The organism is Enterococcus sp. 9D6_DIV0238 (assembly GCF_002174455.2).
GTDB lineage: Bacteria > Bacillota > Bacilli > Lactobacillales > Enterococcaceae > Enterococcus_L > Enterococcus_L dunnyi.
In genome coordinates this window covers 2,520,001-2,577,671 of the sequence record NZ_CP147246.1, presented here as the reverse complement: position 1 = coordinate 2,577,671, position 57,671 = coordinate 2,520,001, and the positions used below count along the sequence as shown (strand labels likewise).

Annotated in this window: 49 protein-coding genes, 9 tRNA genes, 1 riboswitch and 1 other annotated feature (2 of these 60 only partly in view); of the genes, 8 read left to right on the top strand and 50 right to left on the bottom strand. The window is 37.9% G+C overall.

The genetic code is table 11. The features are described from left to right. The 16 genes from bglX to A5889_RS12030 all read right to left on the bottom strand — a co-directional run. On the bottom strand, window positions 1-986 hold the beginning of the coding sequence (bglX, locus tag A5889_RS12105; protein ID WP_087642124.1) for a beta-glucosidase BglX. Its footprint begins 1,231 nt before the window's first position; the window shows 986 of its 2,217 coding nt (coding positions 1-986); its start codon is at window positions 984-986; the stop codon falls past the left edge of the window. Window positions 987-988: 2 nt separating this feature from the next. Then, window positions 989-2,257: a PTS sugar transporter subunit IIC gene (locus A5889_RS12100; RefSeq protein ID WP_087642123.1), complete on the bottom strand. Its 1,269-nt coding sequence runs from the start codon at window positions 2,255-2,257 to the stop codon at window positions 989-991. 114 nt (window positions 2,258-2,371) lie between these two features. Beyond that, window positions 2,372-3,199, bottom strand: a complete 828-nt coding sequence (locus A5889_RS12095; protein ID WP_087642122.1) for an AraC family transcriptional regulator — start codon at window positions 3,197-3,199, stop codon at window positions 2,372-2,374. Window positions 3,200-3,364: 165 nt separating this feature from the next. Next, the gene (locus A5889_RS12090; RefSeq protein WP_087642121.1) at window positions 3,365-3,904 is read right to left on the bottom strand and encodes an HdeD family acid-resistance protein; all 540 of its coding nucleotides are present in this window, start codon (window positions 3,902-3,904) and stop codon (window positions 3,365-3,367) included. A 233-nt stretch (window positions 3,905-4,137) separates the two neighbouring features. After that, on the bottom strand, window positions 4,138-4,797 hold the full coding sequence (locus A5889_RS12085; protein WP_087642120.1) for a PepSY domain-containing protein: 660 nt from the start codon (window positions 4,795-4,797) through the stop codon (window positions 4,138-4,140). A 114-nt stretch (window positions 4,798-4,911) separates the two neighbouring features. Continuing rightward, a complete protein-coding gene (locus tag A5889_RS12080; protein WP_087642119.1) occupies window positions 4,912-6,285 on the bottom strand; it encodes a sensor histidine kinase in 1,374 nt (457 codons plus the stop codon). Then, on the bottom strand, window positions 6,282-6,974 hold the full coding sequence (locus A5889_RS12075; protein ID WP_087642118.1) for a response regulator transcription factor: 693 nt from the start codon (window positions 6,972-6,974) through the stop codon (window positions 6,282-6,284). The genes A5889_RS12080 and A5889_RS12075 overlap by 4 nt, the downstream gene beginning before the upstream one ends. Before the next feature lie 436 nt (window positions 6,975-7,410). Beyond that, window positions 7,411-8,874 (bottom strand): glycoside hydrolase family 1 protein, encoded by a 1,464-nt coding sequence (locus tag A5889_RS12070; RefSeq protein WP_087642117.1) that lies wholly within the window; start codon window positions 8,872-8,874, stop codon window positions 7,411-7,413. Between the two features lie 300 nt (window positions 8,875-9,174). After that, window positions 9,175-9,498 carry an LPXTG cell wall anchor domain-containing protein gene (locus A5889_RS12065; RefSeq protein ID WP_087642116.1) on the bottom strand — a complete coding sequence of 108 codons (324 nt, stop codon included), beginning with the start codon at window positions 9,496-9,498 and terminating at the stop codon, window positions 9,175-9,177. A gap of 20 nt (window positions 9,499-9,518) precedes the next feature. Beyond that, window positions 9,519-10,175, bottom strand: a complete 657-nt coding sequence (locus tag A5889_RS12060) for a hypothetical protein (RefSeq protein WP_087642115.1) — start codon at window positions 10,173-10,175, stop codon at window positions 9,519-9,521. A gap of 64 nt (window positions 10,176-10,239) precedes the next feature. Continuing rightward, window positions 10,240-10,776, bottom strand: a complete 537-nt coding sequence (locus A5889_RS12055; protein WP_087642114.1) for a hypothetical protein — start codon at window positions 10,774-10,776, stop codon at window positions 10,240-10,242. A 10-nt stretch (window positions 10,777-10,786) separates the two neighbouring features. Continuing rightward, window positions 10,787-13,441 carry a hypothetical protein gene (locus tag A5889_RS12050; RefSeq protein ID WP_087642113.1) on the bottom strand — a complete coding sequence of 885 codons (2,655 nt, stop codon included), beginning with the start codon at window positions 13,439-13,441 and terminating at the stop codon, window positions 10,787-10,789. A gap of 293 nt (window positions 13,442-13,734) precedes the next feature. After that, on the bottom strand, window positions 13,735-15,330 hold the full coding sequence (gene abc-f, locus A5889_RS12045; protein ID WP_207114643.1) for a ribosomal protection-like ABC-F family protein: 1,596 nt from the start codon (window positions 15,328-15,330) through the stop codon (window positions 13,735-13,737). A gap of 469 nt (window positions 15,331-15,799) precedes the next feature. Continuing rightward, window positions 15,800-16,201: a FosX/FosE/FosI family fosfomycin resistance hydrolase gene (gene fosX, locus A5889_RS12040; protein ID WP_087642111.1), complete on the bottom strand. Its 402-nt coding sequence runs from the start codon at window positions 16,199-16,201 to the stop codon at window positions 15,800-15,802. 79 nt (window positions 16,202-16,280) lie between these two features. Further along, a complete protein-coding gene (gene leuS, locus A5889_RS12035; protein ID WP_140405351.1) occupies window positions 16,281-18,794 on the bottom strand; it encodes a leucine--tRNA ligase in 2,514 nt (837 codons plus the stop codon). A gap of 475 nt (window positions 18,795-19,269) precedes the next feature. Next, window positions 19,270-19,520, bottom strand: a binding site (T-box leader). A gap of 51 nt (window positions 19,521-19,571) precedes the next feature. After that, window positions 19,572-21,626, bottom strand: coding sequence for a muramidase family protein (locus A5889_RS12030; RefSeq protein WP_087642109.1), 2,055 nt, complete (start codon window positions 21,624-21,626; stop codon window positions 19,572-19,574). 311 nt (window positions 21,627-21,937) lie between these two features. On the opposite strand from A5889_RS12030, the gene A5889_RS12025 reads away from it, so the two are divergent. From A5889_RS12025 to A5889_RS12000, 6 genes are all read left to right on the top strand, one after another. Then, complete coding sequence (locus A5889_RS12025; RefSeq protein ID WP_087642108.1) at window positions 21,938-22,591, top strand: DUF1700 domain-containing protein; 654 nt, start codon at window positions 21,938-21,940, stop codon at window positions 22,589-22,591. 1 nt (window position 22,592) lies between these two features. Beyond that, on the top strand, window positions 22,593-23,624 hold the full coding sequence (locus tag A5889_RS12020; protein ID WP_087642107.1) for a DUF4097 family beta strand repeat-containing protein: 1,032 nt from the start codon (window positions 22,593-22,595) through the stop codon (window positions 23,622-23,624). Between the two features lie 131 nt (window positions 23,625-23,755). Next, the gene (locus A5889_RS12015; RefSeq protein WP_087642106.1) at window positions 23,756-24,406 is read left to right on the top strand and encodes a phosphatase PAP2 family protein; all 651 of its coding nucleotides are present in this window, start codon (window positions 23,756-23,758) and stop codon (window positions 24,404-24,406) included. Window positions 24,407-24,420: 14 nt separating this feature from the next. After that, the gene (locus A5889_RS12010; RefSeq protein ID WP_087642105.1) at window positions 24,421-25,389 is read left to right on the top strand and encodes a TIGR01212 family radical SAM protein; all 969 of its coding nucleotides are present in this window, start codon (window positions 24,421-24,423) and stop codon (window positions 25,387-25,389) included. Then, complete coding sequence (locus tag A5889_RS12005) at window positions 25,389-25,952, top strand: class I SAM-dependent methyltransferase (RefSeq protein WP_087642104.1); 564 nt, start codon at window positions 25,389-25,391, stop codon at window positions 25,950-25,952. The genes A5889_RS12010 and A5889_RS12005 overlap by 1 nt, the downstream gene beginning before the upstream one ends. A 133-nt stretch (window positions 25,953-26,085) precedes the next feature. Next, the gene (locus A5889_RS12000; protein ID WP_087642309.1) at window positions 26,086-26,340 is read left to right on the top strand and encodes a YiaA/YiaB family inner membrane protein; all 255 of its coding nucleotides are present in this window, start codon (window positions 26,086-26,088) and stop codon (window positions 26,338-26,340) included. A 126-nt stretch (window positions 26,341-26,466) separates the two neighbouring features. On the opposite strand, the gene A5889_RS11995 is transcribed toward A5889_RS12000, so the two are convergent. Both A5889_RS11995 and A5889_RS11990 read right to left on the bottom strand, forming a co-directional pair. Next, complete coding sequence (locus tag A5889_RS11995) at window positions 26,467-28,236, bottom strand: ABC transporter ATP-binding protein (protein WP_087642103.1); 1,770 nt, start codon at window positions 28,234-28,236, stop codon at window positions 26,467-26,469. Between the two features lie 2 nt (window positions 28,237-28,238). Beyond that, a complete protein-coding gene (locus A5889_RS11990) occupies window positions 28,239-29,939 on the bottom strand; it encodes an ABC transporter ATP-binding protein (RefSeq protein ID WP_242585617.1) in 1,701 nt (566 codons plus the stop codon). A gap of 235 nt (window positions 29,940-30,174) precedes the next feature. Between A5889_RS11990 and A5889_RS11985 the strand changes: the two genes are divergently transcribed. Continuing rightward, the gene (locus A5889_RS11985; protein ID WP_087642101.1) at window positions 30,175-30,822 is read left to right on the top strand and encodes a TetR family transcriptional regulator; all 648 of its coding nucleotides are present in this window, start codon (window positions 30,175-30,177) and stop codon (window positions 30,820-30,822) included. A gap of 19 nt (window positions 30,823-30,841) precedes the next feature. Here the strand turns inward: A5889_RS11985 and A5889_RS11980 are convergent, their stop codons facing one another. From A5889_RS11980 to A5889_RS11920, 13 genes are all read right to left on the bottom strand, one after another. Beyond that, window positions 30,842-31,642 (bottom strand): alpha/beta hydrolase, encoded by an 801-nt coding sequence (locus A5889_RS11980; protein WP_087642100.1) that lies wholly within the window; start codon window positions 31,640-31,642, stop codon window positions 30,842-30,844. A 235-nt stretch (window positions 31,643-31,877) separates the two neighbouring features. Then, window positions 31,878-32,510, bottom strand: a complete 633-nt coding sequence (locus A5889_RS11975) for a LysE family translocator (RefSeq protein WP_087642099.1) — start codon at window positions 32,508-32,510, stop codon at window positions 31,878-31,880. 126 nt (window positions 32,511-32,636) lie between these two features. Then, window positions 32,637-34,091 carry an MDR family MFS transporter gene (locus A5889_RS11970; RefSeq protein ID WP_087642098.1) on the bottom strand — a complete coding sequence of 485 codons (1,455 nt, stop codon included), beginning with the start codon at window positions 34,089-34,091 and terminating at the stop codon, window positions 32,637-32,639. Window positions 34,092-34,503: 412 nt separating this feature from the next. Then, window positions 34,504-34,668, bottom strand: coding sequence for a hypothetical protein (locus A5889_RS11965; protein WP_217884299.1), 165 nt, complete (start codon window positions 34,666-34,668; stop codon window positions 34,504-34,506). A 17-nt stretch (window positions 34,669-34,685) separates the two neighbouring features. Beyond that, a complete protein-coding gene (metK, locus tag A5889_RS11960; RefSeq protein WP_087642097.1) occupies window positions 34,686-35,873 on the bottom strand; it encodes a methionine adenosyltransferase in 1,188 nt (395 codons plus the stop codon). Next, a riboswitch (SMK box riboswitch) is annotated at window positions 35,871-35,987 on the bottom strand. It overlaps the preceding gene by 3 nt. Window positions 35,988-36,090: 103 nt before the next feature. Further along, window positions 36,091-36,810, bottom strand: a complete 720-nt coding sequence (lepB, locus tag A5889_RS11955) for a signal peptidase I (protein WP_242585596.1) — start codon at window positions 36,808-36,810, stop codon at window positions 36,091-36,093. 12 nt (window positions 36,811-36,822) lie between these two features. Then, window positions 36,823-37,485, bottom strand: a complete 663-nt coding sequence (locus tag A5889_RS11950) for a hypothetical protein (protein ID WP_087642096.1) — start codon at window positions 37,483-37,485, stop codon at window positions 36,823-36,825. 31 nt (window positions 37,486-37,516) lie between these two features. After that, entirely contained in the window at window positions 37,517-38,587 is a 1,071-nt protein-coding gene (locus A5889_RS11945) for a DUF916 and DUF3324 domain-containing protein (protein WP_087642095.1), read from the bottom strand. A gap of 117 nt (window positions 38,588-38,704) precedes the next feature. Further along, window positions 38,705-39,478, bottom strand: coding sequence for a WxL domain-containing protein (locus A5889_RS11940; protein WP_087642094.1), 774 nt, complete (start codon window positions 39,476-39,478; stop codon window positions 38,705-38,707). A gap of 42 nt (window positions 39,479-39,520) precedes the next feature. Continuing rightward, a complete protein-coding gene (locus A5889_RS11935) occupies window positions 39,521-40,330 on the bottom strand; it encodes a WxL domain-containing protein (protein ID WP_087642093.1) in 810 nt (269 codons plus the stop codon). Continuing rightward, the gene (locus tag A5889_RS11930; protein WP_087642092.1) at window positions 40,327-40,701 is read right to left on the bottom strand and encodes an LPXTG cell wall anchor domain-containing protein; all 375 of its coding nucleotides are present in this window, start codon (window positions 40,699-40,701) and stop codon (window positions 40,327-40,329) included. The genes A5889_RS11935 and A5889_RS11930 overlap by 4 nt, the downstream gene beginning before the upstream one ends. Window positions 40,702-40,723: 22 nt before the next feature. Further along, window positions 40,724-44,146, bottom strand: coding sequence for a pectate lyase-like adhesive domain-containing protein (locus A5889_RS11925; protein ID WP_087642091.1), 3,423 nt, complete (start codon window positions 44,144-44,146; stop codon window positions 40,724-40,726). Between the two features lie 327 nt (window positions 44,147-44,473). Continuing rightward, a complete protein-coding gene (locus A5889_RS11920; protein ID WP_242585598.1) occupies window positions 44,474-45,175 on the bottom strand; it encodes a winged helix-turn-helix domain-containing protein in 702 nt (233 codons plus the stop codon). A 352-nt stretch (window positions 45,176-45,527) separates the two neighbouring features. Between A5889_RS11920 and A5889_RS11915 the strand changes: the two genes are divergently transcribed. Next, window positions 45,528-45,866, top strand: coding sequence for a hypothetical protein (locus tag A5889_RS11915; RefSeq protein ID WP_207114644.1), 339 nt, complete (start codon window positions 45,528-45,530; stop codon window positions 45,864-45,866). Window positions 45,867-46,003: 137 nt separating this feature from the next. Here the strand turns inward: A5889_RS11915 and A5889_RS11910 are convergent, their stop codons facing one another. The 19 genes from A5889_RS11910 to A5889_RS11820 form a co-directional block, all read right to left on the bottom strand. After that, window positions 46,004-46,435, bottom strand: a complete 432-nt coding sequence (locus tag A5889_RS11910; protein WP_087642088.1) for a hypothetical protein — start codon at window positions 46,433-46,435, stop codon at window positions 46,004-46,006. 278 nt (window positions 46,436-46,713) lie between these two features. After that, entirely contained in the window at window positions 46,714-47,415 is a 702-nt protein-coding gene (locus tag A5889_RS11905; protein ID WP_087642087.1) for a DUF1003 domain-containing protein, read from the bottom strand. 260 nt (window positions 47,416-47,675) lie between these two features. Next, on the bottom strand, window positions 47,676-49,310 hold the full coding sequence (locus A5889_RS11900; protein ID WP_087642086.1) for a peptide ABC transporter substrate-binding protein: 1,635 nt from the start codon (window positions 49,308-49,310) through the stop codon (window positions 47,676-47,678). Between the two features lie 22 nt (window positions 49,311-49,332). Next, entirely contained in the window at window positions 49,333-49,650 is a 318-nt protein-coding gene (locus A5889_RS11895) for a cupin domain-containing protein (RefSeq protein ID WP_162288339.1), read from the bottom strand. A gap of 261 nt (window positions 49,651-49,911) precedes the next feature. After that, window positions 49,912-50,394 (bottom strand): nucleoside deaminase, encoded by a 483-nt coding sequence (locus A5889_RS11890; RefSeq protein WP_087642085.1) that lies wholly within the window; start codon window positions 50,392-50,394, stop codon window positions 49,912-49,914. A 22-nt stretch (window positions 50,395-50,416) separates the two neighbouring features. Beyond that, window positions 50,417-51,178, bottom strand: coding sequence for a tyrosine-protein phosphatase (locus A5889_RS11885; protein ID WP_087642084.1), 762 nt, complete (start codon window positions 51,176-51,178; stop codon window positions 50,417-50,419). A gap of 130 nt (window positions 51,179-51,308) precedes the next feature. Then, entirely contained in the window at window positions 51,309-52,124 is an 816-nt protein-coding gene (locus A5889_RS11880) for a histidine phosphatase family protein (protein WP_087642083.1), read from the bottom strand. A 17-nt stretch (window positions 52,125-52,141) separates the two neighbouring features. Next, on the bottom strand, window positions 52,142-53,575 hold the full coding sequence (locus A5889_RS11875; protein WP_087642082.1) for a 6-phospho-beta-glucosidase: 1,434 nt from the start codon (window positions 53,573-53,575) through the stop codon (window positions 52,142-52,144). A gap of 77 nt (window positions 53,576-53,652) precedes the next feature. Further along, entirely contained in the window at window positions 53,653-55,554 is a 1,902-nt protein-coding gene (locus A5889_RS11870; protein WP_087642081.1) for a beta-glucoside-specific PTS transporter subunit IIABC, read from the bottom strand. Window positions 55,555-55,685: 131 nt separating this feature from the next. Beyond that, window positions 55,686-56,528, bottom strand: a complete 843-nt coding sequence (gene licT / locus A5889_RS11865) for a BglG family transcription antiterminator LicT (RefSeq protein WP_087642080.1) — start codon at window positions 56,526-56,528, stop codon at window positions 55,686-55,688. 257 nt (window positions 56,529-56,785) lie between these two features. Next, window positions 56,786-56,857, bottom strand: a tRNA-Glu gene (locus A5889_RS11860). A 14-nt stretch (window positions 56,858-56,871) separates the two neighbouring features. Further along, a tRNA-Ile gene (locus A5889_RS11855) sits at window positions 56,872-56,945 on the bottom strand. A 12-nt stretch (window positions 56,946-56,957) separates the two neighbouring features. Beyond that, window positions 56,958-57,028: transfer RNA gene (locus A5889_RS11850), tRNA-Gly, on the bottom strand. Between the two features lie 17 nt (window positions 57,029-57,045). Continuing rightward, window positions 57,046-57,118 (bottom strand) — tRNA-Phe (locus A5889_RS11845). 12 nt (window positions 57,119-57,130) lie between these two features. Further along, window positions 57,131-57,204: transfer RNA gene (locus A5889_RS11840), tRNA-Asp, on the bottom strand. A 47-nt stretch (window positions 57,205-57,251) separates the two neighbouring features. Continuing rightward, window positions 57,252-57,325: transfer RNA gene (locus A5889_RS11835), tRNA-Met, on the bottom strand. 83 nt (window positions 57,326-57,408) lie between these two features. After that, window positions 57,409-57,498, bottom strand: a tRNA-Ser gene (locus tag A5889_RS11830). Between the two features lie 18 nt (window positions 57,499-57,516). Then, window positions 57,517-57,588: transfer RNA gene (locus tag A5889_RS11825), tRNA-Glu, on the bottom strand. 9 nt (window positions 57,589-57,597) lie between these two features. Continuing rightward, window positions 57,598-57,671: transfer RNA gene (locus tag A5889_RS11820), tRNA-Ser, on the bottom strand (it continues 14 nt past the right edge of the window).

Genomic DNA, 57,671 nt, shown 5'->3' with positions numbered 1-57,671 from the left:
TTTTTCAACTTCAATACACGATAAACAGATCGATCGACCAGTTCAGTACTGATTTCTCCATTTTCGATCAACGGTTCTAACTCTTTTGCATAACAGGGGGTTTTCATATCGATATCAGTTGTGGCTTCGATCGCTAATTTTGCAGCTTCACGATCATCGGCTGCCACACCATGAGCAATCAATTCTTGAATCGCAGCATAATCGGAAATGATCACTCCATCAAATCCCCATTCTTTGCGTAAAATCTCTTTCAATAAGAACTGATTGCCAGTAACAGGCATTCCGTCATAGGTATTAAACGATGTCATCACTAATTGACAACCAGCATCGACCGCTGCCTTATACGCTGGCAGATATTCTTGACGCAGCCTTCGTTCAGACATATCTACTGTATTATACTCACGACCGCCTTCTGCTGCTCCATAGGCTGCAAAATGCTTCACACAAGAAGCGATCCCACCACCGTTTAAAAGATCTTTTTGCAGTCCAGTGACCATCGCTTTAGCAAAAGCTGCATTCAGCACAGGATCCTCTCCCGTTGATTCCAATGTTCTGCCCCAACGAGCATCGCGGACTAAATCGACCATTGGTGCAAATGTGACATGCGCACCTGCTGCTTTAGCTTCTTCTGCCGTTTGCTGATACGCTGACTCGATCAGATCTGGATTCCACGTTGCCCCTAAGCCTAAAGGGATCGGAAAAATTGTTCGGTAGCCATAAATGATATCGGCCATAAACAACAGTGGAATTTTGTGCCTGCTTTTTGCCATATGACGATCTTGGATCTCTTTTGTTTTTTCTGCTCCTGTTACATTTAGCACTGAACCAACCTGATCAACGATGCGTTGATCGATACCTAATTTTTTTTGCGGGCCAACAGCTAACTGATCTGCGTGGAAAAAGTCACCTGATAATTGAACCAACTGTCCGATTTTTTCTTCCCAAGTCAAAGAGTTCAATAATTCTTTTAGTGCTTGCTCTTTCATTTCTACACCTCTTCACTTTGCTCTTGCAAATAAGTTTTGTTGTCTAAGCGTTTGAACCACGGATACCAAAGCAACGGTGATAAGACTAACTGGATCACCAGTTGTAAAATAATAACTGAAATGCTACCTTGAACCGCCGCATGAAAACCAATCGGCAACCCAAAGATCGCCTGAACACCGACAAACCTTGAAACTAGACCGATTTTGGTTAAGACGTACGCTAAAATCAACGCAATACTATTATTAAAAATGAACGGCACTGCTAAATCAAAGTTCAAAACCAATGGTGAACCAAAAATCACTGGTTCAGTGATCCCAAATAAAGCAGGCACGATCGAGATTTTTCCGACTTCTCGATACTGTTTACTTTTCGCTCTAAGCATCAATAAAACTAACCCCAGTGCCATTCCCCCAAACGTAATGATATTGAAAAAGGCTAACCCAACAATATTTGGTGGTGTTTGTCCAGCCGTTACAGCATTCATATTTTCCACATCCATCGCCATCCATAAAGGCGTTACTAAAGGCAATATCACATTGGTTCCATGAATACCAAAAAACCATAATATTTGTTGCAATAAACTTAAAATGATCATAGCGCCAATTGAACCACCGATTCCTTTTAGTGGCTCCTGGATGATCGTATATACAAATTGATGCATATTTTCAAAAGGTGTTAAGCTAAACCCAAAATCAACCAGAATAAATAAAACACCGATCAACACGGTTGGGATCAAGGATTCAAATAGCCGCGTGACCATTGGCGGAACCCCTTCCGGCATTTTGATCGTCCAGCCTTTACGTTTGATTGTCAGAAACAATCGGCCAACGACTAAACCGACGATCATCGCAGAAAAAACGCCTTGTGCACTTAACCATGTCGTTGGTAATGCGGCAACTTCATCAGCAGTTTTATCTAATGGTGTGATCAATAAGAAACTCATCAACGAAATAATACCAGCAGCGACATAGTCCTCTTTTTCATCCAGTTTTCGAACTAAGTTGATCGCCATCAAAACAGAAATATATAAGGCCAACGAACCAATGGTAAATGTATTGACTTTTCCTAATAAATCAATGACTTGTGTAAATCCTTGTAAGGTTTTGGACATATTCATAAACACGACAAGTAATACAGCGATCGATCCGATAAAAACAGGTCCCAAAGTCGACATCATTGCACCAGAAATAGCTTGGAGGTACGGATTGTTCCCCATTCTATCAAAAAATGGACTAACTTTATCAAAAAAATCCACTAACTTCTTCTTCATGTTGCTTGCTCCTCTCAAAATACAGTAAGCGCTTTACTTACACTTAGTATACTGACAATTATCCTTTAATTCTTTGCCCAATTCGTCATAAAATCGGAAAAATAATGACTTTTTCTAAGAGAAATATTTTTTCCGATATTGCTGAGGTGAAAGGTTGTAATTCTTTTTAAACACATTGTAAAAGGACTTCACAGAGAAAAAGCCATTTGCCATAGCAATCGCCATTACAGTCATATCAGTATCTCTCAATTGATAATAAGCTTTTTCTAAACGGACAGTATTAACATATTCAGAAAAGGAAATCCCCATATATTTTTTGAAAAAGCGTGAGAAGTAAGCTGGATCATAATTAAATACCTCAGCTACGTGTTCTAACTTCAATGATTGATAGTAATTCTCCTGTACATAATCATTGATTTGTTTTAGTCGATCTAGATGCTTCAAGCTTTTTATGGACTGCTGAGAAGCTAAAGGAATGCGATAGTTTTTGACTAGTAAAGCAAGTAACGCTAATGTTTGACTTTTGACCAAGAGGTTGACTGCAAGCTCCTGAGTTTGATACTCATGAAAAATCTGATCCAATAGCTGCTGTATACGTGAATCTTGTCCTTTAGACGGATTCAAATTAAATAAAAACTGCTCATTGTATTGGTTTTGTGTCATCTCTTGTAAAAAATGCAATGGAAACTGCATGACAAAAACCTCGTTAGGCAGTGGACTTCTTGAAGAATGAATGATATTTGAGTTGATGAATAATGTATCACCTGGTTCTAAAAGATAAGTCACCTGAGGAAAACGAACTTCTAAATTTCCTTTCAAGCAATATAAAAGTTCAGCACTTTCGTGCCAATGCGTGCTGATCAGTCGATCTGGATTTCTTGAAGTAAATGAGAATAGCTTAAAGGGATAATGTTCATTTGGAGAAATCATCTCATGTTTCATTCCGATACCTCTTTCTTTTATACAATAGTAAGCAAATTATAAGATATTTTCACTCTTAACAAAATAAAGTGATTCTTCATCCTTTTTTACTAAAACAAAAATCATAAAAGACATAATAAAAAGGACAGACCAACAAACGCATTGTCAGTCTATCCTAAGCTTTAACTATCGATCAATATTACGTAATTGGAAAAAGGCCACAACTTCACCAATTCCCATAAAAATCAAAATCCCGCCAAATAATTGGAACAGTACTAACACACTGCTGAATGGATTAAACGTCAATACTAAACCTGCAATGATCAAAATTGCACTATAAATCAACATCGGTAACCAATTCACATTGACATAGTTTCGTAGATTGACCGCCTGCATCCCACGGCTAACACCAACAATAACGATGGCTAAACCTAAGAAAATCGGTAAAATACTGACGATGCCTTTGGCAAAAACCAGTACGATCCCAGCAATGACTAACAGCACGATTCCGCCAAGGAAGCTCATCCCGTAAGTACCTGTTGCTTTTTTTACTTTAAACCCATCATACAAATTAAGAATTCCCATAATAGCAATGTACGCAGAAATAAAGTAAACTGCCGCTTGAAAAACACTTCTTGGATTAACTACGATCAATAGGCCAAAAAGAATGTAGACGATTCCTCTTAAAAGAGCATATTTTCTTAATTGTTCCATAACATTATTCATTCTGATCCCTCCATTGTTTCATTTACTTATGTTCCTCTTAATTGTATAGAATTTCTCTAAATAAGACGAGCGATAAGGTCTCGATCAGCAAATATTTTATAACAAAAAAGGGGTCTGGGACAAAACTCTGCGAGTCAAATCCCGGACACCTGAAATCTAGATAACAGCGAGGGCAGAAGTAATCCCTTCGGAATCAAATACTTCTGTCCCAACCTCATTTTCAATTTTATATACTAGTCATCCAATTCTTTTTCTAAGACATCGCCCGTTTGAGCGTTGATTTTCACAGACATTTCCTGATTACCCGATTGAACTTTGACTTCCCAATAGGTTGTTGATAATTCTCTTTCTAACGACCATTCGATTGCTTGACCTTCACCAAAACTGTCAACAGCGATTTTTGAGATATCATCCATTGATTTCAAGTTGTTTAAATCTAGCGCTTCATTCGCTTTTTCCACACCGTTTTGGTCTTCACGATCTAATGTTTCCTCACGCTCTTTTTTCAGTTCGCCAGTTTCAGCATTGATTTTTACTTCATATTCTTTAGAATCATCTACTCCTTTTATTTCATAATAATAGGTGCCAAAAGACGGGTCTAAATCTAACGAGGTGATCGCTGTGTTTGGATATGCTTCCTGGTATGCTTTAACGGCTTCTTCCAGTGACACTTTCACCTGAACTTGATTTTTAGCTGCATTTGTTGTCGTGTTAGACGATGCAGTAGATTTTGTATTACTTGATTCACTGGTACTTGAATCGAATGTGATCGTTTGGCTGACCTCTGTACTCGCTTTACTTTGACCATTTGTTTCCAATGACTTATTATTGCTGGTACATCCTGCCAAAAGAACACCTAAACCGACTGTTGCTACAATAATCTTTTTATTCATACTATTATTCCTCCTGAGTTGTTGTTGTTGTTTTTCTTTATAAAAGTATCATAACAGGCTGTTGTGTCTAAAAAAATAAACCAACGTGAAAGCTAAATGAAGAAATCTTCATTTTTAAGTTTCAGGTAAAAAAGTAACCGTAAAACGGGTGCCCTTAGGCTGCACATCTGAAATAGTGATCTTCCCGTGGTAATATTCTACCAGCCCTTTAACGATCGCAAGTCCAATTCCTGTTCCTGCAATTTCACTAGATCGTGACTGATCTACACGATAAAAACGTTCGAACACCTTGTCCTTATCTTCATCTGGAATTCCAATACCAGAATCTTCAACGATCAATTGAATTTGACTTGCTGCAGTTACTAACTGAATATGGATTTGGCCTTCTTTTTCTGTATACTTCATCGCATTTTCTACTAAATTACGAGTAATTTGATAAAAATGTTCTTTTTGTCCAACGATCATGATCCCGGGTTCGATTTGAACAGTCAACTCTTGCGTCATCATCACACGGAGTTCATCGATCGTCTGTTGGATCAGTTGAGATAAATCAAGAGCATCTCCCTCTCCAGCATTTTCCAAACGTCCTAATGTCAACAGCTGATTCACTAAAATCTCCATCCGTTTAGACTCTTTATCGATATATTCTAAAGAAGTTGGAATCACTTCAGGATGCTTTTCCCCACGACGCTTGATCAAATTTACATGTCCGCGAATCGCAGCTAACGGTGTTCTTAATTCATGAGAAGCATCCGTCACAAACTGTTGCTCACGCTTCAAGGATGATCGCTGTCTGTCCAGTAATTGATTGAAAGATTTCGAGATGTTCTGAACTTCTTGCGGCGTTTTAGGCACAGTCAAAATTTTTTCATCCATGGAACCCTCCAACTGTGTGATCTCTTCATTCATCACAACTAATGAGCCGCTAAGTTTTTTAGAAAAGCGATAGGTAACAAATGAACCTACGGCAATCACGATGACCGTGAGTAAAATCGTCAACGAAAAAATCCTGCCGATCACTTCGAATTGATCTTCCATTTCGACTAGCATCGTCACCTTACCTGTTTGGTCTTCAAAACTGCTATAATAAAAAGGCTCCATGTCGTCGGTCCATAAAATCCGATCTAAAAAGAACAACTGTTTTAAACGAGAAAATTCCCCGTAAATTTCTTGTGCATCCTCTGAAGAATAGATTACTTCGCCAGAATTTAACCCTACGCGAATCAAATAAGAAGATTTATCCTGTGATCGATAGCTTGTCAGTACGTCAGTCCATTCTTTTTCATCTTCTGCTCCACTGCGTTTGAGAGAATCCTCTAATAAAACTGCTTGTTTTTCTACAGAGTCGTACAGCTCAGCGATAGTGATCCCCATGATCAATACGCTTAAAACTAAAACTGTAGAGACCAATAAACCAATAAATCGAGCAGTCAACTGAAATTGTGTCGTATTTTTTTTCTCTTGAAATAAAGCGCTACTCTTTTTCATGATTTCTTCCTCAAGACATAGCCAACACCGCGAACAGTCTGAATCAATCGCTGGTCTACTTCGTAATCCATTTTATTCCTAAGAGAACGGATATAAACATCCACGACATTCGTTTGCCCAAAATAATCATAGCCCCAAACTGCATTAAGCAATTCATCTCTGGTCAAAACCTCTTCCGGACGCTTGATCAATTCTGCTAAGAGCTCAAATTCTTTTTGTGTCAGCTGGATACTTTCTCCAAAACGTTCAACCACTCGTTTTGTTAAATCCAACGTCAAATCATTATAGCTATAAATCAGCGACTGCGCTTGTACTTGTGCTGCACGACGGATGATCACACGAATCCGCGCTAGTAATTCTTCTATTTCAAACGGTTTCGTTATGTAATCATCTGTTCCAGCATCGAGACCCACAACTTTATCCGTCAATTGATCTCGTGCGGTCATCATAATAATAGGAACTTGACTGTTCCTTCTGATTCTTCTAGCAACTGTGATTCCATCATATTTCGGCAGCATCCAGTCCAGCAAAAGCATCGTGATTCGCTCTTGGTTTTCTTCATATAAGGTCAATGCTTGTTCACCATCTGCAGCATACAGCACTTCATATCCTTCAAAACGAAGCTCTTCCGAAATAAAATTCGCCAAACTTGCCTCATCTTCAACTAATAAAATGACTACATCATTCATTTTTCCACCGCCTTTTTTATAGAGTACCTAGTATTTTAGGCAAGGTCAATCAAATCATGATGAAAAAATCTTCATTTTGGCAGTTGAACTATATAATAAAGTTAGGATAGAAGTGATCAACTATGGGAATCCATTCCTTCGGAGTATTATGCAGAAACGAAAAATCACGTTCAAGCTAGAATAGACGCCAAACTATTTGGCCCATATCATCAAGTTCTAATGCTGCCTGTGATAGGCTTCCCCTTAAAAAACAAACTGACTGGTATGAGTCCAGTTCGATACCGAATTCACACCAGTCAGCTAAATAATTAATCTACGTACAACTTTTAAGAGGCCTATTCTTTTGTCTCAGTCTTTAATCGTTATTACATGGTGGTCCAAGCAATATAAAACAACCCCTTGCCCCTAAGCTTCATATCTTTTAAAGGATTTATTCCTATTGCTCACCATTTGCAGCAATCAATTGTTTATACCAGTAAAACGACTGCTTTCTAGAACGGTCTAACGTACCATTTCCCTCGTCGTCCATATCTACATAGATGAAACCATAACGTTTTTTCATTTCACCTGTTCCCGCACTCACTAAATCAATACAGCCCCACGGTGTGTAACCGATCAAATCAACACCGTCCAATTCAATCGCATCTTTCATTGCAGCAATATGTTTACTGAAGTAATCAATACGATAATCATCTTGAATAGTCCCATCTGCTTCTATTTTATCAACAGCACCAAAGCCATTTTCAACAACAAACAAAGGTACGTTATAACGATCATACAGCTTACATAAAGAAATGCGTAAACCTAACGGATCAACGGCCCAACCCCAATCAGATTCTTGTAAATAAGGATTTTTAACAGCCGGCATTTGATTGCCGCCTACGTATTTCACTTCTTCTGGATTAGAAGCTGAAACAGTCGACATATAATAACTAAATCCGATATAATCAACCGTCCCCGCTTGGATGATCTCATCGTCACCCGCTTCTTTTTTGATATCGATATTTTCCCGTTCGTATTCTTTTAACTTGTGTGCAGGATAATAGCCTTTGACTTGAACATCGATATAGAATTCCTGCTCACGATTAAATTGGATCGCTTCCATCACATCTTCTGGATTACAGCTCATTGGATAGCTCGGAATATAGGCAACCATCATCCCAATTTGAAAATCTGGATTGATCTCATGTCCTAATGTCACTGCTTTAGCGCTTGCTACAAATAAATGATGTGCCGCTTGATACTTGGCTTGTTTATCATTTTTATGGATACCGATTTGTGTCCAGCTGCGTAAAAAGTTGATCTCGTTGAATGTCATCCAGTATTTTACTTTATTTTTATAGCGCTTAAATAGTGTTTCACAGAAGAACAAGAAATAATCGATCACTTTACGACTTGACCAGCCATCCAGCTCATCAGCTAAATACATCGGAATATCGAAATGATTGATCGTTACAACTGGTTCGATCCCATATTTTAAGAGTTCATCAAATACCTTGTCATAAAAAGCAAGTCCTTCTTCATTAACTTCCATCGTACCTTTTGGACAAATTCTTGACCAAGCGATCGACAATCGGAAACACTTGAAGCCCATTTCAGCAAACAATGCGATATCTTCTTTATAATGATGGTAAAAATCAGTTGCCACATGACTTGGGTAATACTGCTCCGGATCTACATAACCGATCGCACCTTCTGGTAGCGCTTGCTCTCTCGTACAAGTTTCGACCTTTCCTTCTTTGGTTTTATAAGTGATCATTCTTGGTTTTGTATGACTGCCCCCTGTGATCGCATCCAATGTACTTAGCTCTTTACCACCGGATAAGTAACCACCTTCATATTGATTTGCTGCTGTTGCGCCGCCCCATAAAAAATTTTTTGGAAATCCTGATTTACTCATTCGCCATTTCTCCTTACTTTTTTTCTTGTCTTACTCTCTTTAGCCTAGCTGCAGTTTCTTTCCTTTCATACATCAAAAAATAAAAACCACAACATAGAAAAAATGACAACGTAAGTGTCTTCTTTGCTATATCGTGGTTATGCCCGAAAAATTCAGTTACATTCCATTGATTACATCAATCATAACATTACTGGAAAACGCTGTCAATCCTTGCTTCTTTCATCCATCTTCATTCAAAAAAAGAGAAAGACCAGAAGAAACATTTCAGTTGATTCTTCTGGTTTTTCTCTATGCATTTAGTTAATCATGTTTTCTATGTGCTTCCCTTACCAATAGCAACAGGTAAATCGTTAATAGGAGAAAACCTACTGATGCTAAGTTATTTGCCTTGTTACCTGTGTTGGGAAATTTTTTTAATGCTATGTGTGTTTGTTTTGGTTGTGCAAGCTCTTGTTGCACTTCTGATTCTTTCGATGACTGTTCTATCTCCGTTTGCCTCTCACTGCCAACTGTTCCGCGAATTTGGATATCCGCTTCAGATGCTTGTGTCGGCAATGGAAAATTAAAGCTGCAGCCTATCAAAAGAATACATGTGACGATCGAAAGACTAAATTGTTTCATCATTCATCACGACCTTTAATTCCTTATGGTGTCACACCAAGTGTTGTCCCATCTTTTTGAATCGATGTGAATTTCAATGTCAATGTGTAATTTTCAGCCGTAGCCGTTTGATCCACATCAGCTGGTAAGTTATCTACTGTTGTACCTGTGTAATAGAATTTTGCTGAATTTGCGTATGCAGAAGCTGCATCCGTATCGATATTCAGACGACCATCTTTGTTTGCCAATGTCATCCAAACAGGTGAACTTGATAGATCAACAAGTGCTTTACTTGCAACTAAATTAGTAGCAGTAGGCGTATTAGCTAATCCTGTGCCCTTTGCATTGATCGTCAATGTGTCTACATACGTTGGTGTTCCTGCAATTGTGTTCAGAGTCACAGCTACGCCGCGCCCAGAATTATTTACAATACTGTAATCCGCTGATTCGATGTTTTTATGTGCGCTAGCTGTTGTTGTGTGGAAAGCAGTTGCTGTGTCAACAGTGACGTTGATCCATTCATCAGAACCTTCTGGAATGTTTGTATCTGGATCTGTATTATCTAATTTACCGATCGTTCCGTTGATGATCACATCAGCTGAATTTTCTCCATCGATCGTTTGTGCTAATGCTGTGTCTGTCAGACCAGTTACACTTAAACTTAGCATCGCTGCTGCTACTAATAAATTGGTTTTCTTCATATTGGTTTCTCCTTCTATGTGTGTGATAATTTATTTTTAACAGAATCCTCTGTTAAACTCGTGATTAATTGTTGATTTGGAGTGTAATTCCTGCTTGAACTTGTCCGCGCTTTTGTTTGGTTTTTGCATCGTAGATATCAAATGTCGCAGTTGCGGGATGGTCCCCTTTAGCTAATGTTTTATCAAGCTTTGCACTGGTTATTTCATAGCCAGGCTGAATAGCTCCTGATGAGTAAACTTGTTCACCGGTTTCATCTAAACGGATGACGACATTGATCGGATAGCCATTTTCAACTGGATTTTGAATGTAAAGACTGCCTTCACTTTCCCCTGTTTCAAAGACTGCGACTGATTTGATGACCATGTTGAATTTACTTTCATCCACAGCTTTTTGTTCCGCTGCCTTGAGTTCTGCATCGGTCATTTTTTTTGCCCCTTTGCTATCAGGCAAATAATCTCCTGAAACGACTTGAACAGGTTCGGTTTTATTTGAAAAATAGTAATAGAGACCACCTGCTGCTGCCGCTAAAAGCAGCAGCAATAATAATAGCAGGATTCGTTTGTTCTTTTTCTTTTCATTCTTCTGGTTTTGTTGTTCCATAGATATCCTCTTATTCTTCATTTTTTTCGACTTTGAACGTCAATTTATATTGCGGAAATGACGCGGTACTATCAGGATTAAAATATTTTCCTTCTAACCTTAAGCTTTGGTGTTCATTAGGATTTAGTTCACCGATCGTTTGCGGCTGGCTCGCAAGTTGACTTGTTAAAAAATGGGTCGAAATCTGATTAGCTTCAACCAAAAGCTTCAAGGCCAATTCTTCAGTTCCCTCAGTTCCTGAGAGATCACTTAAAAGCTGAAGCTGACTAGCGTCGGCATTTTCCTTCGTCAAATTAGTTAACGTGATTTTTGTCGGTGTGTTGCCTTTATTGACAACTGCATAATTCGGCGAAGTGATTTGTCCTTGTTGAGCTGTCCCGAGATCTTTGTTCCTCGTTTGAAAATTCATTTCGATCGGCACTTCCACATTGATGATCTCTGCTATGGTAGTAAATTGGGTCAACGGATCCAACGCCAAGATCACTTCTTCTCCAGAAAGACCAATAACACGTACTCGTACATAATAGGTCACTTCTGCTTTTAATCCTTTAAGTTTAGTTCTAAACAACTGATTTTTGTCTCCAGATAAATCGGCCAGTTGAACGTTCGTATCCTCTGCTGCAAATTCCTTATCAGTACTATATTCTACTTGTACTTGTTGATAATTTCCGCCATAATACGCAGCTTGCCCGCCAACACCTGATTCTTCTCCTGAAGAGTAATCTGTCCAGTAGCCTGTATCACTTGACAGCACTCCTTCTATAACCGCTGATGTGGTTGTAACATTTGCTTCAAGGCTTTCCAATTGCGGCTTTGTAGTAACTAACACTGACTCTGAAAATTGACTTTGTCCTGCTTGATTGATCACAACCATTTGAGCCCAATAATTTGTATTCGGATTTAGCATTGTCGCTGTCACTTGATAAGCAGACTCAAGCATCGTATTTTGCTGATCATCAAAAGAGTCTAATGATAAAATATGCTTCGCTTTATCCGGTTGATTTAAATCTTCTATAGAGGTAAATAAATAAAATTTGACCTTAGACGCTGGGCTCCCATTGTTAAATGATGTCCCTTTTAGCGTAACGGATGTCGCCGTTTCATTCGCTGTTGTAAGCTTTAATTGGTCAGCCACATCGACAAATGCGCTAAAAACGATTTTTTGTGCGCCTTTTAACGCCGCAATTTCTTGAGTATCAAAAGGGTCCGGTGAGCTAGCTAGATTCGTAAAATTAGCTCCTTGCACACTCAAATCAGAGGCTTGTTTCAATATCTCGTGCGTCGGTGAAGTAGCTGTATTTGTTGTAAAAGTCTCAACCTTTTGTAAATAGTCACTAGTAAAACCTAAGTTCTTTACACCACTAGCTCCGTTTAGTCCAAGCGTTCCTGCACTAGTGCTGGAAAAAGCAACTTTCTTTGAGTGATCCATTGTCACAGCGAATGAGCTAGATGAACCTGTTGTAAAAATAGCCCCGCTGGCTACATCGATCGAGACTTCTGCATCTTTGCCGATTGCCATACCTCCTTTTGAAGTATTTAGGTTGATCGGCAGCGGTAAAATGAAATTGACCTTGGCATTTTCCTGAAATGAAAAATTGACCGGCTGTGTTTGTGATGAATAAAAAAACTGATTTCTTGTTCCGCCTGTTGCCAAAGTCACCTTATCCAGATTAAAAACAGCATTTTTCTCAACAATATAGCTTGGAGCAAGCGTCCCATAAGTCATATTGCTGTTTGTCTTAATATCCAGCTTGGCGTTTTCTCTTACGACAATTTGCGAGGTATTCGCATGAGGATTTCCTGAAGCAGTTCCTGTCGACCAAATAAACGCACTTGTCTGATTCGATGAATGTTCAATAGTTGTTTGTCCATTCTCGATTTCTACATAATTGATCTCTGCCCATTCTTGGGAGTATGTACTCGTTCCTTTTTGATCGATCGTATTATTCCCTCTCATGATGACCGAACCGTTAGGGTTATAGATCATCTGTCCATTATTTGAATAGTAGGAAATAGAGTCATAGATAAGTGTGACATTTGTAGCAGAGCCAGTAACGATACCATAATACCCAACCGCTCCTGAGCCATCAGGATTACCAAACTGCGTATTTCGAATCTCAATTACAGCATCTGCCTGATTAGTATAAAAGCCTTGAGCAGCTGTACCTGCTTTATTATAGGTGATCGTATACCCTGCTCCATCAATGATCATTCCTGATTTCAATTGAAAAGCCGAAGTTCCCAAATTTAGATCATTCGTTAGACGAAATTTTAATTTTTGACTATCCTTCAAATACTCTGTTAGCGTTGTAGCTGAATCGACTAGCCAAAAACCATCTTCTGCCTGCACAGCAGCCCGAGAAATCTTTGTCTGATCCAATTCAACATCATCTGATGGAAATTCTTCTAAATTTTTGTCGTTTATTTCTTTATTTTCTACTTTATCTACAGGTAAATTTTCACTACTTTCTTCTGAATGCTCATCCAAATCAGGGTCAGCTGATTCAGAAGATAGCTCTGTATGCTCCGAAGATCCAGCAGTTTCTTCCGTAATTATTTCTTCCTTATCTTGTATTGGTTCTGCCTCTAAAGCGTAGGACCAATCGCTTGGGAAAATCAGCAGAATCAAAAAATAAATCAAGACATGCGATACATTCTTTTTCACGATTGCCTCCTTTACTCTTGTAAAAAAACAAAACTATAACGAATCTACTATAACTATCATTGTATTGTAATTTCTAATTAATATCAATTTAATTTCGTTATTCTTTATTTTTTCTGAATAATTACATTTGTTTTTGATAAAACTTTAAGTTTAATCATCAAAACTTTTTATTATGTTTTTCTTTCTATTTTTATAACGATTCTCTTTTAGCTCAAAAAGTGAAAAAAAAAATTAAAAAGAAGAGATAAAGTGGGATTACCTCCTCTTTATCTCTTGCCAATTCACTTTAAATATTAACTTAGGATTTCTATATAACTTCCTTCTATTTTTCTGATTTCTTTTCCCTCAATCACAAAAAATGTAGTAAACATTTTCTGTAGAAAAAAACGATCATGAGAAACGACAAGCAACGTTCCTTTAAATAATTGTAAAATCTCTTCGATTTCTTCTCTAGTTTCAATATCTAAATGGTTCGTTGGCTCATCTAATACAAGAAAATTTACTTCGTTGTACATCAGCTTAGCCAATTCTAGGCGAATTTTTTCACCACCACTCAAAAAGCGAACCTGTTTCGTCACATCGTCCTTATAAAATGAATATTTAGACAGAATCTGGCGACTTTCTTGTTCCAATAGCGAACAGCTCTCACTAAAATGCTGGAGGATGGTCTGTTTTGTCTTTTGGTAGTCAATAACTTGAGATAAATAGCCGATTTTAAGATTTGTTCCATGTCTTATTTCGCCATCATCCGGCTTTTCCATGTCCAAGGCCAATTTGAGTAAAGTACTTTTACCAACACCATTTTCCCCAATAACAGCAGCACGTTCTTGCCAGAATAATGAGAAATCAAGCTGAGTAAATAAAGACTGATCACCATAACTTTTGCTGACACCTTTAAATAAAAGCACTTCTTTCCCTGAACGGTCTGTTTCTTTGAAATTCTTCCCAATTTTGTTTGATTCTTCTTTTGGTTTAGAGATTGTTTGGATTTTTTCCAACCGTTTTTCCAGCTGTTTTGCTTTTTTGAAAAACTTCTCGTTATCTCCTTCATGACCCCATTGTCGAAAACGGCGAATCGACTGTTTTAATTTTTTCACTTCTTTTTCCTGCTCATTAAAGTCCTTTCTCAACTTCTCGAGCTGTTCATCTTTTTGTTTTTTATAGGCTGAATAATTACCTTTATACTCAAGAATTCGTCCATCTTCCAACTCAATGACTCTTTGAACAACATTATCTAAAAAGAAACGGTCATGTGAAACGATCAGATATGCAGTCTTTTCGTAGGCTAGATATCCTTCCAACCACGAGATCCTTTGTGCATCAAGATGATTGGTCGGTTCATCCAATAAAACAAGCTCATTCTCCTGTAATAGAACTCTTGCTAATGCTACGATCGTTAATTCTCCACCACTCAAATCAGAAACCTTTTTCTCTAAAAGATGAGCGATCATTAAACCATTTGCGATCATCGTTAAACGATTCTCCATTTCATAGCCGCCCGCTTGAGTGAATTCTTCTTGTTTTTGTCCGTATCGAGCTAAAATTTGTTCCAATTGACATTCTGGTTCAGTCATTTTCTGTTCTAAATAACTCAATTGCTGTTGAATCTCAAGTAAAGCAGAAAACGTTTCTAATAAATAATGCTTCACCTCTTGTTCTGTTGCTTCTGGAATTTGATTTAGGTAGCCGATCTTACTGTTTTTCTTACGGCTGACAGTTCCTAGATCTGGGGATTCGGTACCCGTGATTATTTTTAGTAGTGTTGACTTACCCGAACCATTACTGCCGATCAATCCAACTTTCTCTCCTTTGTCGATTTGCAGGTTCAGTGCTTCAAATAATGGAACACCACCGTAATTTTTAGTTATATTTTGTAATTGTATTAACATTTTTCCCTCTTTCTGCCATTCAGACAGATCAACAAAATGATTGCTTATACTTTGAGGTTTGAATTTTCTATTTTTTAAACGGTATTCAAAAAATCAAAAAAGTCTCTAGATAGTTATTTTTCTCCGAACATTACTTTAAAGTAAGCAAAAAAAGTTGAACAATTTTTGTTCAACCTTCACAGTCATCTACTATTGTAAGTGCTAATGCTTCTAACACCGACTTGTTATTTAATCATGAATACTCTTTAAGTAAATAAGTCTGAATGGTCTGTTTTATTCAATTGATTATCCTAAATTGGACACACTTGTGCCTTGGAATAAAAAATTGGAAATAATGACATGACAAAAAGCCAGATACATTAACATAAATGAATTGCTTGCTGTTATTTTTGACATGTTGACCATCGTACTTATTCACCACCTTTTTAATCGATACATTGATTGTATCATGAAGTTCTTCAATGCGCACTTATTTTTTTTGGTACTGTTTTAAGCGTTCCTCTAATGTCCCCGTATGCAACTCAAACAGATGATTATCAAAATCGTAAAAATAAATGGAGTTAGCTTCTCCTTCGACACGCATTCTACCTTTTCTTATTTCTAATCCCAATCGATCGATTCTTTCTAAATACAACTCATAATCTGCTTCTTCAATCTTAAAAGCGATATGATTGTATGTTTTTGTCGGCAGCGGTTCACCTTCCATAATTGCGATCCAAAGATCTCCGATCAGGAAAAATTTTTCTCTAGCAATCGAAAATGTTGTTTCTCCGCTGGAATAGACTTCTTTCGCACCAAAAATTTGTTCAAAAAACTGTGTTGCTTTTTCTAAATCATGGACAATGAATGTCATATGACTGATTACCTTCATTTCTATCCCTCCATTCCTATTTTAGTAATAAAAAAAGCCTTGTTAAACAAGACCTTTTTTATTGATTTTACTCTATTACTCAATTCGCTACGATATTCACTAGCTTCTCAGGAACGACAATCACTTTACGAACTGTTTTTCCTTCAATAAACGATTGTATTTCTTCAGCCGCTAATGCTTTTTCTTCCAGTTCTTCTTTACTCATTCCTCTAGGAACATTTAATTTTGCTCGAACTTTTCCATTGACTTGGAATACGACTTCAACTTCATCTTCAACTAAGGCTGCTTCATCATATGTTGGCCACGGTGCATTCGTTAAACTTTCTTCATTTCCTAAGATTGCCCAAAGTTCTTCACCGATATGAGGCGCAATTGGCGCTAAAAGTTGAACAAAACCTTCGATATACTCATAAGGCAATACATCAACTTTATTCGCTTCATTCACAAAAACCATCAATTGAGAAATAGCTGTGTTGAAATGCAGATTCTCCATATCTTCCGTAACTTTTTTCACTGTTTGGTTATAGACTTTTGTTAAGCGACCATCATTGACCGTTGTGATCCGATCACGCATCTTATCATCCTCATCAACGATCAAACGCCATACACGATCTAAGAATTTACGGCTGCCTTCTAATCCATTCTCGCTCCAAGCAATCGATGCATCTAAAGGCCCCATGAACATTTCATACATTCTAAGAGTATCCGCACCATATTTTTCAATGACATCGTCAGGATTCACCACATTTTTCAATGATTTACTCATTTTTGCCGGTGCTTCTTCCAGCTCTTCTCCTGTTTCGATGTTCACCCAAACATTATCCCGTTTTTCGACCATATTTGTAGGAACAAGAGCGCCACGGCTATCACGGAAGCTTTGGCCTAGAATCATTCCTTGGTTGTACAATTTTTGATAAGGCTCTTTAGTAGGCACTACCCCGATATCGTACAAGAATTTATGCCAGAAACGAGCATATAGTAGATGCAATACAGCATGTTCCGCTCCACCGATATAAATATCTACAGGCAACCAACGTTCCAATTTTTTATAATCAGCAAGTGCTTTTTTATTGTGCGGATCAACATAACGCAAATGGTACCATGAACTACCGGCCCATTGCGGCATAGTATTGGTTTCCCGTTTACCTTTTTTACCTGTTTCCGGATCAACGACATTGACCCATTCAGTGATGTTAGCTAAAGGAGATTCTCCTGTACCACTTGGTTTGATGTCGTCTGTTTTTGGCAATCTTAGTGGTAATTCTTCTTCAGGTACAGTGGTTGTTGTGCCATCTTCCCAATGGATCACCGGGATTGGCTCACCCCAATAACGTTGACGTGAGAACAACCAGTCACGTAGACGATAACTGATTTCTTTTTTCCCTACTTGATTTTCTTCCAGCCAGTCATTCATTTTAGCGATGGCTTCTTCTTTATTCAAACCATCTAAAAAGCCTGAGTTGATATGAGTACCATCTCCTGTGAATGCTGCTTCTGCAATATTTCCACCAGCTAATACTGGAATGATTTCGATACCAAATGTTTTAGCGAATTCATAGTCACGTTCATCATGTGCCGGAACAGCCATGATTGCTCCCGTTCCATATGAAGCCAGTACATAATCTGCGATCCAAATTGGGATTTTCGCACCATTAACTGGATTTACTGCATACGCACCCGTAAAGACGCCAGTTTTTTCTTTGGCCAAATCCGTTCGATTCAAGTCAGATTTTTTCGATGCAGCATCGATATAAGCTTCAACAGCTTCTTTTTGTTCTGGTGTAGTTATTTGTTTTACTAATGCTAACTCTGGAGCTAACACCGTATAGGTTGCACCAAATAATGTATCAGGTCTTGTTGTAAAAACAGTAAATTCTTCATTCGTTCCATCTACTTTAAAGGTAACATTCGCACCTTCTGAGCGACCGATCCAGTTACGCTGCATATCTTTGATACTTTCCGGCCAGTCCACTAGTTCTAGATCATCTAACAAACGATCTGCATAAGCCGTTATTTTCAGCATCCATTGACGCATTGGTTTTCTGACGACATCATATCCGCCGCGCTCACTTTTGCCATCGATCACTTCTTCGTTAGAAATAACTGTTCCAAGTTCAGGTACCCAGTTTACTGCAACTTCTGCTTCATAAGCTAAACCATGTTCATACAGCTTAGTAAAAATCCACTGTGTCCATTTATAATATTCCGGATCAGTCGTATTGATCTCACGATTCCAGTCGTAACTAAAACCTAATGAGTTGATTTGACGTTTAAAGGTTTCAATATTTTTCTTTGTGAATTCAGCTGGATCATTTCCTGTATCTAGCGCATATTGCTCTGCTGGTAAACCAAAAGCATCCCATCCCATTGGATGTAAAACGCTATATCCTTGGCTTCGTTTCATCCGAGATAAAATATCTGTAGCTGTATAGCCCTCTGGATGTCCTACGTGCAGTCCTTGACCTGATGGATATGGAAACATATCCAGTGCATAAAATTTCTTTTTGTTTGGATCATCGTGGGTGATAAAGCTATTGTTTTTCGCCCAATATTTTTGCCATTTTTTTTCAATCTTCTTGTGATCGTAACTCACGATGTTTTCTCCTCCTATTTATAAATAACTTTTTTATCCTTTTTTAACTGGTGGTCGTGCTTTTGTCCTTGAAAAATATGATTCGATCAGTCTGCAGAGCCAGATTGTAAAAGATTTGTGCTTCCCACATAATTTATTCTCTATCATCAGCTCTGATGTTGCCAATTTTTTTGGCTTTTGTTCCTCAGGTATGTAGCTCTTGAAATTTTCCTCTGATCGAAGTGCTGTGATTCTCTAGTATGGTAACTTCGCTCCCTTTGGTCGCCATGTATTGTGCATCATCGGCTTTGATAAGGTCGATTTTTTAGCTTTTGTTTCTCAGGTGCGCAGTCTCTAACCTTTCCTCTGATCGAAGTGCTGTGATTCACTAGTACGGTAACTTCGCTCCCTTTGGTCGCCAAGTATTGTTCATCATCTACTCTGGCGAAGCCAGTCGTAGTGATTCACAACAAAAACGTCCCATAGGAAATATTTCCTATAGGACGTTTGATAAGCAACGTGGTACCACCTAAGTTCACTTGTATTATACAAGCCTCAAACGTTATAACGGCCGTCACCGATCTTACTTAATTAGAATGAAAAGAAATGACAGAGTTCCCCTGTACTTCTTTCATTTGTTCAGTAAAATAACTCAAAGGCGAGTTCAAAAGCTTCTGTACGTATTTTCACCAGCCATACGCTCTCTAAAACATGGTTCTTTCTACTATTCCTTTTCACTGTTTATGAATCAATTATGTGTTCTCATACTATCAAACTTCTACTAGAAATTCAATTGTTTTATTTAACTTTTAATTGCTGACCAATATAAATCACGTCACTGGATAAACCATTCAGCTGTTTGATTTTTTGAACACTTGTATTGTATTTTTGAGCAAGTCCCCATAAAGTATCGCCGCTTTTCACTTTATGCGCGCCTGCACTTTGGGTATTCCCTTGATTACTTGATGAAGAAGATGAGCTTGTTGAACTACCGCCTTTTTTGACAATCAATTTTTGACCTGGATAGATCATATCTCCGCTCAAATTATTCCACTGGCGCAGATTGGCAACACTCGTACCGTTTGCACTCGCTATCGCCCATAATGAATCACCAGATTTTACTGTGTAAGAACCAGTTGTTGAACCAGAGTTAGTACTTGAGCTACCTGTATTACTTGATGAGTTATTGTTGCTGCTGGCAGACCCAGAACCTTTTTTCACAATCAATTTTTGACCTGGGTAAATAATATCGCCACTTAAATTATTCCACTGACGTAAGTTTGCGATACTCACACCATTTGAATTTGCGATTGCCCATAATGAGTCACCGGATTTTACTGTGTACGTGGAATTTGAAGTACCTGTGTTGCCAGAATTGTTTGAGTTGCCAGTGTTTCCTGTCGAACCACTATTCCCACTGTTCGTATTTCCAGAACCTTTTTTGACAATTAACTTTTGACCTGGATAAATCATATCGCCACTTAAATTATTCCATTGACGGATATTTGCAACACTTGTGCCATTCGCATTTGCGATTGCCCACAGTGAATCACCAGATTTTACTGTATAGTACGTATTTGATGTGCTCGTGTTGCCGGAATTACCAGTATTGCCTGTCGAGCCGCTATTACCGCCAGTATTTCCGCCACTTGTACTTCCAGAGCCTTTTTTGACGATCAATTTTTGACCAACATAGATCATATCACTAGATAATCCATTCCAGCTTTTGATATTTGCGACAGATGTGCCATATTGAGCGGCCAAGGCCCAAAGACTGTCTCCAGATTTTACTGTATGAGTCACATTTTGACTGCTTGTATTTCCTGTGTTGCCGGTATTACCTGAACTTCCACCTGTATTGCCGCCAGTATTTCCGTTATTATTGTTTCCGCCCGTATTACCACCAGTTGCTGGTGTATCATACTGTGTCAAATTGTATGTCGTAATAATATTATTCAATTTTGTATTATAGCTTGGATCTGTTGCATAACGTCCTGTCAGCCATGCAGTGGCATCTCTGTATGAATTGGTATTACTTTTCCATGCACCTGAATAATAATAAACGCCGGATTGAAATGACGTATTTTTCAGCACATAGGCATTATCGCTGAATGATTCTGAATAGGAAGGATATTTTCTAAATGCAGCATTCACCTGAACCCACTGTCCGTTATAGACTTCCCAGGTTTGCATCGTAACTGACTGTCCTTGATAGCTGCCTTTGATTCCAAACAGGTTATGGTTTGGTGCAGCAGATAATGTGCTTCTGCCCCAATCACTTTCAAGAATCGCTTGAGCCATCATCACTGAAGCATACAAATCGTTTGCTGAAGCTACAGAACGAGCATGTCCGGAAATTTCTGCAATAAACGCACTTGGACTAATGCTTCTTGTCGTTGCTGCAAAGGAACGTAAAGATACTTCTGGTAGAGCATCAGCCTCATCTGTAGAAGAATCAGTTGTTTCAGTCAGATCTTCTGTTGTTTCAGTTGTTGTTTCCTCAGTACCTTGAGTTGTTTCTGATGTATTTAATTCTGATGAATCTGTTGTTTCAGTTGTTTCTTCACTTGAAGATGTTTCCTGAGTGTCTTCTGTCATCGAATCGTTAGGGTCAGTCGTCGTTTGTGATTGAACGTCTCCTGTATGTGTAGGTGTCTCTGAGTAACTGATCTGAGCATTTGGTGTTTGTTCTTCCGTTGCTTCTGCAATTTTAGGTGCTGCAATCGGCGCGGCAATCGATGAAACAACGATTGCTGAGCTTAAGACAGTCGTACCTTTTTTCAACTGTTCGGCAGCAAGCTTGTTTTGTTCGGCTTTCCTCCGCTCTTTTCTCGATAGTTTGTACTTCTCCATAGTAAGTCCTCCGAATTTTCTAAAAAAGTATACCTTGAATTATAGTATACCCTTTTTCAGCTGAAAATAGAATATTTTTTTAATATATACTTCTCCGTCCGATCATTTAAATGTTCTTTTTTCCTTTCTTTTTTTGGGATCTTTTACTCATTTTATACCCTAATTTTTTTCTCTGCAAAATCTAGGTCTCAGGTCTGATATCCCTCTTTACCTTAGGCTGATTTTTTTCGCAAAGTCTTGTTATTGACTGCAAAAGAAATTATAGTGAAGAGGAAGTAATCCGATTGGTTAATAAAGTGAGGGGAAAAAGGATGAATAAAGAGCATTTTTTAATTGAATTAAAGATCTATTTGAAACCATTGACGGCACAACAGCAAGCCTTTATCTTAGAAAAATACGATAATATATTTGATGAGCGGCTGGCGAATGGAGAAATGGAAGAAGAAATCGCCAAAGATCTAGGAAAGCCTAGAACGATCGCTGAAGAGATTTTAGAGGAATTTGATATCACTGTTCCTGAAAAGCGATTGGAGCGTGACGGTTGGCAGGAAATTCCACCTGCAACAAGTTATGAGTATTATGAGGAAACAGCGGAGCATCCATATGATCAAGCCTATCAGTCATATGAGCGCCCAAAACATAATGGATTCGTCCGTTTTTGTCAGATATCTGGTGTTATTTTATTAAATTTTCTTTTAATGTTTTGGTTTATATTCAGCTTTGCTATGCTTCTCTTTTCTGGTTGGTTTGCAGCAATTCTTTTCTTGTTTTCTCCAATTCTAGGCGGGATTTCGATTTTTACCGGTTTGAATGATGCATCAATGTTCGAAATGTTTGTTAGTGTCTTTCTTTGCGGTGCAGGTATTATCGGTCTGCTGATCTTAGCGCCATTAACAAGATTTTTCGGCAAAGTATTAAAACGGTATATGCTATGGAATATACGTGTCTTAAGGGGAGATATATGATATGAAAAAGACTACTGCTTTTTTTCTAACGATTGGTGTAGTAACGATGATTATAGGCGGGATCGGCAGTGCAGTTTACTTTAGACGCGCTGAGCAATCCATGACGGATACAAAAAAAGAAAGTTATACCGTTAAGAAGAATGAAAATCTAAAAGAAATCCATTTGTCGCTTGCGGGAAATGCAGAATATTATATCAGTACTGAAAGCACAAATAAAGTTGTGATGAATACACGCAGCTATGCTCCTATTTCAATAAAAAGTGCGCTAAAGGTTGACGAGAAAAATGGACAGCTTCTCATTTCAGCTAATGGAAACAGGGATGAAAAGAAGCTGGGCAGCATGAAATTTGATTTTTTTAGTTTTGACAGAGGATCATCTGTTTCTTTAACGATTCCAGACAATGCTGAACGAATTATCGTTGATGGCAAAGCTTCTGGTAGAATCAACCTTTCAGGAATCAACGCAAAGAATATCACTGTTAAAACTGATAATGCTGATGTTGATGCAAACAGTCTCAATACTGAGAAACTAGCTCTTGAGACAACAAATGGTTACTTAAATGTCTACACAGACGTTCATGCAGATAAAGCTACATTTAAGACAACTAACGGAGATATCAACCTCAATGATTTCGCTGCGTTGAATTGGTCTGCAATCACTACATCCGGCGACATATCTCTAGAATCAGTGAAAGGAACTTCGACTATTGAAACAATGAATGGTGATATCAATGCCAGTAATTTGAAAGGCGAAGCCACTATAAAAAATACAAATGGCAGCTTTGATCTATACGGATCAGACATTCCTAAACTGTTGAATGTTACGACCCAGCGAGGTGATATCAATCTGTACACAGACGAAATCCTTTATGATATTGCGATCCATTCAAAAACACAGTTAGGTGACAGCACGATCTTTGGTAAGGAGCGTTCATCATTTAAACGTGGAAAAGGGTCAAGAGTGTTTGAGCTTCAGTCAAATTCTGGTGATATTTCAATTGAAGGACCTGTTGATTCTGAGGACGATGAATAATCAAATGATTCGCTGAAGGCTGCTTTAGAGCTTAAAAAGTTCTAAAGCAGCCTTCATTTTTCTTGTTCTAAGCTGTGTTCTTAATTGTTTGATGTTATAATGAGCATTACGTATATGAGAAAGGATTTTTTATGAAAAACAAATTATATTATCAGTTTGCCGGCAGCTGCTTTTTAGTTGTCTTTATGTTTTTAGGCTATGTTGTTCGATTTTATCCGATGTGGCTAAATGGATTCGACCAAGCGATCACAGCTATTGTACGCGCTCCATATCCCTCAATGAATCAATTCTTTATTTGGTATACAAAATTTGCTGATCCATTGACTGTTGGTATTTTAGCTTTGGCAATCGGATTTATTTTAGCTAGAGGGAAATATTATGCAGAAGCGCTTTGGCTTTTGATCAATACAGGAGGAGTGGCTGGAATTCTAAATCCGCTGATCAAGCTTGTTTTCATGCGCCCACGTCCAACCTTAGATCATTTAGTATCAGAACACAGCTATAGCTTCCCCAGCGGTCATTCGACTGGAAGCATGCTTCTTTACGGAACACTTATTTTTCTACTTCCTCAATTTATCAAGAACAAGAAGCTTTGTTTGATCTTGCAAATTCTGTTAGGAATCGGTATCTTATTGATTGGGATCAGCCGGATTTATGTCGGCGTTCATTTCCCGAGTGATGTGTTAGGCGGATTCTGTTTTGGTTTAGCTTGGTTATTGATGACGTACCCAATTTATCTAGAAAAGCGATTCGTTTGGCGTTTTAAAAATAAACAGCAATAGAAAGAAGAAAAGTTATGTCTGATTTTTTATATACAGAAGATCCAAATAAACGTTACCACACTTGGAATTATGCCTTGCGTCAGCAGTTTGGCGGAAAAATCTTTAAGGTTCCTTTAGACGGCGGCTTCGACTGTCCTAATCGTGATGGCACTGTTGCTAAAGGTGGTTGTACATTTTGCAGCGTTTCTGGTTCTGGTGACATGATCGTGGCTCCACAAGATCCTTTACCGATCCAATTTCAAAAAGAAATTCAAATGATGCATAAAAAATGGCCTCAAGTGGCACAATATATTGTTTATTTCCAAAATTTCACGAATACTCACGCACCTGTTGAAGTGATCCGCCATCGCTTTGAACAAGTGGTCAATGAAAAAGGTGTTGTTGGTATTTCGATCGGTACTCGTCCTGATTGTCTTCCTGATGATGTTGTAGATTATCTAGCAGAGTTAAATCAGCGTTATTATGTTTGGGTAGAGCTGGGTCTGCAGACCACTTACGAAGGAACTAGTACTATGATCAATCGTGCTCATGACTATCAGACCTATCTAGATGGCGTAGCAAAATTACGGAAACATAACATCCGTGTTTGCACACATTTGATCAATGGTTTGCCTGGAGAATCGATGGAAATGATGAAAGAAAATGTGCGACGAACGATTCTTGACTCAGACATTCAAGGCATCAAACTTCACTTGCTTCACTTAATGACAAATACACGGATGCTAAGAGACTACCATGAAGGCAGGCTTCAATTGATGAGCAAAGAGGACTATGTTTCTGTGATCTGCGACCAATTGGAAATGATCCCACCAGAAATCGTGATCCATCGGTTAACGGGAGATGCGCCTTCTGACTCTCTAGTTGGCCCGATGTGGAGCTTGAAAAAATGGGAAGTTTTGAATGCTATCGATGATGAAATGAAACAACGCGGTACTTTTCAGGGGAGTCACAACGTTCGTATAGAAAAAGAGGTGTGTCATTAATGCTGCAAACAGCACTGCATTTTAGTCATACATTGTTGAAAGAAGTCATTAAAGAAGGAGATTCTGTGGTCGATGCTACAATGGGCAATGGTAATGACACAGCCTTCTTGGCAGAGCTTGTCGGAACAAAAGGAGATGTCTATGCTTTCGATGTTCAAGAACAAGCACTAACTGCCACCGCTAAAAAATTAACTGATGCAAATTTGACAAAGCAAGTCCAACTGTTTCATCAAGGTCATGAAACGATTGAAACCGTACTTGCTAAAGAAACATTGATCACAGCTGCCATTTTCAATCTTGGCTATCTTCCCAAAAGTGATAAAACGATCATTACAACACCAGATACAACAAAACAAGCACTAGATGCACTGCTTCCAAGATTGATACCAAAGGGAAGGATCGTCTTAGTTGTTTATTATGGACATGATGGTGGAGAGGCTGAATTAGAATTAGTTCAGGAGTATTGCCAAAATTTGCCGCAAGAACATTACAGTGTATTGACCTATCAATTCATCAATCAACGTAACAATCCACCGATTTTATTTTGTATTGAGAAAAAGTAGACCATCTATCTCAATATGATTTTCTGATCTGATATTGCTTTTAACATTTTATCTAGATTGCCTTTCCTTCCCTCCTATTCTTTGGTACAATTAATGTCTATCAAAAAAATGGAGTGATTATTTGAATAATAATATGAAAAGGAAAGCTTACCGTAATACACCGGCTTTCGTGATGTTGGCATGGGGATCATTTTTATTCTTTGCGGTCCTTATTCTTGTTGGGTTGTACACATTAAAAGAACCATTGATGGTAAAAGGTTATTACTTGATGGGGTCAGTTGGATTGATTTCTTCATCCTTCACACTTTCTAAAGTAATCAGAGACAATCAAGAAGATGAAGAACGCTATAACAAAATGTTTAGAGTTCAAGATGATATTGAAGATTAAGACTATAGTCAACTAAGATCTTTAACTAGATATCTTCACATGATTCAAAAAATAAAACCTGCCTGATTTTAGTCATTATGCTAAAACCAGGTAGGCTTTTTATCTATTTATTTCACGATCAAAATCTTATTCAAAAACAAATTGATTATGGTAAAGCTCTGCATAAAAACCATCTTGTTCTAATAATTCACGATGATTTCCTTCTTCAATGACCTCACCATTTTTCAACACTACAATACGGTCAGCATTTAAAATTGTTTTCAATCGGTGCGCAATAACAAAGCTGGTTCTCCCTTTGATTGCTTCATCCATCGCTTTTTGAATTTTCGCTTCTGTCACAGTATCTACATTACTCGTTGCTTCATCCAGGATCAATAATGCCGGATCTGTGATGATCGTACGAGCGATACTGATCAATTGTTTTTGACCGGTACTAAAGACATTATTTTCTTCTGTTATTTCAGTATCATAGCCTTTTTCCAAAGCCATGATGAACTCATGGATATTCGCTTGCTTCGCTGCAGCAACGATCTCTTCATCCGTTGCATCCGGTTTTCCGAACGCGATATTTGCTCGGATCGTACCAGAGAATAACACTGAATCTTGTAGAACGATCCCAACATGTGAACGTAAACTATCTAGATCGATTTCACGAATATCTGTGCCGTCAAAAGTAACTGACCCACTATCGACATCATAAAAACGATTCAACAAGTTCATGATCGTTGTCTTTCCAGAACCTGTCGGACCTACTAATGCAACCATTTCACCTTTGCTTACATTGATCGAAACATTTTTTAAAATAGGAATCTCAGGATCGTACCCGAAATCAACCTGATTCAAAGCAACAGAATCACTAACACCTGAAATTTCCTTGCCGTCTTTAGGATTGATTTCATCCGGCTCGTCAAACATTTCATTTAAGCGTCTTGCACCAGTGATCGCTAACTGGATCATGCTATATCCTGAAGATATTTGCATCAATGGTTGATAATATTGCTGAGAGTATTGAACGAAGGTAACTACTAAACCTAAAGCAACTGTCTTTTCCAAATCTCCATTCAATGCTAACCAGCCGCCAAAGAAAATCACGATGGCCGTATTAACAAGAGACATTCCCTGCATCATCGGAAATAATAATCCTGAGTAAACTTGCCCTTTAAAGGTTGCTTTACGAACTGTCTCATTGTGTTCAAGAAAACCATCGATGGTTTCTTCTTGCAAGCCGTTGGTGATGATCACACGTTGACCGCTGATTTTTTCATCCATATACCCATTTAGCTTACCAACTTCATCTTGTTGAATATCGACATATTTACGCGCTTTGCTGATAACAACTACCGCAATCAAAATCGCAACAGGTGTAGAAGCGATCGTCGCCCAAGCAAGTTGAACGTTTTGGCGGAACATCATGATCAAAATCCCAACAAATAATGCCGCATTCGTCAAAACCTGCAATAACGCTTGATTCAAGCTATTTTGAATATTATCTAAATCACTGGTAAAACGACTTAAGATTTCGCCATCCTGATGGGAATCAAAAAAGCGGATCGTCAATTTTTCTAATTTATTGAATAAACCAATTCGCATACGATTCGTTGACTTTCCAACGACCTGTGTAAACAGAATACTGTAAATAAAATTCGCAGCACTAGTCAATACATAGAATATCAATAGCTTCCAAATAATTTCGATAAACTTGCTTTTATCATCCGTTCCCTGCATCAAGGCTCCTACATAATTTGCCAGCTCTTGAATCGCTTCACCGACAAACTGCGGAGCTTTAACTTGCAAGTAAGTTGCTATGATGATCGTCACAAAAATAAAGAAGAAGGAGATCTTATAACGTTTTAAATAGTGAAAAAAGAATTTACTTGCTCTTACTAAATCAGTCATTCTTAATCCTCCTCCCCTTTTTGTGTTTCATAGATTTCTTGATAAATCGCATTTGTTTTAGCTAATTCTTCATGCGTTCCTTCGCCGACTAGCTGTCCTTTGTCTAATACTAAAATACGGTCAGCATGAACAACGGAAGAAATCTTTTGCGCGATTACAATTGTTGTCGTATCTTTTAAGTCATTATCTAATGCTTCTCTGACCAAACGTTCAGAGCGAGCATCTAGTGCACTGGTACTATCATCCAAAATCAAAATCTTTGGCTCTCCAATGACACCTCGTGATATCGACAAGCGTTGTTTTTGCCCGCCGGAAAAATTATTACTTCGCTCAGCAACAGGCGCTTCGTATTGTAATGCCAGCTTTTCAATAAATTCTTTTGCCTGAGCAATTTCAGCTGCACGGGTCATGTCTGCCTCATCAGCATCTTTTTTCCCTTGACGTAAGTTTTGTGAAATCGTTCCAGAAAACAGGATAGCTTTTTGCAAGACAAAGGAAACCGTTTTACGAAGACTTTGTTCATTGACCTCTTTTAAATCCACACCGCCAACTTCAACAGTTCCTTCTGAAGGATCGAATAGTCGTGGAATCAATTGCGCTAATGTCGATTTACCAGCACCTGTTGCTCCAACGATTCCAATCATTTCACCTGGTTTGATCAAGAATGAAACATCTTTCAACGTATCGGATTCATCGCCAGGATAACGGAAGCTAACATGGTCAAATACAACACTGCCATCCAACTCTTGTTCTGGTACTTCTTTATAAGTAAGTGCTGGTACAGTGTCCATGACTTCTTTGATCCGTTTGATCGAAACAGCTGCACGTGACGTCATCATCATCATCATCCCGCCGATAATGATCGCCATCATGATCTGCATCAAATAGCTCATAAATGAAGCAATACCGCCAATAACGGTCGGATCATCTTTCACAAGATCACTCACTAAAAAGATCGATCCAGCAACTGCTAAATTCGCAGCCAGCATAAATGACGGGATCATCACAGAAAATAGTGTACCGACAATCAAATTGTGTGTGGTCAGTTCATCACTGACTTTACTAAAACGGTCCAATTCATTTTTTTCCTGAACAAAGGATTTAACGACACGAATGCCTAGAAGGTTCTCTTTTGCTAACCCATTCACTTTGTCGATCAAGGTTTGAATGATCATAAAGTGTTTGCCCATTTGAGAAAATGACAATGCAGTGATAATAAATACCGCTACAACTAGTAAAATAATGACCCACCACAATTGTGGTAATGTTGTCATTGCCAAAATAAAGCTGCCAATAAATAAAAACGGGATCCTGAACAATGATTGTAAAGCGATCATGATCACATTTTGAATCTGAGTCACATCATTCGTTAAACGAACAACTAAATTTCCAGCTGAAAATTCTTCGATATTTCCAAATGAAAAGGTTTGGATTTTACGAAAGGTCGCTTCACGAATATCCGCACTCACACCTTGAGCAACTTTAGCTGAAAAAATCGTGTTGAAAACACCTGCAACCAACCCTAACCCTGCAATACCGATCAGATATAATCCTAGTTCCTTAATTTGTCCTTTATCATCTTTTATAATTGCTTCTAACACTTGCTGTAATAGTTTGGGCTGCCACAACGCCGACATAACCATGATAATAACTGTAATCAAAGCTATGGAAACTTCCAACTTGTACTTTTTGACGTGTTCCATAATAATACTCACGTAATCCCCAACTTCCTTTATAAAACTAACCTAATCAATACATAGTCTACCTTTAAGTGTGCATTTAGTGTTATGATATGAAATAAGTAAATGAGCGAGACACGGACACATCACGATATTCCTCTAATTTAACACTGTAAAATTAGGTTGCATACCAATGTACCATTTTTAGCAGTGGAATTCAAGGAGTTCGCTTAGATTTTTTAATAGAAGGATGAGAAAAATGGAGTCAAAATTATCAAAAGATAAAATCATTGAAGCTGCTTTTGAATTATTGGAGGAAATCCCTGAAATAGACAAGCTTTCAATGCGCAAAGTAGCAAAAAAATTAGGTGTTCAAGCCCCTGCTATCTACTGGCATGTAGAAAATAAACAGGCTTTATTACAAAGTATGGCTGAGGAAATCGAAAATCATTTTGTCCCTCCTAAACCTCAAAAAAATTGGAAAGAAGCAATCTACGCTTACATGGAAAATTACTATGAGCTCTATCAACAATATCCTTGTGCTTTAGAAATAGAGATATTGACGATTCCATCTTATCCTAGTCGTTTAAAGAATTTGGATGGCATGTTGGGTATCCTCAAAGAAGCAGGTTTTTCTATTGAGCTTAGTTATATGACTGTGACATCTATGCAGCATCTATTATTTGGTATGCTGCTAGATTCAACTGAAGAACAAAAATTATACAATAAAGTCATCGCAGGTGATGATTACTTAAAACGTCAGATCATCTTAATGAAGCAGTATGTCCAAGAGCAAGAATTGAACAATATCCGTGAGAGCATTGATTATCGACGAACTGAAAAACAAAAAGATTTCTTTATGAAAACGTTGCGTGTTTTTTTAAACGGACTAGATCCGTTGATTTAAAAAAAGCTTAGACAAAAGTCTAAGCTTTTTTTTCAGATTCAATTGGCAACCAAGCCAATACTCGTTGGATCCATTGATCCCAGAAAATCCAGTCATGGTTTCCCGGTCCTGTTTCAAATGTATGCTCAAGGTCATGCTCACTCAATGCCTTAGCCATCATTTTATTTCCATATAAAAGTGGATCATCTTCTCCACAGCAAAGAAAAATTTTTGGTGCTTCTTTCTTATCTGCAACTAATTGTTTCAATAAAAACATTGGGTCATTGATAGATCCTTGCATTTCTTCTAACGGACCAAAAATACCTTCCCAATATTTTTTTCCTTTGAGTGCTAATAGATCTTCTGGCCGATCCGCAAGATTGACTGCTCCAGATAAGGAAGCGACGGCGACAAAATTTTCGGGTTTTGCCAACCCTAATTTCAACGCACCATACCCGCCCATCGACAAACCTGCCGCGAAGGTTTTCTCTCTTTTTTTTGTTAACTGAGGAAATAATTCATGACAAATTTTCGGTAATTCCTCAGAAATAAACGACCAATAGTTCATATCATATGTCGTATCTGTGTACCAACCTAAATCTGTGGACGGCATGATCACAGCCAAGCCTAGATCAGCTACGTAACGCTCGATCGATGTACGTCGTTCCCAAACGCTATGATTTCCACCCATTCCATGCAGTAAATACAAAACTGGAACGTCAGATAAACTGCCTTTTGTTGCTGTTCCTATTTTTTTCTCTGTTTTCTGTGGTAAAACGATGTTTAATGATACTTCCATTTCCAATATATTGGAATAAACATTTGCTTGCAAAAAAGCCATCCAGCATCCCTCATTTTCATTTTCTTCTATTGTAGCACTATTTTTGATTAAATGAGAAGCAGCAACAAAAAATAAGGACCTAGCCAAATCTCTTTGACTAGGTCCTAGGGGAGGAGTTAACAATGAAAAAATGTTTGTTATAAGTTGTTTTGTGTTGGTATACATCTATCATACAAATCAATTATGACTTTTCTTTGTTCAATGTTTGCTTTCTTCAAGAGTTTTTTATAAAGAATCAATTATTAGTGGACGTAACTCTTAGTAAATTCAAGCCTAAGCCAATATAAATACATCCAGCAATTTTATTTGCCACTTTTCTCATATGATCATTTTTATTAAGCAGTCCTACAAAAAAAGAAGCACCGTAAGCAACTGCTAAACTCCAAATCGTGCTTGTACATACGAAAGTGATTCCTAAAATCAAAAATGGTAAAGAACCTGACTGAGCATTCGCATCCACATATTGAGGCAATAACGAGAGAAAAAATAATGCTACTTTAGGATTCAATACATTCGTTAGCAAACCTTGTTTGTACACCTGCCAATCGGTTGTCGTTTGCTCTTCTTTTGTGTCTACTAACGATTCTTTTTTTAAGATCGAGGAAATGCCTAAATAGATCAAATAGCCAGCACCAAGCCACTTCATACTATTAAAAGCAATCGCCGAAGTCATCAAAATAGCTGACAATCCTATAGCAGCTAAAATAGTATGTACAAAAATCCCCGATGAAATACCAAAAACAGAAATGATTCCTTGCCGCTTACTGCCAAGCGTTGATCTACTCAAAATGTAAATCGTATCAGAACCTGGAATCAAATTTAATAAAATAGCTGAGATAATGAACGCACCAAAATTAATAATTCCCATACATGTATCACTCCTTTTGGACAGTATAACAAAAAATTTGCTACTTTATAAAGTAAAAAATAAGAGTCCAGAACAAAACTAAAAAAACAGTTTTTTCCCAAACTCTTATTCTTACTTTTACTTAAACTACTTTTTCTTCACGAGTGCATTCAAGACCATCGCGGCTATGATCAAGCCAATTCCTACAATATAAACATTATGAAGACCAGCATACAACATGCCACGTAATGGTTCCAATAATTCTGCTGAAATCGTATTCGCTGTATGAGGATTCACTAACTTATTCATCACATCAGGATCAACATCTAGCGAACTTTTAGCAAGCTCTGATGTCGTTACTGCATTGATGATCACACCAAAAATAGACACCATCAACGTTTGCCCAATTGTTCTAACAAGAGTATTGAATGAAGTTGCTACACCTACCTCAGAAGGATCTACGCTACTTTGAGCATTGACTGTTGTTGTAGTGATCGTAATCCCAAAACCGATCCCTAATACCGAAGAAATAGCAAAGAACCAGATAAATGAAATCGATACAGGAACCAATACTAAGAAAATACCACCTAGTAATGTGATCGTTAATCCGATCGTCAATACTTTTTTAGTCGTGTGTTTTTCCATCAATGAACTTGCAATAAACGAACCAACCATCCATAAAATCGACATCGGGGCTAAAACAAGTCCACCAAGACCTGCACTTTTACCTAAGACGCCCTGCATCCACATCGGAATATACACTTCTACTCCCATCAAAAATCCACTGATCAAAGCAGCTACGATATTCACAATAACGAACGTAGAATTTTTAAATAATTTTAGATCGATCACTGGATCTTTGGCTCTTTTTTCAACAAAAATGAAGCTAATAACGAATAAAATAGACGCACCTAAACAAAGAAAGACGTTCAGACCAAAACCATTATCACCGATCAATTGAAAGCCCAATAGTAAGGTCAATAAGACCAGCATCAGCTGAACACTGCCAAGTATGTCCATTGGTACTTTGTTTTGCTCTCTTTTTGGCTCAACTAAGAAGTAAGCGATCAAACCTAACAAGACAAGGCCGATCGGAACATTGATGAAAAAGATCCAATGCCAGCCAACGGTATCAACGATAAAACCACCAGCAAGCGGACCAAAAATACTGGCGATTCCCCAGGCAGCACTATTCAATCCCAACATTTTTGCTCGTTTATCAATAGAATAAATGTCTGCAAGAATCGTCAAAGCAACGGGCATGATCGCTCCTGCACCAATTCCCTGAATTGCTCTAGCAATGATCAATGTCAGCATGTTTTGAGCCAAACCACAAAGTGACGAACCAATAATAAAAATAATAATTCCTATCATAAAAATCGGTTTTCGACCAATTTTATCTGCTAATTTCCCATAAATCGGTGTTAACATAGCATTAGTTAACAAATAAATAGAAAAAACCCAATTCATGATTTCCATACCATGTAATGATCCCACGATCGTCGGCATCGCTGTTGAAACGATCGTGCCTTCGATCGCAGTCATAAAGGTTGCAACGAACACACTGATCGTTACAAGTTTGACGTTTGTTTCTCTTTTCATATATCTCCATCCTTTTATCTAAATAATGTTCATTCCCCTATTATGTGACAGTTAATTTTACTACTGCTTATGTAGCTTTATAAAACAATGTTTTTCCACTGTTTGTTAGAGTATCTATTCTTGCAATGTTGCTTATATAGCTAAACTAATAACTTGTGAATAAATATAGATTCGATGTGGTTTTCGTGTTCTTTTCTTTTGTTTCAGCTTCGGTCATCTTAAGGATTCCTTCACTCTCATTGTTTCCAAATACTGCTCAGCATCACTCTGGCTGTTTTAGTTAAATTACTGTTTGAACCCTTGAGTTTATTAGTTTTGTTCATGATCCTTGTTCGTGATTCACTAGTAAGGTGACTTCGCTCCCTTGATCGCCAAGTATTGCTCGATTTCTACTCTGGCTGCTTTAGTTGGGTTAACCGCTTGAAAATTTAGGTTTATTAGGTTTGTTCCATGATTCTTGTTCGTGGTTCACTAGTAAGGTGACTTCGCTCCCGTTGGTCGCCAAGTACTGCTCAGCATCCGCTCTGGCAAAGCCAGTCGCGGTGGTTCGCAGCAAAACAGCGCCACTAATTTTCATTAGTAGCGCCGCCTCTGTTACTCACCTAAACTTGCTTTGATTGCTTCGACTTTGTCTGTCTGCTCCCAAGGTAGTTCGATATCTGTACGACCAAAATGACCATATGCTGCTGTTTGTTTGTAAATTGGACGGCGTAAATCAAGCATTTCAATGATTCCTGCCGGACGTAGATCAAAGTTTTCTCTTACTGCTTTGATCAATTTACTTTCTGGTACACTGCTGGTACCAAAGGTATTGATTGAAATTGACACCGGTTGTGCTACGCCTATTGCGTATGCTAATTGAACTTCTGCTTTTTCTGCTAAACCAGCAGCAACAATATTTTTTGCAATATAGCGAGCTGCATAGCTTGCTGAGCGATCGACTTTTGTTGCATCTTTTCCAGAAAAAGCACCGCCGCCGTGACGCGCATAACCTCCGTAAGTATCAACGATGATTTTCCGTCCAGTCAAGCCGGCATCTCCTTGAGGTCCGCCAATAACAAAGCGGCCAGTCGGATTGATAAAATATTTTGTTTCTTCATCTAATAATTCAGCTGGGATCACATGTTCGATTACGAGTGATTTCACATCATCTTGAATTTGCTCCAGCGTTGTATCTTCATCATGCTGTGTGCTGATCACTACAGTGTCCACACGCTGAGGTTTTCCCTCTTCATCATATTCTACTGTTACTTGTGATTTCGCATCAGGTCGTAAGTAAGGTAATATTTCTTCTTTACGTAACTCCGAAAGACGGCGAACTAATTGATGACTCAATGAAATAGGTAAAGGCATCAACTCCGGTGTTTCGTTGACTGCAAAGCCAAACATCAACCCTTGATCTCCAGCACCAATGTCATCTTTTGTATCTTTGTCTCCACGAGTTTCGAGCGCATCATCCACACCTTGAGCGATATCCGGTGATTGTTCATCAATGGCAACAAGAACTGCTACTGTATCTCCATCAAAACCGTATTTTGCTCGAGTATAGCCAATATCTTTTAATGTTTGTCGAACGATTTTTTGAATATCAACATAAGCTGTTGTCGATATTTCTCCAAAAACTAAAACCAAACCTGTTGTTACACTTGTTTCGCACGCGACACGTGCTTGTGGGTCCTGCTCTAAAATCGCATCCAAGATCGCGTCACTTACTTGATCGGCTACTTTGTCCGGATGTCCTTCTGAAACGGACTCTGATGTAAATAAATGTCTCTCTGTCATAATGTATTCCCCCTAGTTATATTCGGTTACAAGGCATCTTTATTTAGGTGATCGAAGCATCACATATGCTCTCAACCAGCGCTAAATAAATCCTTTCGGGAACTTGTAACATTCCCAGTATAACAGATATCAAAAGAAAAAACTTGCTTTTTAACTGACTTTTTTTCTCAACAAAAAACATCTGGCATTCGTTGGAATATCAGATGTTTTTCAATAACTATTTTACTCGTTGAAGTTTATGGAGAGGCAGTACTCTCATTTCGACTTTCCCAATGATTTCTTTTTCATCCACCAGCTGATAATAACGGCTATCAGTCGCATATGGTCGATTATCTCCCAAAACGAGGTACTTCCCTTGTGGAATCGTTGGGCTTCCAGTTAATGCCTTTAGCGTAAAATCTTCTGTATAAAGCATTCCGTCTTGTTCAAATTGTTTTTTATACTCACCGATAAAGGCTTCATCTTTTTCCTGCTCATTGATAAATAGCTGTCCATTCTTATAGTATAAACTTTCACCTGGTCGTCCGATAATTCTGCGGATCGATTTCTCTTTTGACTTCGGTACTTTAAGATAAACCAGATCAAACCGTTTCACTTTAGCTAATTTATTCACCACCACAACTTCTCCATCTTCTAACGTTGCACTCATAGAATAGCCTTCTACTCTAGCAAGGGAAAAAGTAAAAAGTGACAATGTATATAAGACGCCTATCGTCACCAAAAGAGTCAACACTATTTCCACAAAAAGAAGCTTTATTTTTCTAAGCCTTCTTTTTCTCTTGTTGATTTTCTTTTTTTTATGTTTGACAGGTCGAACCTGCTTTTTTTTCGACTTTCCAGTTTTTGATGCTTGCGGCTTTTTGACAGCAGCTGGTTTTCTTTGTTCTGACTTCTTTTTGACTGCTCGATTCTTTGGTTTGTGAGTGGTCTTTTTCATGAAATCACCAGACTATTTTTTATTTACCAACGCATTTTTATTGATATTGAAGTAACGGACAACATCCTCATGATTCTTCTTGATCGCCTCCAAATCAGTTTCAAACTCATTTAGTAGTGTTTCATTTTTAAAGAAATCATTCGGCTGAGAAGATAAATTGATTCCTAACTCTTTCATCGACTTATAGTACTTGTTCAATTTCTTTTGTCCTGTCTCGCTATTTCGAATCGTTGCTTTATAAATACCATAGCTCGAGAATTGTCCTGCTAATAGTTTGATATTTTTACCTGATTTCACATCATTTTCAGTAGTCTTGGCCGTTTTTAACTCATTTTCCAGATTATCCATCAAATAGTACCCTTGAACAACAGCTTTAGAATCTTTCTGGCTTAAATGCATTGCCTGATAATATAAAGAATAACCAGCGGCTATACTAAAAACTAAAAAGAGTATACTTAAAGAAATTCCCCAATTGCGCTGCTTCTTACTCTTCTTCACCAGCTCTCTGATGTTGCGTTTCTTTTGTTTTTGTTTTTTCTTACGAACTTTTCTTCTCTTTAGTTTCTTTAGAGCCTTTTTCGTTTGAGCCATCAGATAAAAAGAGATACCTGAAAATACTAACCCGATACTGGCTAGAGACAAAGAAATAATAAAAAACCAATCTAATACCGTCATTTCTTTCCCTCCTCACTTTCTCCATTTTTAGTTATTTTCTAGGTTTCTTTTTTCTTGCCTGTTTTTTCTTCGCTTGTTTCTTTTTGCTGATGGTTCTGATCACTACGAAGATGATCACTGCTAGCGCAACAATTCCGCCAACGATGCCGGCAATCAATTGCCAGTTAAAGGTTTGGACATCTTCCAATCCAGCATCCTGATTATTGAATTTGTCTGCTTCTTCATCTGTAATCTTGAACTTCTCATCCCAGTTCCATTTTCTATCACCAGAAGTTACTAGGATTTTGGCACGATAATTTCCAGCAACCATTCGATCGCCTTCCATACTTACAGGAAAATTGATCAATGAATTCGGCGCCATTCTCATACCTGAACGTTTTGTTTCATACAGTACTTCATCACTATCTTCTTTCATGATTTGAACTTGCGTCGTCATGTTTTCTAAATACGCGGGTTCAACATTTGAGAAGTTAACAAAAAATGTATTTCTAAAATTATTTAGATCTGCATACACTTTATTCAATTCTAGATTTGGTAGTACTTCTTTATCTGTTTCCGTTAGAATCATCCCAATTACATAGGCGTATTTATTAATAACTCCAGTTTTTTTCGGTTCACTTTTATTTTCTTTGTCAACTTTTTGAAGCTGAATACCACCAGCGATCATCCCATCATAAGATGCTTCTGGCATATTGATTGCTATGTCGATATCTTGTTCACTTTTTGCTGGTATTTTCACTGTTTCTGGTGCTGAAACAATCTCTTCAAAATCATACTTCAACGACTTATCTTTCTTGATCGTCGTTGGTCCGTATTCCACTACTCCATTCGCATTCGTCTTTGTTCCATTCAGTTTTACAGAAACTTCGATTTCTTCGGCAGCTAAATTTTTGATTTTGATCTTTACCGTTTGTTTTTGTCCAGGAGTCATTCTTAAGTCAAAATATCCTGCACCAGTGTCTCTTTGGTTATCAGGCTTGATTGCTTCATATGTAAATCCAGTTGCGTTCCCGCTACTGCTATCTTCTGCATAGGCTTTGATCGGCAGAAGTGTTGCTATGATAATTGTTACTAGTAAAAATAATAGCTTCTTTTTCTTCATCGATATCCCTCTCTTTAAAAAGGCAGAGACAGAAGTTTTAGTTGCTTCTGTCTCGCCATTCATTTGAAACATGACTAGCTAAAAGTCTGTGTTATAATCCAGCTTAATTCGGTTGAATTATAATACTTCAGCGATTGACCAAGTGATTTCAGCTGTGTATGTGTCAGCTAGTAAAATGTTTGTGTTTGGTACAGTCAATTTAACAGAGTCAGCTGTTGTATCAGCAGTTCCGTCACCATATTGACCAAATTCGATTGTGTAAGTTCCGATACCTTTAGAAGCATCTGAGTTTGTTAATACTGGTACTGAAGCACCAGCGCCTGTTCCAGCTGCATCAGCTGCTAATTGGAATCCTGCAACAGTAGTTGCTGGCCATTGTGCTGCTGGATCTGCAGAAGTGATTGCTGCATTTGAGTAATCGATTGTAGCACCTTTCAAGAAAGTACCGGCAGTTCCGTTTGCTTCAAATTGTTTAGTCAATTGTGCACTTACTGTGTATTTATGGTTTGCAGTACCACGTACATCTGTGAATTGTACGAAGTTCCCACGAGTGATATCACCATCAGCATTTTTTGTTGGGATAGCTGCTGCGAAGTACTCAGGGTTAGATGCGAAAGCTTTTACTTTATCAGTACCAAAATTTAATTCAGTTACTGCATCGATACTGAATGAACCACGATCTGGGTTAACGATGATTGGCTCTTTAGGATCTACGATTGGTTTTTCAGGATCTTCCGGGTCAACTACGTCTTTAGGATCGTTGTCTTCTGTAAATGTCATTGTTCCTTTTGCTGCTTGAGATTTTGCTTCAGCGTTTGCTCCTGCTGGTAAAGCTAAGCCTGCTGCTACTACTGCTAATAATGCTACTGAACATAATGTTTTTGTTTTCATGTGTGTTTCCTCCTAGTATTGTATGTTTGTGTGTGTTTTTATTTATGGCAACTCGGCTAATATCCAAGTTAACACCGTAGTGTAAGGTACCGGATCAACAACTGTTGTTCCTGGTATTGACAATGAAACTGCTTTGTTTTGATAGACAGGCTTTTGATCAAAAACAGGATCAAGTACTGCTTGTCCGTCTTTGTCTAGTCTTGGTTCCAGCGTATTCTTTTGGTTCGCCTTATTTTCTTCAGAAGCTCCGAAGGAAATCGTCCAAGTCCCGCTGCCTTGTCCCGTATTCGCTTGCGCTAAGTTATACGAAGCGCCAACATTGTCTATGTTGATGATTTCTTTTGATAGTTGAGGCGCTTCACTAAGATCCTTGGTCGAACTTACCCAAGATTTATCCAGCGAAAGCATAGCCCCTTTGATTTCTTTGTTTTTGGCATCATTGTTTGTAAACTGCATTTCTTGACGAAGCTGCAGTGTCCAACCCGTTGGTTTTTGTCTCAAGTCTGTGACTTGAACAAAATTACCTCTAGCCTTTGTTGCTCCAAAGAAATTTTGCGCATTTGCATAATAGACTTCATCTTTATCAGAAATTTTGTTCTGATAGAAATCTAATTTTGGTACAAAATCAATTCGCAAATCCCCTGTAAGTTGAGGGGTTTCTCCTGGATCGACAATCTCACCAGGTTTTTCAGGATCCACAATATTCTGAGGATATTCTCCTTCAAACTTGATCGTTCCAGGTCCGCTGATCGATTCTGTTTCAGCATAAGCAGCATTAGATACACCCGCTAATGAAGCAACTACAGTCAGCGGTACAATGAGAGCTTGAATCAGTAATCGTTTTTTCCTCATTGTTTATCCCGCCCTTCGTTATCTTTCTTACGTTTCCATAAGAATAGAAGTAATCCTATAACGATCAAAGCCGCTCCGGTAAAAACAAGACTAGTTTTTACCATCTCACCTGTACTTGGATAACGTCCAACAGGTTTTACCACTTTAGGTTCACTTGTTGAAGGCTCTGGTACAGATGATGGTTCTGTCGTTGATGAAGGTGGCGTAGTACTTGTCGGTTCTGTTGAAGAACTATCTTCATAAAAGCTGATAACACCGTCCGTTTTCAATTCTCCTCCATTGGCATTGGCCGCAGCATTCAATGGATAAACGACTGCTAACGTCAATACAAAAGCAAAGGAGATGATCATATACTTGATTCTTTTTTTCATTGATTAAAAATCTCCTTTACTCTTATGGAGTATCTCCAAGTTCCCAAAGGATCTCGCCTTGATACGTACCAAGTGCTTTCACATCTTGAGCAGATGCTTCAAACTTGAAGCCGTCACCGGAAGCAGACCACGTATCACTAATATTATAGGTCGTTTCAGCGGTAGAAGCATTGGCGTCTTGGGTCATAATATCCTGAGCGCCGCCGTTCAATGTGATTTCATTATTGTTATAGACATACTTCAAAGCCCCATCCAATGTATACGCTGGAACATCCGGATCAGTGCTTGTCATAGGTGTTGTCAATTTCGCAGTCAAAGTCCAGCCTTTTTTATTTGCTCGGCTATCTTTAACAACTAAATCCGCTCCATGATGTTCAGCTGAATTGATCCTTGTTGTTTTTCCTTGATACTTTGCACTTCCAAAATCGATTTCTGTCGGAGCAGAAGCTAGTTCAAGTACACCGAAAACGGTTCCTCCAGGGCTATCTGCTTTTTGAGAAGTCGCTGTATAAGTTTCATGTGTCGCATCCGGATCATTTGGTCCTTCAACAAATGGCGTTTCTCTTGGTGAGTCACCAACCACCGTTGCAGTATTACTGATCACGGTTCCAACGGCTGAAGAAGCAACAGTTGCTTTGAATGTGATAACAGAAGAATCTCCAGTTGCTAAATCACCTAATTTGACTGTCAACACTCTTGAATCTGGGTCATAAGAGTAATCATTTGGTGTTTCAGCGGTTACTCCATCAATCTTGATTTCAGCTGTTGCCGGATCAAAATCTAACCCCGCAGGTAATGTGTCTGTTACAAGCGCATTTTTCCAAAGTGTCGTGTATGATGCTTCCTTATTGTTCTTAGCGGTCAACGTATAAGTCAAAGTATCTCCGACTTGTGTCGTCGCTCCGCCGGAAGAAACAACTGTTTTTTCGATTGATGGTTTATCAGGAAGAACATCCTCTACAGTATACTTCGTTGCAGCTTTAAATGTCGCATCACGATAAGTCATGTCTGATGCCGGATTGATATTACCAGTATCAGTATTCGTAGAAGGGGCTGCTGGATTGAGTGTTTCAGTGATTTTTGCAGCGTTATCTTCTAAGAAGATTTGTATGACATCGTCTTTTTCTAAATAATGGGGTAGATTGTACGTCCATGTGCCATCATCATTTACAAGTCCAACTGTTGATTGGCGAACGCCATTGATATCAAGGTAAATTTTTGCTTTTGGTTCCGCACCTTCACCAATCAATTGCTTCATTCCGTTATTTGCTTTACCGCCGGTTACGGTCGCAGGTTCCGGTGGAGTAACATCCAATACAGTTGTTACTGGATCTGTTTCAGAAATCCACGGTCCTCTAACTGCATGAGCTTTGATATCTTTTCCTGCTGTATTGAATCTTGTATCAGTCATTACAGCATACCCTTGTGCATTTGTATCGATCGTATGAACATCACCAAAAGTATCGGTATAGGTCACTGTTGCTTGCCCTGCACCAGCATAGACAGGCTGCAGTACGACATTTCCATCTGCATCAAATGTATCGGTTGGTGTCATACCAATTTTTACTCTTGCTTGATAAGTTTTATCTGCATCTGTCACTGGAGTCCATTCAACTTCCGGATTTGTATTCATCCCAGCGATCCGACGATATTGCGTCGGTACAAAAGAAGCTAAACCAGGCTCTGATGTTGTGACGTTCGCAGTTCCACCGCCAGCTTTCACAGAGAAATTAGCAACTTTAGCATAGGTTTGTTGCGATGGTCCCATCAATTCTGATCGTAATGTCCATAAATCAATATCAGAATCATTGATAGTAAATACATTGGATGCAACTGTTCCAGTTGAAACTGCTGGACTGTTGCTTGTAGATCCAGTATTTTTATTACGAATATCAAACCCTTTAGGTGAATTCATTGTAAATGTCCTATTTGAGCCGCCAGTTATATCAACGACTGGAGCCGTTGTTGACCCTACAATATAAACACTTCCGCCAGGTTCCAAATTAAATGCAGTATCATTTGCCGAGAATTGCATAACCGAACCTGTACCTCGGCTCAAGAGGTTGATTGTAGCGTCTTTTTTCACTGTTAGTGAAGAACCACTATCATCAAACCTTACAGAGTTTCCTTGCATGTTCGAATTATACGTAGAACCTTCACCGATCGTCATTGCACGATAATGAGAAAAGACAGCAGGATAGCTTGCACCAGTCGTTTCATTCTTCAATGAAACTAATGCATTTTTTCCTACAGTAAACTCCATACTCTTACTTGTAGAAGCACTGTTAGTAGAATTTTCTACAAACCAGACTGCAGAATAGTTGGCATATGTCACAGTACCACGCCATTGAGTTTTATCTTCAATGATCATACCGCCGGCATAATAGTTTTCTTCCGTCGTTGTTAAGTTCATGTAACCGTAAGTTTGTACCATAGACTGATACGCACGAATGAAACGTCCGACACGATTTCCATTAACTGGTTCTGTCGTGATATTTCCAGTTCTGAATGTCCAACCAGCGACACTCGCCGTTCCACTACTCCCATTAACAAAAGCATATCTCCCAGCAGATGATAATCCATTATTCAAGTTTTGTTGTGCTAACATATCATGAATATGGAAGAATCCAATACCATCTGTTGGACTATTGATTTCAAAACTGCGAGCATTGAGGTGCAAGGTATGACCTTGACCATCGATTTCAATTGATGTTCGTCTGTTATTCATTGCTTGGTTTGCAGTATTAGAAATATCTGCTGTTAAAACAATTTTAGTTACTGTTCCATCATTATAAGCTGTTCGTAGCTGATCCCATGTACTAACATATGCTACATTTACTTCTGGATTAAATCCTATTGCTGTATTTGCTGCTTGATTCGCCGCTTCCATCTCTTGAGTTGTTGGTCCAGCTTCGCCATTATCTCCAGGATAGTTTCCCGTTAGATATTGTGCCGGTTCTGCCAAAGCACTTCTCATCGTTGGTGTTGAAGCAGTTTCAGGAAAATCAATTTTAGCAGAGGCCAATACTGCTTTTTTATCATCTAACAACGTTATTTTTGGCTCTACATCAGACGATGATTTTTTTACAGAAAAATTGATTTCTATAGAATTACTATCTTTCTGAGTTGTAATTACTTTTTCTGAGGAATCTTCAGTATCTACGATTTTTATTGCATCTGCTGAAGTTGAAGAAGTTCCCTCTAACATGTCAGCTGCCGAAAATCCAGTCACTCCTTCATAAGAAAGAGTCAGTGTTTCATCCAGCGGCTCAGCTATTTTTATTGTTACAGGAATTTTCCCATCCTTATCTGCAATACCAGTCACAATAGAATATTTTTCCTCAGATGCTTTCATTGGTGAAATATTATTCAGCATAAACGAGGATAAAATACCTACTAATAATACAAACGCTAAGATAAAGTAAGACTTTTTTCCGATTTTCATATTTTCAACTCCTCCCCAAAACATTTTTTGTGTGTCTGTCTTAATTGAACACACAATCTATTTCGATTTTTCTTGCCAAGTGTTTCATTTTTTGATACATTCACATTGCAGGGAAAATTGGCGCTGAATTTATGACTTGTTTCCGATTGAGAATGGCTGTTCTCAATTCGGATGTCATCAAAGGAGCACTGATTTTCTCTCTTTGTTTATGTGTTTACATCTGGCTAGAAAAAAAGAAACCAATTAAATTCGTTTTTTTGTCACCGTCATCGTTCTCTTTAGAACAACCGCCATGACATTATTGTGTCCTCATGTTTTGAAGCTATGTTATAGGGCTAATTTGTAGCCTTTTGAACGAACTGTTTTAATATATACAGGGCGAGCAGCATCTGTTTCGATTTTCTGCCTTAAATGAAAAATCAGATTCGACACACGATATTGTTTATCGTTCCCTTCATTTTCCCAAACATTTTTATAGATTTCTTCATAAGATACAGCGACTCCCTGCTGTGTCTGCAAAAATTCAATCGCCTTGAATTCCAGCTTTGTCAGATTGATTTCTGTTCCATTCAATACAACGCTATAGTTGCATGGTCGCAAATGAAAATCAGAACCACTTGCTGATTTCGTAGATTGTTCTTTCCTATCTATAGATGCTCCATCTTTGTTCTTGCAGCGATTCAATGTATTCGTCAAGAAAAGCTTGCTAACTTCAAAATCAAGCTCTTCATCCAATATCCCATCTGCTCCGAGTTGAAGATATACAATATGATTCATATTGTTCTTTCTATTAGAAATTACCCAAACAAATGGATTACTTTCTTTTTTTATCAAGATGATCAACTCGCAGATCATACCAATATTTTGCGAATGATTTTCTTCGATAATAATGCCATCATACTTATTCGCATTTTCAGCTGCTTCATCTTTCGAAATCAAATTTACATGTAATTGGGTATTTCTCAATGCTTCTATGTACTTCTCTTTATCGAGCTCATTAAATGAAACAAATCCTATGTCATACATCATGCTGCTCTCCTTTAAAGTATTCTGCCACACATCCATTTTTCTAATTTATATGTATTCTCTATTAAAAAAACGTGATATTCTAGATATAATATTGATATAATTCCTAAACTAAAATCAGTTTAATCTATTTCATTTGTTAAGTCTATGTTTTTTCGTCCATTTTTTTATCATTTTTTTAATTAAAAACACAAAAAATTGAGAATTATGTGAAGAAAAATCGCTGTAAAGCCTGTTAATCAGTATAGAATTTAAATATATTTTAAAAGAAAAAAACTCAATAATAACACGAGGGATATAGAGAAACATTAAGTTTTCCTAAATATGGTATAATCAATAGAATGAGGTGGACAAAATGAAGAGAATCAAGGATTTACAAGAGTTGGTGAGTTATTTCAGTGAGGATAAAACGTTTATTCATGATGGCTATTACCGTATTAGAATACTTGATAAAGAGACGATCGAACTAGCTTTCTTAGTTGCAGGCCCTTGCGGGGATACACTCGTACATCCGCAAATCACAGTCACCTTAACAGAGTCAAGTGCTTTAGCTATTAAATTGATAGACATGTATGTCACTCCGCCATTGTTTTTGACGCGAGAAGAATCAAATAAACAAGAGATCGATCAACAACTTGACAAATTAATCGAAAAATTTATTAATATAAAAAATAAAAATACCAAGATTTTCTAATTAATCTTGGTATTTTTTAATAATTTAATATAAACACTAAATGAAAATAATTCCAAACAAATTGAACTTCGTTTTCATATAGCTAGTTCAAATCAATAAAATTTAATAATAAAATACAGTGCTAAGACATTAAGTGATTACATTTTATGAACGCTATGTGCACTTTCAATTCCTCCACAAGCTTCCTTGCACGCTTGATTGATCAACATAAATGCACTTTTTGCACGATGTAATCCACGTTTATATTTGACTTCATCGATCACTTCGCACTTATCATTCAATGCTTCCAACCAAAAGTAAATCCCCTCTTTATAAATGTCTAAGCCTTCCAACAAGATTTTTGTCGCTTCTTTTTCTCCATAGAAGACTAAATTTTTTCTAAAGCTTCCTTCTTCTATAAAGAAACGGTTCACATTGTTGCGACAAAATAAATAAGTATCTTTCCCTTTTCTGTTGATCGCTTGGCTGCAGCTGTTCTCTTGAACTTCCTTAGCAATGGCATTAAAAATCTCATTGTAGACTTCAACTCTTTGCATTACTGACAAAATCATATCTGTATAACTAAACATAATGCTCTCTCCTCCCATAACTAAGCAGTTAAAACACTGACTTATATTTATTATAGTCTCCCTTAATCTTTTATATCAAGTAATATGCTATTAAAATGGATTTTTTTGTCATTTTTTTCATTCTTACACCTATTTTTTTTAAACTACAGCAACAAAAAAAGCCCATTTAGCCACATATATAGCGGTTTTTGAGCTTTTCTCTATTTTTTTCAATATTAAACAAAGTTATTTATATTATTTTCCAAAAATATAAATATAATCGTTTGAATTACATTAGTTCATTCCTTCTTTTTATTCATTTCACTTACTTGCTCTTGCAATTCACTTAGTAATTCAATTTGAATATGCTGCATTTGAACCAAGTGCTGCCATTGGCTATTGATTAGATAGTCCATTTTCTCATGCAGCAGATTGACTTCGATTTCAGCTTTTAGATTTACTTTATAGTCATTATTGGCCTGCTCACGATCTCTTGCTTCTTGACGATTTTGGCTCATCATAATCACTGGCGCTTGAATCGCAGCTAAACAAGACAATGCGAGATTCAATAAAATAAACGGATATCTATCAAAAGGTTTCCCCAATAGTTGTGTTGAATTAAGGATGATCCAAACAACTAAAACGATGATAAAAATGAAAATAAATGGCCAGCTGCCGCCAAATTTGGCAATAGCATCTGCTGTTTTTTGTCCAATAGTTAAATTTTTTTCTACAGTCGTATTCAGATTATTGGATATCGTTTCATTATTTTTAATTGTTTGAACAATGCTTTCATTTAGTTTTTCCATTATCATAGAATCACTTTTTATCATTATTTTCATATAATCCAGACGGTAATTCAATAATTCGTGAAAAAGTATATAGGAATCTTCTGTTAAATCTGGTCGTTGTTTCAAAATAAATTGTCGAATTTCTTCTTCGACGTTTTTCAGCAGCATTTCATTCACTTCGGTCTGCTTTTCATGGGTATGTCGCGTCATATCCTCACCCTCCTGATATTCTATAGCTCTATCATACAACGAGAATGAAGATTCAGATATTATTCTGCACTAAAAAAGGATGGGACAGAAGTGTTTAATCCCAAGAAATAAGAAAGAATTCTCAAAAATTGTTCTTCAAATTTTTGAGAATTCTGGCTTATTTCCGAAGGGATTGCTTCTGCTCCCACCGTTTATCTGGATTTCAAATGTCTAGGATATGACTTACAGAGTTATGTCTCAAACACTCTATCCTTAGATTTTTATTTTGTTTCTTTATAGACATTTTTTAGTGTCAATGGTGCAGCAAAAGTATGATAGCTCAGACCTTTGACCTGTGGATTTTGTAAAACAGATTGCTGATTTTGACTGATTATGATCATTCCAGCAGTTTCTTCGATTGCTTCCTTTTCGGCGGCAATCAATGTTTCCCAGCGTTTTTGTAATTCTGTGGCATATTTTTGTGAAGCGTCATCCAGCAATGCATCATACGTTGGATTTGAGTAATTACGGTCATTTCCGCTTCGCAGCATATTTAGTGTAGAAATCGGATCTTGGTAGTCTGGTGTCCAATAAATCAGAAACATGTCATAATCACTTTCTCTACTCAAATTTAAGGCAGTTTCTGTTGGTAAAGCTGTAACATTGATCGTTAACCCAGAAAATAGTTTTTCTAAGCTACCTTGTAAGCTTTCTCCCATTTTTTTATACGAACCATCATCCGTTACCATCAAGTCGATCGTGATGTTATCCCCTAGTTCTTTTTTAGCTTGCTCCCAATAACTAAGTGCTGCTTTTTCATTATAAGTCATCAAATCTCCGGCTTCTTCTCTAAAATCGACACCTGTTTCAGGATTGCTGACAAAACCTTCTGTCACTGCGCCATACAAAGGTTTTGATCCATCCGCAATAATATTATTGACCAGATTTTCTTTATCGATACCAAGTGCCAGAGCTTTTCTTAGATTTTCATTTTTTAATGGGGTATCTTTCCCTTTTCGTTTTTGATTCAAACGAATATAATTCATTGTTGCTGTTGGATAAGAGTGATAATCTGGATTGCTTTGATTTTGTTTAGCTAATTCGCCTGTGATCGTCGCAACATCCAGCTGACCATCTTCAAATAAATTTAAAGCAGTCGATGCTTCTTTGATTACTTCATAATGAATACTATCCGATTTTACATTTTCATGATCCCAGTAGTTTTCATTTTTCTTTAGATCCCAGCTTAAATCTGTCTGTTTCCAGTTTTCAACAATAAACGGACCATTATACACAACGTTCTCACTAGTTGTACCGTAATCTGTCCCTAATTCCTCTACAACCTTTTGATTTTGCGGGAAGAAAGTTGGAAAAGCTAAAACTGAGGTAAAGTATGGTTTTGCTTCTTTCAATTTGACCTCTAAAGTCTGATCATCGATTGCTTTGACTCCAAGTTCTTCGACAGGTTTTTTCCCCTCAGAAATATCCTCTGCATTCAGGATCGTATCTTTAACTAAAAAACTATAAACATAACCATTTTCTGGATCGATCATCTTTTTCCAGGCATATTCAAAATCTTTCGCTGTTACAGGATCATCATTGCTCCATTTTGCATCTTCTCTTAATTTGATCGTATATGTTTTACCATCTTCAGATATTTCAGGCATCTCTTTAGCAGCTGCTGGAATCAATTGATCCTTATCATCCAAAGCATAAAGACCTTCAAATGCTGCTGTTTGCACAATAGCATCAGGAAAATCCAACATTACAGAAGTATCTAAGGTTGTCAGCTCAGAAGCCGACATCAACCGAAGCGGTGTCGTTTTTGCTGCATCTTCTTGTTTTGTTCCAGAACATCCTGAAATGATCGTCACCATCACAGTCATTCCAATAATTGATTGAATTATTTTTTTCATACATTTCTCCTTCATTACTTTTTTATGTGCGTTCAACTAACATCCAAACAACGACAGCAGGCTCATCTCCGTCATTATAATTGATATGTCCCTCTCCAGCTTCGATCAATTGTGCATCGCCTGGTTTTCCTACTAGATCTTGCCCATCTTCTAAGATCGTATGTGCTTTCCCTGATACCACATAAGAATATTCATCCTGCTCATGTCTAGCAAATCCTTCTAGAGGTCGTTTTTCTCCTGGTTGTAAAACGATCAATCCCATTTGGACTTTGTCATTCGGCTGATTTTCTGTATCAAAAAAAATCGTCATTTCTTGGGGCAATGTCGGTTTAATAATCATTTCTTTTCCAGCTCCTTTTTTGGTTATTTTTTTATTATTACCTTAACGTTTAGATAAGTCAATGATATTTTAGAAAATTCTGATTTTTTAGATAATGATCGTAAAAAAAGGAACTGGGACATCATTCTATGAGCTATGCCCCAGCTCTTTCAGCATCGAATAAACACTACTACTGTGCTAAGCTTCGATCAGATCATCTACCAAAATTATAAATACTAAAGCATCAAGAGCTGAACAATGCTGCTTCCACCTCTATAAAATTCAATCCCAATAGCCTTGGTGGACAGCAGCAGCTGCTGTCTCGATTTCTGGAAAAGGCCCAATGATTTGAATATCTTTTTGTCCATGTTTGATGATTTCTTCTGATGGTAAATCAAATGTTGGATTTTGCTCATTATCTCCCGTTAGCTCTAATAAGCGTTTTTCTGTCATTGCATAAACGATCGTGCCAATATTTCCCCAATAAATCGCTCCGGTACACATTGCACAGGGCTCTGCGGTTGTATACAACGTGCATTCCCATAAAAACTCTTTGCTGTAGTGCTGGGATGCTCTCGCCGCTAACGTTGTTTCAGCATGTCCGGTACAGATTTTTTCTGTGATCTCGATATTCTCCTGCTCCAAAAGAATGTTTCCTTCTTTGTCTGCTAATAACGCACCAAATGGCGTGTTCCCATGTTCTCTAGCTGCTTGCGAAATTTCGATACAGCGATTCAACAGCTCAATGTGTTGCTTTTTAGTCATAGATACTCTCCCTATCTAATTTTTATGCTAACAGAAAGCGGTGATTCAAGATTTCTATTGTTCCTTTATCTAAACCGATCGCTTGTTTCAAATAGGTAGAAATATCACCGTACTGAGCTTCTACAGTTTGATAAAAATTATCTAAATAACTGCTATCTACATTCAAGGCAACATGCAATGCTTCCAAATTTGCTTCCTCCAAATTTGTTTTTCTAGCTTGTTCTAAAATCATTGCATTTTCTTTCTTTCTTAACTCATTTGTCTTTAAATAATCTGTGTAAATCTCTTTTCTAGAGACATTTAGTGTTTCTAGAACAAGTGCTGCGGCGATTCCTGTACGGTCTTTTCCTGCAAAACAATGGAATAAAATACTTTCTTGTTCCTGTAATGCTAAAATTTCTTCAAAAAATTTATTATAGCCTTTTTGAGAAGTCGTATTCAAAGCAATATCTCCATAGAGTTTTGCCATATAAGAAGCAGATTTCTCTGGAGAACCGATTTTAACAAAGTCTCCTATTGATGCGCCCTCATCTTGAATATCTTCTAAGATATCTATATGAATGTACTCAGACTTCGGAACAGACATATCTGGTCGTTCTTCTACTTCCAACTCACTTCTTAAATCGATGATTTTCCCTAAATGATATTTTTTTTCTAAACGCTGTTCGTCTTCTTTCGTCAGACTGGATAATTCGCCTGATCTTAGAAATACATCTGTTTTAAGTTTCTTTCCTTCTTTATTTTTAATTCCGCCAATGTCTCTAAAATTTGTAATAGTTACCATAATTACCCACCTTTTCCCTTTTTTCTTACTTTCATTATACACAAAAATTTATCTGTATTGCCTTTTTCCCAGCATTTTATAGAAAATAAGGTTGAAACAATCGAAATAAATTGTTTCAACCTTATCCAAATTATTTTTCTCCAGCTTCAACGTAGCTTAGGTCATTGACTTTATCTAATGTATATTTTCCGTCTTTATATTTCACTGTACATACACTAGCATTTTTCAATCCACCTTCTGGGATTTTGAAGTCATCAAACAATGTATCTAATAAAGCAGAGATACTCAAACCATGAGAGGTGATCAAAACATTCCCACTACCTGGGTTCTTCATTTCTTTTTCTACGATATCTTCAACACCTGCTTTAAGTCTTGTCGTAATCGTTTCATAATCTTCTGCTGGCCAGTTGATTTTCGCTTCTTCTACATTTTTAGCGTCAAGTTTTGCGACACTGTTTGCAAATGATTCTGGTGTCATGTTTTTCATGAACTCTTCTAAGGTTACACCTTGGTCGTCAGCAATATCTTGCCACATTGTATGATTTAGATCGCCTTCATACGTACCAAAGTTAAACTCTCTTAAACGCTCATCTGTAATTACTTTTAAATCAGACGATTTTTCATTTTCCTTAATGATTAGATTAGCAGTTTGAATGGCACGACCACTATCACTACTATAAGCATTTTGGAATTCAATATCTTTCAACCCAACACCAGCTGCTGTTACAACTTCTTCACCAGCTTTTGTCAAGACTGCATCCGACCATCCTTGAACACGATCTGTTGTATTCAACATTGTTTTTCCGTGGCGAACGATATACAAAGTTAACTCTTCCGGCGTTTTTTTAGCATCCGAGGCGTCTTCTTTTGCTCCGCCATTACCACACCCTGCAACAACCAATACTCCTAACATCAACACACCTAATAGTTTAACAATTTTTTTCATTTTAACTCCTCCTTTTTTTATGCGTTCGTCAAATCTTCCCCATTTGTCGCGATGACTTTTTTATACCAGTCGAATGATTTTTTCTTCGAGCGTTTCAACGTACCATTTCCGTCATTGTCGCGATCGACATAAATAAAGCCGTATCGTTTTTTCATTTCACCTGTTCCAGCTGACACAAGGTCGATACAGCCCCAGGTTGTATAGCCTAGTAGATCGACACCGTCTAATTCCACGGCATCTTTCATTGCTTGAATATGTGCCGCTAAATATTCGATACGGTAATCGTCAACCACATAGCCGTTTTCATCTGGTGTATCCACGGCACCTAAGCCATTTTCCACGATGAATAATGGTTTTTGATAGCGGTCATACAAGTCATTCATTGTTACACGCAAGCCAAGCGGATCGATCTGCCAGCCCCATTCACTTGCTTCCAAGTAAGGATTTTTTACTGAGGCAAAGATATTGCCAGCTGTTTGTTCGTTGACCGCTGGATCTGTTGATTGGACGCGAGATGAATAATAAGAGAAGGAAATGAAATCAACTGTATGCTCTTTCAATAATTCCAAATCGCCCTCTTCGATCGGTAATTCGATCCCTTCACGTTCTAATTCTTTCAGCGCATATGCTGGATATTCGCCACGAGATTGGACATCGATGAAGAAGAAGTTTTCACGGTCTGCTTTACGTGCTGCCCAAACGTCTTCTGGTTTACATGTATACGCATAGTTGGTTCCAGCTGCTAACATACAGCCGACTTGGTTTTCCGGATCGACTTCATGGGCGATTTTTGTCGCCACAGCACTAGCTACCAACTCATGGTGAGCAGCCTGATATTTGACTTGTTCTTTATTTTCTCCTTCTTCAAAATACAAGCCTGCGCCCATAAATGGTGCATGAAGGATCATGTTGATCTCATTGAAGGTCAACCAGTATTTCACTAAACCTTTGTAACGATTGAAAATCACACGGCATAAGTTTTCGTAAAAACCAACCATTTCACGGCTGCGCCATGCGCCATATTTTTCGACTAAGTGCATTGGACAATCAAAATGGGTGATAGTTACCAATGGTTCGATGTTGTATTTACGGCATTCTTTGAAGAGATCTTCATAATATTTCAAGCCTTCTTCATTCGGTTCAGTCTCATCACCTAAAGGGAAAATCCGGCTCCAGGCAATCGATAAACGATAGGTTTTAAAGCCCATTTCTGCAAACAAAGCGATATCTTCTTTGTAACGGTGGTACATATCGATCGCGTTTTGTGCAGGATAAAAATGCTCATCATCAAACTCAAACATTTTCTTTTCACCAGTGATCACTGGAAAACGGTCGGGTCCGACAGGGGCTAGATCTACATTGGCTAAGCCTCGTCCGCCTTCATTATAGCCACCTTCACATTGATTGGCCGCTGTAGCGCCGCCCCATAAAAAATCTTTTCTAAATGACATATCAAAATTCCTTTCTTCTTTTAAAACTTACGACAAGATGAAATCATTTTGTCGTAAGCTTCATTTCATTTTACTCTTTAGGCTAAACCTGTGATCAAGGTATCATTAGATGTTACTTCTTGATCTTGTGTTTCGACGATATCTAAATAATCTCCAGTGTTCGTAACGATTATTGGCGTCTCAACACTATAACCAGCTGCTTTGATTGCCTCCATATCAAATGTTACTAATACTTGACCTTTCTTAACTTTATCTCCTTGAGCAACTTTAGCTTCAAATCCTTGTCCCTCTAACTGAACAGTATCCATACCAATATGGATCAATAATTCCATTCCTTGGTCTGAAATCAAGCCAATTGCATGTTTTGTTGGGAATAATGTCATGATCGTTCCATCAAATGGAGCACGAACAATTCCTTCAGTCGGTTCGATCAGTACACCTTTTCCTAAAGCGCCTTGCGCAAATGCTTGATCACTTGCTTTACTTAATGGTAAAACGCGTCCTTTCACAGGACTTAATACTGCTTCTTTCATTGCTTTTTGAGCTGGAGAATTTTCTTTTGTTTCTTCTACAACTGCTTCATCTTTCCAGAAGAAGAATGTTAGTAAGAAACCAATTGCAACAGCAATTCCAATTGCGATGAATGAATGAAGTACTCCACTAGCATCATCACCATTAATGAAGTTTAAAACACCAAAGATTCCTAAGCCGCCCATTGTATAAGATGTTACACCATTGATCATTAAGTAAAGACCACCTGCTGCAGCACCGATCATTGAAAAGATGAATGGTGTCTTTTTAGGTAATGTGATCCCGTAAATCGCAGGTTCAGTTACACCGAAAATTCCTGAAATAATTGCTGGTGGACATAATGCTTTGATTTTTTTATCATTCAATTTGAAGAACATTGCCATAACTACAGCTGTTTGTGCAAAACTTGCCGCAAACGAACCAACTAATACTTGGCTGAATCCTTCTTGCGTAATTTGCATGATTGCAAGTGGCACAACACTCCAGTGTAAACCAAAGATAACTAAGACTTGCCAGAAGAAACCTAAAATCAACCCATACAAAGCAGGTGAGAATTCCATCAATGAGCTGAAACCAGTGCTTAAAAGATCTGTCAGCATGCTGATGATTGGTCCAATTACTAAAAAACCAATTGGTAACGCGATCAATAATACGAAAAACGGTACCAAGAATGTTTGGACAACTTCAGGAATGATTTTCTTAAAGAGTTTTTGAATTTGAGCAGCAAAAGCAACAATAAATATGATTGGTACAACACTACTTGTGTAACCAGCACCAACCCAAGGAATACCTAAAAATGTAGTATAAGCCGGTAATCCTAAAAGGCTGTATGGTGCTGCAGCACCTGCACCTGCCGTTGTTTCAAACGCAGTTTGCAATGCACTACCTTGAACGGATGGGTAGCAAAGAGCTGCTCCGATCACGATTCCGACCATCGGGTTCAAATTGAATTTTCTTCCCGCAGTATATCCTAGAATAACTGGCATGAAGAAAAAGATCGCATCGCCAATCCCATTTAACATGGTGTAAGTTCCAGATGTATTTGAGTATAATTTCAAGAAAACAAGTAAAGCGTTTAAACCTTTAACCATCCCAGCTGCAGCTAATGCACCAAGGAAGGGTTGGAAACAGCCGCTTAAAATATCGATCAAACGATTGAAAAGATTTCCTCCTGAGGACTCTTGTTCAGAATCTGAAGAAATACCGGCAATACTTAAAACATCTTCGTAAACAGCTGGTACATGGTTCCCAATAACTACCTGATACTGTCCGCCGCTTTTCATAACTGTTACGACGCCATCCATATTTTTCAAAATATCGTCATTTGCTTTTCCTTCGTCTTTCAATTTAAAGCGCAGACGAGTAATACAGTGCGTCAAACTATTGATATTTTCTTTTCCACCTACATTGTCTACTATTTTCTGTGCTAAATCATAATATTTTCCCATTTTTTGTTCCTCCAAAGTTTAGTTTGTATTCAATACTTTTGAAGGTTTAGCCAACTTAATGTCACTACCCAAGGGATGTTGCTCGTTTCTACCCACCTTTCAATTTTTCTTTATTAAAAGATTTGATAATCTTATTCACTATTTGTTTGGACTACACGTGCGATATGAATAATTAGATACATTTTTTCTTCTTTTGAAATTGTATAATGATAATTAGCCTTTAAGAAATCAGCAATTTTATTTACGCAGTTGTATGCATTTCGGTATTTTCTTTTTATTACTTCATATAATTCATCATCTTCTTCATCATGAAACTCTTTATGATTCAATAATCGATATGAAAAAAATTTTAAATGAGTGCTAAAACGATAAAAATAAACTGAATCTTCATTAAACGTAACTTTAAAATGATACTTAACAATATTTGTGATTTCCTGCATAATTTTGGTCAACTCATACACATTTCCAACTTCTTCATCCATCCCAGCATTGACAAGGTGTAATGCGATAAAACCCGCTTCGTCTTCTGGCAGCTGCACATCAAACTTTTCCTTTACCATCTCTAAGGCCTTGTTTCCAATAAAAAACTCATCCGGGAAAAACCTTTTGATATCCCAAAGTAAAAAGTTTTTCACTTCGATTCCCTGTTTCACACGTTCTAACGCTGTATGAAGATGGTCAGTCAACGAAATAAAGATTGTATCATTCAATTTTCGACCAAGCTTAGTCTTTGCATACTTGATAACTTCATCCGACAATTGCATAACTTCTAGCGGCAATTCTCCTAATAACTCTTGAAACTTTAACGACGTATCTTGGTTAGCTAAACGAAAAACTTGATCTATTTGTTCTTCGGATATAGTGTCTCCAATTTTTCTTTTAAAAGCTATTCCTCGCCCCATAACAATTTGTTCCTGATCATTTGCATCCAACGTGATTACAACATTATTATTCAAAATTTTTTGAATAATCATTTTTTCGCTCCCTTCTCACACAGTACCCCACTCCTTTAATAGTAAAAAAGAAAAACCCAACCTTTCCAAAAAAGAAGATACACTTCTACTTTAGAAAAATCAGGTTTAGCTTGTATTTAAACAATCACTATCCATTTATTTAGCTTTCTAGTACAAACCTAGGATACCCTATACAGAATAAAATGTCAACGTTTTCATAAAAATATTTAAAAGATAAAATAAAAAAGCATTTAGCAAAATACTAAATGCTTTCACTATGACCCGTACGGGAATCGAACCCGTGTTACCGCCGTGAAAGGGCGGTGTCTTAACCGCTTGACCAACGGGCCAGATAAAAATTTTATGGGCCTAAATGGACTCGAACCATCGACCTCACGCTTATCAGGCGTGCGCTCTAACCAGCTGAGCTATAGGCCCTTAAAGAAAAAAAGCGGGTGACGAGAATCGAACTCGCGACAACAGCTTGGAAGGCTGTGGTTTTACCACTAAACTACACCCGCATGTTTCTTCTTAAAAATGGCGCAAGACAGAATCGAACTGCCGACACACGGAGCTTCAATCCGTTGCTCTACCAACTGAGCTACTGCGCCAAAAATATAAAACGGTCTGGACGGGACTCGAACCCGCGACCTCCTGCGTGACAGGCAGGCATTCTAACCAGCTGAACTACCAAACCATCCGTTATTGTGTTGCGTCACTAATAACTTTTGCTTTTTCAAGCAATTGCGGGGGCAGGATTTGAACCTACGACCTTCGGGTTATGAGCCCGACGAGCTACCTGACTGCTCCACCCCGCGATAATTATAGTCAAAGACTATAGAAAGGTGTTTCTCTTGGTGATCACTAGTAAGGATACTTCACTCACCATGGTCATCAATAAAGGAGGATAAGGGATTCGAACCCTTGCACGGTTTTACCCGCCTGACGGTTTTCAAGACCGTTCCCTTCAGCCGGACTTGGGTAATCCTCCGAAATATTAATATATACATGACCCGTACGGGAATCGAACCCGTGTTACCGCCGTGAAAGGGCGGTGTCTTAACCGCTTGACCAACGGGCCTACTTGGAACGGAGAAGGAGGGATTTGAACCCTCGCGCCGGTTTCCCGACCTACACCCTTAGCAGGGGCGCCTCTTCAGCCAC

Excerpts from the sequence above, each read along its gene's own strand:
- A5889_RS12100 (WP_087642123.1), bottom strand. The coding sequence starts at position 2,257 with ATGAAGAAGAAGTTAGTGGATTTTTTTGATAAAGTTAGTCCATTTTTT.
- A5889_RS12095 (WP_087642122.1), bottom strand. The coding sequence starts at position 3,199 with ATGAAACATGAGATGATTTCTCCAAATGAACATTATCCCTTTAAGCTA.
- A5889_RS12090 (WP_087642121.1), bottom strand. The coding sequence starts at position 3,904 with ATGAATAATGTTATGGAACAATTAAGAAAATATGCTCTTTTAAGAGGA.
- A5889_RS12085 (WP_087642120.1), bottom strand. The coding sequence starts at position 4,797 with ATGAATAAAAAGATTATTGTAGCAACAGTCGGTTTAGGTGTTCTTTTG.
- A5889_RS12080 (WP_087642119.1), bottom strand. The coding sequence starts at position 6,285 with ATGAAAAAGAGTAGCGCTTTATTTCAAGAGAAAAAAAATACGACACAA.
- A5889_RS12075 (WP_087642118.1), bottom strand. The coding sequence starts at position 6,974 with ATGAATGATGTAGTCATTTTATTAGTTGAAGATGAGGCAAGTTTGGCG.
- A5889_RS12070 (WP_087642117.1), bottom strand. The coding sequence starts at position 8,874 with ATGAGTAAATCAGGATTTCCAAAAAATTTTTTATGGGGCGGCGCAACA.
- A5889_RS12065 (WP_087642116.1), bottom strand. The coding sequence starts at position 9,498 with ATGATGAAACAATTTAGTCTTTCGATCGTCACATGTATTCTTTTGATA.
- A5889_RS12060 (WP_087642115.1), bottom strand. The coding sequence starts at position 10,175 with ATGAAGAAAACCAATTTATTAGTAGCAGCAGCGATGCTAAGTTTAAGT.
- A5889_RS12055 (WP_087642114.1), bottom strand. The coding sequence starts at position 10,776 with ATGGAACAACAAAACCAGAAGAATGAAAAGAAAAAGAACAAACGAATC.
- abc-f (WP_207114643.1), bottom strand. The coding sequence starts at position 15,330 with ATGTTAATACAATTACAAAATATAACTAAAAATTACGGTGGTGTTCCA.
- fosX (WP_087642111.1), bottom strand. The coding sequence starts at position 16,201 with ATGAAGGTAATCAGTCATATGACATTCATTGTCCATGATTTAGAAAAA.
- A5889_RS12030 (WP_087642109.1), bottom strand. The coding sequence starts at position 21,626 with ATGGAGAAGTACAAACTATCGAGAAAAGAGCGGAGGAAAGCCGAACAA.
- A5889_RS12025 (WP_087642108.1), top strand. The coding sequence starts at position 21,938 with ATGAATAAAGAGCATTTTTTAATTGAATTAAAGATCTATTTGAAACCA.
- A5889_RS12020 (WP_087642107.1), top strand. The coding sequence starts at position 22,593 with ATGAAAAAGACTACTGCTTTTTTTCTAACGATTGGTGTAGTAACGATG.
- A5889_RS12015 (WP_087642106.1), top strand. The coding sequence starts at position 23,756 with ATGAAAAACAAATTATATTATCAGTTTGCCGGCAGCTGCTTTTTAGTT.
- A5889_RS12010 (WP_087642105.1), top strand. The coding sequence starts at position 24,421 with ATGTCTGATTTTTTATATACAGAAGATCCAAATAAACGTTACCACACT.
- A5889_RS12005 (WP_087642104.1), top strand. The coding sequence starts at position 25,389 with ATGCTGCAAACAGCACTGCATTTTAGTCATACATTGTTGAAAGAAGTC.
- A5889_RS12000 (WP_087642309.1), top strand. The coding sequence starts at position 26,086 with ATGAAAAGGAAAGCTTACCGTAATACACCGGCTTTCGTGATGTTGGCA.
- A5889_RS11995 (WP_087642103.1), bottom strand. The coding sequence starts at position 28,236 with ATGACTGATTTAGTAAGAGCAAGTAAATTCTTTTTTCACTATTTAAAA.
- A5889_RS11990 (WP_242585617.1), bottom strand. The coding sequence starts at position 29,939 with ATGGAACACGTCAAAAAGTACAAGTTGGAAGTTTCCATAGCTTTGATT.
- A5889_RS11985 (WP_087642101.1), top strand. The coding sequence starts at position 30,175 with ATGGAGTCAAAATTATCAAAAGATAAAATCATTGAAGCTGCTTTTGAA.
- A5889_RS11980 (WP_087642100.1), bottom strand. The coding sequence starts at position 31,642 with ATGGCTTTTTTGCAAGCAAATGTTTATTCCAATATATTGGAAATGGAA.
- A5889_RS11975 (WP_087642099.1), bottom strand. The coding sequence starts at position 32,510 with ATGGGAATTATTAATTTTGGTGCGTTCATTATCTCAGCTATTTTATTA.
- A5889_RS11970 (WP_087642098.1), bottom strand. The coding sequence starts at position 34,091 with ATGAAAAGAGAAACAAACGTCAAACTTGTAACGATCAGTGTGTTCGTT.
- A5889_RS11965 (WP_217884299.1), bottom strand. The coding sequence starts at position 34,668 with ATGAAAATTAGTGGCGCTGTTTTGCTGCGAACCACCGCGACTGGCTTT.
- metK (WP_087642097.1), bottom strand. The coding sequence starts at position 35,873 with ATGACAGAGAGACATTTATTTACATCAGAGTCCGTTTCAGAAGGACAT.
- lepB (WP_242585596.1), bottom strand. The coding sequence starts at position 36,810 with ATGAAAAAGACCACTCACAAACCAAAGAATCGAGCAGTCAAAAAGAAG.
- A5889_RS11950 (WP_087642096.1), bottom strand. The coding sequence starts at position 37,485 with ATGACGGTATTAGATTGGTTTTTTATTATTTCTTTGTCTCTAGCCAGT.
- A5889_RS11945 (WP_087642095.1), bottom strand. The coding sequence starts at position 38,587 with ATGAAGAAAAAGAAGCTATTATTTTTACTAGTAACAATTATCATAGCA.
- A5889_RS11940 (WP_087642094.1), bottom strand. The coding sequence starts at position 39,478 with ATGAAAACAAAAACATTATGTTCAGTAGCATTATTAGCAGTAGTAGCA.
- A5889_RS11935 (WP_087642093.1), bottom strand. The coding sequence starts at position 40,330 with ATGAGGAAAAAACGATTACTGATTCAAGCTCTCATTGTACCGCTGACT.
- A5889_RS11930 (WP_087642092.1), bottom strand. The coding sequence starts at position 40,701 with ATGAAAAAAAGAATCAAGTATATGATCATCTCCTTTGCTTTTGTATTG.
- A5889_RS11925 (WP_087642091.1), bottom strand. The coding sequence starts at position 44,146 with ATGAAAATCGGAAAAAAGTCTTACTTTATCTTAGCGTTTGTATTATTA.
- A5889_RS11920 (WP_242585598.1), bottom strand. The coding sequence starts at position 45,175 with ATGATGTATGACATAGGATTTGTTTCATTTAATGAGCTCGATAAAGAG.
- A5889_RS11915 (WP_207114644.1), top strand. The coding sequence starts at position 45,528 with ATGAAGAGAATCAAGGATTTACAAGAGTTGGTGAGTTATTTCAGTGAG.
- A5889_RS11910 (WP_087642088.1), bottom strand. The coding sequence starts at position 46,435 with ATGTTTAGTTATACAGATATGATTTTGTCAGTAATGCAAAGAGTTGAA.
- A5889_RS11905 (WP_087642087.1), bottom strand. The coding sequence starts at position 47,415 with ATGACGCGACATACCCATGAAAAGCAGACCGAAGTGAATGAAATGCTG.
- A5889_RS11900 (WP_087642086.1), bottom strand. The coding sequence starts at position 49,310 with ATGAAAAAAATAATTCAATCAATTATTGGAATGACTGTGATGGTGACG.
- A5889_RS11895 (WP_162288339.1), bottom strand. The coding sequence starts at position 49,650 with ATGATTATTAAACCGACATTGCCCCAAGAAATGACGATTTTTTTTGAT.
- A5889_RS11890 (WP_087642085.1), bottom strand. The coding sequence starts at position 50,394 with ATGACTAAAAAGCAACACATTGAGCTGTTGAATCGCTGTATCGAAATT.
- A5889_RS11885 (WP_087642084.1), bottom strand. The coding sequence starts at position 51,178 with ATGGTAACTATTACAAATTTTAGAGACATTGGCGGAATTAAAAATAAA.
- A5889_RS11880 (WP_087642083.1), bottom strand. The coding sequence starts at position 52,124 with ATGAAAAAAATTGTTAAACTATTAGGTGTGTTGATGTTAGGAGTATTG.
- A5889_RS11875 (WP_087642082.1), bottom strand. The coding sequence starts at position 53,575 with ATGTCATTTAGAAAAGATTTTTTATGGGGCGGCGCTACAGCGGCCAAT.
- A5889_RS11870 (WP_087642081.1), bottom strand. The coding sequence starts at position 55,554 with ATGGGAAAATATTATGATTTAGCACAGAAAATAGTAGACAATGTAGGT.
- licT (WP_087642080.1), bottom strand. The coding sequence starts at position 56,528 with ATGATTATTCAAAAAATTTTGAATAATAATGTTGTAATCACGTTGGAT.